Genomic DNA, 57,671 nt, shown 5'->3' with positions numbered 1-57,671 from the left:
TTACCCCTGGCGTATCTTAACGCTTGGGAATATTGCCCACGCAGATTTTATTTGGAATATGTATTGGGCGAAATGGAAGACAATGAACACATTATTTTAGGTCGCCATATACACCGCAATGTGAATGAAGAAACTACATTTCAAGAAGGCGACACGCTAATTCATCAGCAGCAGTGGGTGTGGAGCGATCGCCTAAAAGTTGCAGGTATAATTGATGCAGTAGAAGAATGCGACGGTCAACTTGTGCCAGTGGAATATAAAAAAGGCAAAATGGCACAACATCTTAACGACCATTTTCAACTTTGTGCAGCCGCTTTGTGTTTAGAAGAACGCACCAAACGCAATATTACTTATGGTGAGATTTTTTATCATGCCAATCGCAGAAGGCAGACAGTAGAATTTACACCCCAACTTAGACAAATGACCGAGCAAGCGATTTTACTCGCGCAACTTGCGGCTCACCAAACTATGCCATTGCCAATTGACCATTCAAAAAAATGCCTTTCATGCAGCCTACAAAGAATTTGTCTACCTTTGGAAGTTAAGCAACTACAAAGGTCACAAGCTGCTGAAGCTGATGATTGAATCAGTACTAATTCATCGACAACTTTTATTCACCACTCAATTACACAACTTTAATATGTCAGTTCTTTACGTTACTCAAGCTGATGCTGTTTTAAGCAAAAACTATGAAGCTTTTAATGTAGCTTTAAAGCAAGAAGATGGTTCTTGGAAAAAACAAAGTATTCCAGCCCAAACTGTGGAGCAAGTAGTCTTGATGGGTAATCCCCAAGTCACAGGAGATGCGCTTGTTTATGCTTTGGAATTAGGAATGCCCGTGCATTATCTGTCTAACTTTGGTAAATACTTGGGTTCGGCACTGCCTGGTTATTCACGTAACGGACAATTGCGTTTAGCACAGTATCAACTTTATAACGATCCTGTGCGACGCTTAGAATTAGTGAAAGCGATTGTGGCAGCTAAAATTCACAATCAATATCAAGTTTTGTATCGTAATAACGAGCGTGATAACCCTTTAAAAGAACGCAAAAGCCAAGTTAAAAACCAGAAAACTATAGATCAAGTAAGAGGTATTGAAGGTTTAGCTGCACGGGAATATTTTGCTTGTTGGTCACGGATGGTTGGTAACTCTTGGACTTTTAATGGCAGAAATCGCCGTCCACCTACAGACCCAGTAAATTCGTTGCTTAGTTTTGCTTATGGTTTATTGCGTGTTCAAGTCACAGCTGCTGTTCATGTTGCTGGCCTAGACCCATATATTGGATATCTACACGAAGTTCATCATGGTCAGCCTTCAATAGTGTTGGATTTAATGGAAGAATTTCGTGCTTTAATAGCCGATAGCGTTGTATTGAAGGTATTACATAAACGCGAAATACAACCACAAGACTTTTCCGAAAGTTTGGGTGCTTATCGATTACAAGAATCGGCTCGCAAAAATTTCTTGCAAGCATTTGAGCGAAAAATGAATGATGAGTTCACACATCCTGTTTTTCAATACCGATGTAATTATCGTCGCGCCATTGAACTTCAAGCACGGTTACTCAGTCGGCATTTACAAGAAGGCCTCCCCTACAAAGCTCTTGCTCTAAGATGACTACACTGTTCTATCTAATTATCTACGATCTGCCAGATAATAAAGCCGCTAACAAACGTCGCACTCGTCTGCACAAAATGTTATCTGGTTACGGCAAATGGACACAATACAGTGTATTTGAATGCTTTCTGACATCTGTACAATTTGCCACTTTACAGACAAAGATCGAAAAATTAATCAAACCCGAAGAAGACGCTGTGCGAATATATGTACTTGATTCTGGTGCTGTGAAAAAAACTATTACCTATGGTTCGGAAATACCTCGACAAGAACAAACTATCGTCTTATGATTGATAAAGATATCAGCTTGATGTTTGACCAGTCGTAGCGGGGTCAAAAACCCTAGGGGATTCGTCAAAATCGCCAGAACCTTGACAATATAATAATTTCAGAGTTTCATTAATTAGGGAAGTTGCAAATTTCTTGCAATAAGATGGGCTGAAAATGACCAAAATTTTCGATTCGTCAATTTGCTTCCCAGGAAGCTTGCTCCATAATAGTTTCAGTAGCGAGCAGTTTCTAAACCCAATTTCCCCGCAAGGGGACTGAAACTTCCAGGGAAATTCTTATTTAAAACACGCTGACAAAAAGGTTTCTAAACCCAATTTCCCCGCAAGGGGACTGAAACACAGAAATCAGGAGCCAAAGAAGCTTGGAACAAGCGTTTCTAAACCCAATTTCCCCGCAAGGGGACTGAAACTATTCTTTAAATAACAGAAATTCAACACTTAGGTTTCTAAACCCAATTTCCCCGCAAGGGGACTGAAACAGTTGAACATCGACCATCTCAGCTAACGCGCCATGTTTCTAAACCCAATTTCCCCGCAAGGGGACTGAAACTCTTTGTTATTTGATTGGGGGGAGAGTCAAAGTTTAGTTTCTAAACCCAATTTCCCCGCAAGGGGACTGAAACACAACTGCGAAGCATCATTATTAATTCCCCGCACCCGTTTCTAAACCCAATTTCCCCGCAAGGGGACTGAAACAGGCGATCGCCTGGGGATTGCACCCAGGATTCGGCTGAGTTTCTAAACCCAATTTCCCCGCAAGGGGACTGAAACTATTGGTCAACATCATCATCAATATGATGCTCAACGTTTCTAAACCCAATTTCCCCGCAAGGGGACTGAAACATATTTATGGCAATGATATGGGATGTCAGATTAATAGGTTTCTAAACCCAATTTCCCCGCAAGGGGACTGAAACAAGTCTCAATGAAATTTGACCGCACTACTGGTGTTGGGTTTCCAAACACAATTTCCCCGCAAGGGGACTAAAACAACAAATTGATAACTGGTCACTGTTCACTGTTCACTGTTCATTTCTCAACCCTATTTTCCCCATTGGGGGATGAAATCACCTAGAATATTGAATCATTCTTCGACTCAAGCCAAACGATGCCTAGAGCAGCCACAACCACCAAGCGCAAGCCCAGAGCTAAACCTGCACCTACTTCCTCAGTGCCGACATGGACAGATGAGACCCAATTGGTAGGCTTGGTGTTTGATTTAGAAGCAACTGCTTCAGCATCGCTCTACTCACAGTACACAATTGGACTCCATGCTTGGTTTCTAGACCAAGTGCGACAAATTGACCCTGAACTATCAGCTTATCTTCATGATGGAGAATCAGAAAAAGCTTTTACTATCTCAGCACTAGAAGGGCAACTTCTACCTAGTGGTAAGCAACTGAAATTAGTAGCCAATCAAATCTATCATTGGCATATCAATGCGCTGTCTCAAAGGGTTGCATCTTTTCTCAAGCAGTGGTTAACCAACTTGCCAAAGGATATCGATTTAAGAGGAGCATCTCTACAAATCAAACAGGTGAGTATTGCTCATACCCCTACTACTTATACAAAGTTACTGCAATCCTCAGAAAATCAATCTGTCGTAGACTTGAGTTTTGTTTCACCGACAAGTTTTCGCCGCAAGGGTCATCATTTCCCTTTACCAGTTCCAGAAAATCTCTTCCACAGCTATCTACGGCGGTGGAATGATTTTTCGCAGCAGCCAGTAGAACAAGAGGTTTTCCTGAAATGGATTGATGAAAACGTCATCATTCACCAGCATCGTTTGGAATCAGTTAAAGTTGCAGCAGGTAAGCAAGGGTCAGTCACTGGTTTTACTGGGGCTATATCTTTGGGCTTGAGTAAGGCCGCTTTGGCAAATACTGAATTTACGCAGCTATTTTATGCTTTACTCAGACTAGCACCCTACTGCGGCACAGGCCACAAAACCACCTTTGGACTAGGACAAACACACGCTGGCTGGCTAGAAGAGCAAAAGTCAGCTGTCGCCGAGCAGTTAATTGCAGATATGCTAGCTCAACGCATTGAAGAACTGACAGAGATATTCGCTGCACAGCGCAAACGCACAGGGGGCGATCGCACTGATAAAATTGCTAGTACTTGGGCAACTATTCTAGCTCGTCGAGAACATGGGGACTCTTTAGCGGCGATCGCTCTTGACTTACAAATGAAACCTGATACAGTAAAAACTTACGTCAAGTTAGCTCGCAAAGCTCTAAAGGGCGACTGATAAAGCTTTTAAGGTAGGAGCAAGGGAAAGATTCTTCCCCTTGCTGCCTGCTAAATACCCCGAAGTCTACCACCACGCCAAGTTTTCTTGGCAGACTATCAGTAGGGGAATTAAATTCATTTATGCAATCACAGAAAAATCGGTATTGGCGAGAATAGGTTTATTAGCAAACTGAGCTATTTGAACTTTAGCGACATTGCCAATGCCATCTTGATCAAAGAACAGTTTACCTGTACTTCCGTCATAAATAAAGCGATCGCTGGCAGTAGTAGCACTTGTACCAAGACGGAAGAAACTGGGGCTAAGTGTACCCAATGCTTGGTTAAGGCTAAATTCTGATTTGGAAATAATCAGACTCTCACCAGCAGCAAAGTCCATGACGGTATCAGTATTGCCAGAACCATTGTTTAAGTAGAAGCTATCTCTACCATCACCACCCATCAAAATATCTCGACCTAAGCCACCGATGAGTATGTCATTACCAGCACCACCATAAAGTATGTCATCACCAGTACCGCCATCTAGGGTGTCATTGCCGTCCCCGCCATAAAGGATATCCTTGCCATTTTCACCATAAAGTATGTCATCACCAGCACCGCCATCTAAGCTATCATTGCCGTCTCCACCATAAATGATGTCCTTGTTGCCCAAGCTGCTAATGATGTCACTACCACCTAGACCTCTGATAATGTCGCTTCTGCCAGTTCCCAGTAAGATATCATTACCAGCAGTGCCAATAATTTGGTTGCTACCAAGGGTAAGTGTCAGGTTAACTGTGGCTGTAGCAGTTAAACTACCATCATTAATTGTGTAAGTAAAACTATCAGCACCAGAAAAACCAAGTCGGGGAGTGTAGGTGAAGGTGTTGTCATTATTCCGTACTACACTACCTGTCGTCGGATTGGTGAAACTGCTGATAGTTAACAGATTACCATCTGGGTCAGTGTCATTTGCCAGTACATTAATGATGACTGGTTGAATATCTGTGGTTGTGGCGCTGTCATTTCTGGCGGTTGGTGCTTCATTGACATCATTCACAGCCAAGGTGAAATTAGCAGTTGCATCGGGAGTGCTGCCAACTGTGGGGTCATCTACGGCAACGGTGACATTGTAACTAGACTTGGTTTCAAAATCTAGGTTAGTGTTAGCTCTCAGATACAATACAGAATTAGTGATTTCAAAGAAACTCGCATCTGTGCCAGTCAGACTGAGGTTATTGGTTCCTAAAGCATCATCAGTAATACTGATATCTGCAACACGGATGCGGTTGCTGGTATTTGTATTTTCGTTGATGCTGGTAACAGTGTTGCGGAAGTTAACTGCGGTTGGTGCTTCATTGACATCATTCACAGCCAAGGTGAAATTAGCCACTGCATCGGGAGTGCTGCCAACTGTGGGGTCATCTACGGCAACGGTGACATTGTAACTAGACTTGGTTTCAAAATCTAGGTTAGTGTTAGCCCGTAAATACAATACAGAATTAGTGATTTCAAAGAAACTCGCATCTGTGCCAGTCAGACTGAGGTTATTGGTTCCTAAAGCATCATCAGTAATACTGATATCTGCAACACGGATGCGGTTGCTGGTATTTGTATTTTCGTTGATGCTGGTAACAGTGTTGCGGAAGTTAACTGCGGTTGGTGCTTCATTGACATCATTCACAGCCAAGGTGAAATTAGCCACTGCATCGGGAGTGCTGCCAACTGTGGGGTCATCCACGGCAACGGTGACACTGTAACTAGACTTGGTTTCAAAATCTAGGTTAGTGTTAGCCCGTAAATACAATACAGAATTAGTGATTTCAAAGAAACTCGCATCTGTGCCAGTGAGGCTGAGGTTATTGGTTCCTAAAGCATCATCAGTAATACTGATATCTGCAACACGGATGCGATCGCTGGTGCTAGTGTTTTCATTGATGCTGGTCAACGCATTATTAAATGTGACTGCCGTCGGAGCTTGGTTAGCGCGTAAATTAAACCTTGCTATACCAGGATCGTGGTCACTAACTTGATCAACAAATTCTGAGTTAATATGAACCACATCAAAGCCATCTAGTTTGTTGAGTAAGTTATTACTAACTAGAATATGGTCGAGTACTTGGGCGTTACCTTCAAAATTGTAAGTGTAACGTTCATTTGCGGGCAGAGTTTCAATTAAGGCAGTCAGCCCAGCACTTTTGAGGATATTGAGAGGATTAGAAAACTGGTAGTCATTCAAATCACCCAAAACCACTACATTGGCTTTGGAGTCAATTCCCAAAATTTGTTGGACAAAGTTTGCCACTATTGTTGCTTGTTGTTGGCGTTGCACTTCGCTGCTGAGAACTGGCGGTTGATTGACACCATATAAAGGTTGGTCGCCGCCTTTGGAGTTAAAGTGATTGCCGATGATGTAAAGATTTTGACCGTTGAAGACGAATTGACCAATTAACGGTTTACGACTGCTATTAAATGCAGAGTTAGTTGGCTCAAGTCTTCCAGGACTCGCTGACAGCGTGGGAACACCATTGACATTAGTAACTGTGGTGTTAGTAATAGAACCACCGCCAGGAATATCGACAAACTGCACACGGGTTGGGTTAAATAAGAAACCTTGACGGATATTACCACCAGGTTCACCACCGTCTTGGTTATTTACTGGGTCAACTTGGCGATATTCATATCTAGGGCCACCAGCCGCCACGATCGCCTCTATTAATGTCTGGTAAGTAACACTGGCATCAACTACACTGTTATTTGTTGCCCCATTGTTGTCTTGAATTTCTTCTACCCCAAGGATATCTGGCGATCGCAAATTATGGACAATGCGATCGGCTAAGTTAGCAAACTGAGTTGCGCCATCACCAGGATCAAGGTTTTCCACGTTGAACGTGGCTACTGTTAATTGGTCAGAAGTAGGAGTAAGATTAGTTACTTCTCGAGAAAGAGTGCTAGGTGCAGTTACGGTGAGGGCAGTTGGCAATACTTCAAAGTTGCCAAAATTGTAATCAACTACACCAGTAATTGTGTCAAAAGTCGCACCGACACTAACTTGAGGCGTGCTACCCGTCAATAAAGTATCATCTATTTGGATGCGTTCTGGATTAGAATCATTCGGACTAATCACAATCCCGCCACGAGGTGTGCGTCCAGTAGCATTTACGCCATTATCGCCCAATACCCAAATCTCACCAAAGGAATTTGTCGGACTAACTGCTACAGGGTTGTTAATCTGCACCAGCATTCCTTCTAAGCTTTCGTAGAAATCAAGGCCATCATTGGCTGGGTCAAACACACCACCAGTTTCGACATTGCCATTGGCATCATCTTCAATTACTGTTGTCGGAATAATACGCCCACCATTGCCTAAAATTGTGGCAGTAGGTAGCGAGTTATTCTGGGAAAGAACAGTAATTCTAGGACTAATAATTTCTGTAGTTGTCAGGTTATTTGTCCCACCAGTACTGCCGGGACGAAACTCTGTGACTGTACCAGCAACTAACACAGAATCGCCTACGCGCACAGTTGGTGCTGAGGAAGTAAAAACAAAAATTGCCTCGGAGGTGCGATCGTCGTTGTCAGGATTTGGGTCTTGCAAGTAAAATCCATTGGATCTAACAACAGTCACAATCCCCGGTACATCAGCTACACTTTGTCCGTTTAACAGTGAGATGTGAGCAGTTCCTTGAATGTCGTGAATTCGTGGTGTCAGAACTACACCACCAAGGGTAATGCTGTCGGTACGGAATTTTTTGTAGTTATTTTCTGCGAGGTCTTTGGTGGCTGTAGCATTGTTGTAAAGAACAAGGTCGCCATCATCGTTAACAAACTGAATTTGCGAAGTACTGGTGAGATTATCAGGAATGCTGATCATACCTTCAGGATTAAAGCCTGTGGGGAATGTAGCAGCACGTAATTGCGGGGTGCTGTTGGGGTTGCCATCCCAAGTATAAAGGCGAAAATCGTTGGGTGCAGACCCGGCATCACCAGCTGGCCCGGCAATAATCACATACTGATTGTTAGCATTGCGGCGAATTTCCCGAATTCCTCGACCACCTAAATCTAATTCGATGGGAGTGCCAAATTGAGCCGAGCCTTGTGTACCCCCAGTAGGTGACAAGAGGTTGGTAAAGTTGGTGACAGGAACGATAAGAGCGTGAGAACGTCCGCTAGGCGGAACTTGTGGAGCGCGGAAAGCTACGTATGCCGTTGTCCCATCAGGAGCGATTTCTAAACCTTCGATATTGTAGCCGTTGGGTACTTTGGAACCAACACCAGTAGCCGCACTGGCCGCCAAACCGTAGTAGTTAGCACCTTTACCATGAAGGTTATTAACATCCCAGTTAATGATGTCTTGTCGTAAAAAGTCGTAGCGACCTGCATAAGTGAGCGTAGCGGTTGCGCCTGTGCCAGTGATATCTGTAGCAAATATGCGGTTACGATTAGGCCGATTACTACCCTCATCATTATTGCTTTCTGAACCTAACCAGAAAATGCGATCGCCTACTCTTGTAGATGCTTCAATATCTACTTCTCGCAGAATTCCAGAACTGTTAGTTTGTGTCAATCCCAGAGAACTGGTAAAGTCAAAACCACCCACAGGTAATCCTGATTTGGTGTAATCGTAGAGGCGCAAAACTTGATTTTCGTCATCGCCTGCTAAGAAGTATGTCCCACCCACAGAAATCGCTGTAGAAGCATCACTTGTACCTGTTAAAAATTGAGTTGTCGTTGTTCCGTTATTAGCTGAGGCTGCATAGGCAATTGTATAGTTGGCAGTACTACTACCATCACTAACAGTCACAATAATATTGCTATTACCGACACCTACAGGATTAATCCTAAGATTGCGACTAGCTCCTGAACCAGTTAATGTCAAGTTGGCGTTAGGAACCACAGCTGTGTTGCTGCTGCTAACTGTCACAGTCAAATTCGCTATGTCGGTATCAGCATCAGCAATTGTGAAATCCAAACCCAGAGTTCTAGCGGGGTCATTGGGATTGTTAATTACACCACTAACTGCGGCTAAACCTGCAATTGGCAAAGCTCCATTAGCATCTAATAAATCGGTGGTGCTGGCTGTGTTGAGTACAATGGTCGGTGCTTGTCCTACCTGAGTTGTGGTAACTGTGGTGGTAATTGCCGCCCCAGTATTATTGTTTTCGTTGCTTTCAGGAATATTGTTGTTAATATCTACCGTGGCAGTACCGCTAGTAAGAATTCCACTGGTATTAGGAATGACAGAAACAGTCAGGCTGGCATTACTACCCGCATTAATACTGCCACCTGTAAAGGCCACAATATTTCCTGATTGACTAGCAGTAAAACCATTAGAAACTGATGTGCCGTTAAATGTTACGCCATTAGGTAAGGTATACTGCACCGTGACGTTATTAGCATTGGCAGCACCAACATTACTAACTATCAGAGTATAAGTAAGAGGATTCCCCACAATCACCGGGTCAGGAGAATCACTGAGACTAACAGTTAAATCAGGCAAAGGAGTAGCGTTAGTGGGCGCAAATGCCACACCTCGGAAAACAGTATTTGCTGCTGCTGTAGCCAGTGTGGTAAATGAACCAGATATGTTAGCGTTAAATGCTGCTGTATCCGTAAACCTGACGAGGGTATTACCTACACCAGTGCCGTTAGTCGCATACAAATCTACACCGCTACCGTTGATGACTCCAGTCAAGCCAGTTAACGTACCAGCAATACTTCCCTGGGCATTCCAGGTAGCACCATTAAAGGAATATTTATACAACCCACCGCCATTATTACTAGCATTTTGATCAGCTATGTACAGCGTATCAACACCAGCTATAGTAAGGTCGCGGTCAAGTAAGACAAAAGCGTAAGGATTTCCTGTATTTGGTAATCCTGGCAGGAGAGAAACGGTTTGTCCAGAGGTTGTGGGTAAGCCTATTCCAATAGTGCTGACTCCAATGTTGCTACCAGATGAGGCAGAAGTATATAACTGTCCGTTGAAGATGTTAGTAACACGCGAATTCAACCCATTGATTGTGGTAGAAGTGCCTGTACTACCATAGGGAACGTAGGTAAGACCAGTAGCAGGGCCACCAACCCAAAAGCCAGAACCATCGTTAGTAACTGCACTACGGATATTGTTACCACTATAAGCACTGCTAATGCGAGTAGTTGTGTCAACTGTGCCGTTAGCATCTACCCTAGCAACAATCCGGTTGTTGGCAGAACTAGTTGTACTCGCAACACCCGTTGTTCCTGGTGCTGCATCGTAGCCGACTAAAGTTAAATATCGTCCATCAGCCGAGAGGGTTAACGCGCCTTCAGAAGTTGCTGTACCACTTTGGGTGAGGATGCGATTATTACCACTAACAGCAGTAGGTAAGGCAATTGATTGAGATAAAGTGCCATTTGTGGTGTATTCATCCAAAAATACTGGCGTGGCGGCACTTGATAGCGTTCCAGTACCAGTTCCCAAACGCAAAACAACTATATTTCCACCAGTGAAGGGGGCTAAAACAGAGTTGTAAGCTTCTAGTGCCTGAATTTGAAATGCTAGGGGTGCAGTAATCAATCCTGTAGTATATTCTAAGTTCCAATCGCCACCAAGTACGACACTACCCGTTGCATTATCAGACGCAGCGATATCAGCACCTGTAATTTCATGTAACTGCTGCACAAAGCTTTGGCCTGATTCACCTTGAGCCACATTACAACCGTAAAGCAGAATATCTGCACCCGGTGTCAAATGATTTGACCATTGTTGTAAAAGGCTACTGTAGGTTGTGGTGATAGTCTGCACATTTAATTGTGCTGTTCCTAACTGTAAGTTGCCTGGAGTTCCATGAGAAACTATGTGTACAGAGTCAAAGTTGCCTGCTTGTAAGGCTGCGGTAATTTGGGCTACACCGTCTTGATTGGGATCAAGGATAATTAATTGGCTATCTGCATCTAAGCCATCTACAAGGCTTTGGTAATCAGGAATTTGAGAATCGATAAAGACGATACTAGACATTCAGTAAAACCTTTCCTAATAAAGATCCGAGGTGTGATAAATCAACACAAAAATTTGGCTTAACGGGCAATAGCTTGTACTACTCAACATGATCAAAATGTTGCACTCAGACCTGCTGACAAAATAGGTGTAATGGATGTCTATTCCGTGTCTGCTTTTTACACACAATAGTTAGGTTGATGCAGCAAATTAAACTCACTACGTCATAATATTGAGTATTTTTGTATATTTTATTACTTGCTATCCAAAGTTTTTTGTGTAACTAATCGCCAAAAATTTACTGAATTAAGTTTAAGAAAATACTAAACAAAGGTAAAAATAGGAGCTATTTATCAAGTTTAAAAAACCAATTTGTATTGCACACTTGGAGTAGAGGAAGAGGTAACAATTATATTGCTACTAGAACTGGTATCGTACGGGCAGCAAAATCCCACAAAGGAACAGGTGAACTGTGGTAAAATTTGGGTGCTGGCTTAAGCTATACCACTTGCCCAGACAATTCCACTTAAACAACTTTAGTATTGAGTATATTGAAAAAATTTGGTGCATTTGGTTGTTTAAATCTAGCAATTCTCTAGTGCAAAATACAGATTTTTCCTTTGCTATATTGACAGGAGTTTGTGTGTTCGCTTGGAAAATACCAACTCATAATAAATTTAGCAATATTGATTGTAAATATCTCTATTTAAAACCAGAACAGCAAGAAAGACAACCTGTAGAAGGGGATTTTTGTCTGGCTGAATTAGCCCGAATATTAAGTCAATTAGGAAATGATTAGATGCAAATTATTGAGCAAACATCAACTAAATTATCTTTAGAAGATAATAATTGGCAATGGCTGTGGGGAATAATGTTTAGTATTCCGTTTGTTACTGTGGGATTGCTGATTATTACAACTACAAGCAATTTAACTAAATTAGAATGTCAGCGCAATAACAGTAACGCAATTACTTGCCAAAGAACAATTATTAGTTTATTTGGAACAGAAATAACTAGGCTCCCTGGTCAGCTAAAGAAAGCTGCTGTTGTAACAGAACATGGCACAGGAGTTGTAGTGTATACTTCTTCTGGTATCGGTGCGATCGAATTAGTAAATCATAGAGTATTTATTAAAGAGAAGCACTACAAAATTACTGAGACAATTAATGCTTTTATCAACAATCCTCAACAGCTTGGGCTAAAGATTCAACAAGATGATCGATGGTCAGGATTTCTGGAAGGAATGGTATTTTTACTTCCCAGTATTGCTATTATTTTTCAATCCTTAGCAATTCCAAAGCAGATTTTTTGTCAGTTTGATAAATCTTCAGACCAAATTATTATCAAAAAACAACATCAGGCTTTAGGTATTTTTACTCAAATAACAAAGCTAAGTGAAGTTTTAAAAGTCTCTGTTACTCAAATGCCCTTAGCAAGTCGAACTCCGTGGTACTTAATACAACTAGAATTAAAATTAGGTAAATTAGTTTCTATATCATCACCTACGCGTGATTACAAGCGTTATCAACAGATTGTAAATACGATAAATTACTTTATTAAGTCAAAAGACTTCTAACTTTACCTGTAGCAGAGCTTTTCGAGCCAGTTTGACCAAGCCCCACATCACCGTCTTCACACTCAGCCACACCCTACACCCTGTTGTTGACGGAAGTTTTCACCGTCTCAAGTTGCATTTGTCAATCAGTTGCGATCGCCGTTTAACCATGAGACGAAGCAAAAATGTGGCTATTGGCATATAATTATACCATTTCACGAAAATCCTGAGCCAAATCCATTGGTTTTTAATCTTTTCTCCCTGCCCCCTGCTCCCCTGCGACCCATTTGTATGAAACTTAAAGTGAAACGGTATTACTCATCTGGGTGAATTCAGTTTTACGGTTGAGGCTTGGGAGGGTGAGTCTCAAGTCACTGAACTATTTGGATTCGGAATTTCAGCAGATGCAGGTGATTTGGGATTTTTGCCTGATGACATCAGGGTTAACCATTTATTAACCTTTACGGGATGCATCTAATTAGTTTTTATGTCATCCTAGAAAAAGAGAATTAATTTGGTGAGTATTTTTGTTGTTAGTATTGACAGGATTTTCCCTTTTAGTATTTACAGACTGTTCTCCAAAATTTAAATCTCTACAAACTGATAATTTTGGAGAAAATTAATGTCAATTTATGTAGGCAACCTCTCTTACCAAGTTACAGAAGATGATATCAAGGGAGTTTTTGCCGAATATGGTACAGTAAACCGGGTTCAATTACCCACTGACAGAGAAACAGGCCGTCTGCGCGGCTTCGCTTTCGTGGAAATGGGTACAGAAGCTGAAGAAACTGCTGCTATTGAAGCTCTTGATGGTGCTGAATGGATGGGCCGTGACCTAAAAGTGAACAAAGCCAAGCCCAGAGAAGACAGAGGTTCTTCTGGTGGAAACCGGGGCGGATATGGTGGCGGTGGTGGACGCGGTGGATATAGTGGCGGCGGTGGACGCGGACGCTATTAGAATTTAAAACCGGAAATTTGAGAAAGCCAATTTTTAGGCCATTGAGGCATTCAATTTAGTAGGAGAGAGGATGACCCAAATTATAGTGGGTGAAAATGAACATCTTGAGTCGGCCTTACGTCGATTCAAGCGAGAAGTTTCCAAAGCCGGAATTTTTCAAGACATGAGGAAGCACCGTCACTTTGAAACGCCTATTGAAAAATCCAAGCGCAAAAAACTGGCTTTACAAAAGCAGGGTAAAAGACGTTTCCGCACTTGAGAACTGACATAAGTTTTAATGAATGCCCTCATAGTGTTTATGAGGGTTTTTTCTATGGAATTTAGCAGCAGTAAGCGGTTAATCTGACTCAAAGTATAAAACCCTCAAATAAAATCTCAAGTTAAGTAGGTCGATGTTAAAAATTGTCGATATGACAAGGCAGAAGGAAAGAGGGTTTTAGGTAATTTTACTTTTCGTTACATACTTTGGTTTATTTGCACCGTTCTACTTACCATGCTCAAACAATCATTAAACTTTAATAGCTATTGACTATTATCAAAAAAGGGCGTTGCATAAATGCGGGATGAATTAAGCATTTTTAGCAAGGTTAACTATCGATGTTTCGCGCCTTTGCGCCTTTGCGCGAAACAAAAAACATCCCTCTAATCAGCAACGCCCAAAAAAGTTTATATTTGGCAAAGAAAGCCACAAATATGCGTAACAGCTTATTAAATGGCTGTGGTAAAATTTGTGTGAAGCGCGATCGCAATTTTTCTAAAAACCTCACTCGCTGGGGAAGCTTGTTCACTCGTAGCTATAGGATTTCCGCTATCACCACCGCTACAAATACGCGCATCAATGGGGATTTGTCCTAACAGTGGTGCTTGTAATTCGGCTGCGAGTTGTTCACCGCCACCACTACCAAAAATATAGGTGCGTGAACCACAATCTCCACAGATTAAATAACTCATATTTTCCACAATCCCCAGCACCGGCACACCGACTTGGCGGAACATATATATATTACGTCGAACATCGGCAACAGCAACTTGCTGCGGAGTCGTCACCAGAATCACACCACAAATTGGACTTTCTTGAATAATTGTAATTTGAGCATCACCTGTACCTGGTGGTAAATCTATCAATAAATAATCTAATTCGCCCCATTCCACATCATTGATAAATTGCGTAATAATTTTATGCAGTACAGGCCCACGCCAAGCCAAAGGACGATTTTTTTCTGCCAGTAAACCCACCGACATTAATTTAATTCCTTGCACTTCCAGAGGTAAAAATTTATCACCTGTAGGAGTCTGAATTACTTCCACATCAGCTTGACCTAACCCCAACATTTGCGGCACATTCGGCCCATAAACATCCGCATCCAATAGCCCAACCTTTGCCCCTTGTAAGCTTAAAGCGGCGGCTATATTTACAGCAGTTGTTGATTTACCAACACCACCCTTACCACTAGAAATTCCCAGAGTGATTTTTACCCCAGGAATTGTACAAATTTGAATATAAGTCTTTTTACACCAAGTTAAAGCTGATAATTTAGCTTCAACTTCTGTTTTGAATTGCTGCTGATGAGAACCAATACATAAACGCAAGTAAACGTAGTCATCAACTATGCGGAGATTCCGCACCATTCCCAAACTTACAATGTCATTTTTTAAAGTTGGTTCGATTACCTGCTTGAGCAGTTCGACTACTTCTTGTTGATAGACTATAGTCATAGTTTATAAGTTGAAAATTTAGTAATATAAAACTTGTATAATAACTGAGTCAATACTGTAATTAGTGTAGATTAAGTGTAATAGAAGGAAACACAATAATTATATTGATTTACGCTACTACAATCAATTAAGACTTAACATTATGTCTTACGCACTTGTATATTATCCCAATATTAACACAGAGTATATCCAGCAAATAAGGCAGCAATCTGATCCACAATTTGATTTAATTGAACCTCATATTACCCTGGTATTTCCCATAAACGCATCTATTAATGAAAACAAGCTCATTGCTCATATCGAGAGTATTTTGAGTAATTGGAAAACATTTCATATTCATCTCCAAGGATTGCAAAAATCATGGGATGAATATCTGTTTTTAATTGTTGAATCAGGAAAGTTAGATATAATCAAATTACACGATGAACTATATACAGATATATTAGCTGAATATCATAGAGATAATTTACTATTCGTTCCGCATTTAACACTAGGAAAATTTACAAAAGATACGGAGCAAATTTTGCAAGATTCATCAGCAGTAGAATATTTAAATTATCATTGTTTTGTTGATAAGCTCCACCTGATAAATATTGCTGATGAGCAGATGTCAATAATTTGGAGTAAAGAATTTGTATTGCGAAATTAACAAAGCTCTGATTGTGTTAGCATTACTAATACCCAATAATTATGGCTCTTATTTAAATTGCTACAACTTTTTTTATCCAAGCTTCTTCTTCAGGAAGTCGCCTAACTTTTAAAGGTTGTGTATAATCAATGGCTAAGTCAAATCTAGCACGTTCATACACTTCATTTAATAACCTTTGTAAATCAACAATTGGCTCAGGTTCACCCTCACGCAAAGGTACAGGAAAAACCGGAATTGGAGTTTTTAAATCGAAGGTATATAAATCGGCATCAGGTCTGTTGTAGTTGCGACTAACCAAGATACTATAATCTGTGATTTTCAGACCTAAAATCGGCATCGGTTCACCTTGTTTTAAAAGGTCAATTTCTACCAAATTAGTAGCAGAAGCTAAAATTTTCTGTCTTTTGCTTTCGTAAGCAGTTCTACCTTCTTTGGAGATTTTATTTTTAGGAGAAAGTATTTCAATTACAGCTACTACTTCTTTATTTTGAGTTGCACGCACTTCTAAAAATCTTTCAGTTACTTGTTCAGGGATGGGAAGTTTGACTTTAGTAGGTTCGCTAAGTTTTGCAGCAGTAAAAGTTGTGCTAATATCTGGAATATTACGGTTAGCAACCGCTACATCAGCAATTCCCACCAGTAAGATATCATCTACACTTGTATAAACTCGCTCTTCAATAGAAACTCGGTATTTAGGCGCGATTTGAGGAGTCAAATCATCAGCTATAGCGACAATCAAACGATTATGAACTTGATGCCAAAGTTCAGACTGTTCCAAATACGGGTTCATTCCAGGAAATGGATTTCCCATTGCACTTTCCCTTAATTATTGATTACTCTCCTGATACTATTTTATCTGTTTGTATCTTGTTAATCGCCCGTTGTGCTTGAATAGCAACTTCCCTGTCAGGGTCATCTAACGCTTGTTGCAGAGGGATAATAACATCAGAATGAGCGAAATTACCAAGAGCAATTACAGCTTCTTTGCGAACATCTGCATATTCATCTGTTAAAGCTTGAATTAATTGGGGTATAACTTGAATATCTGGAATTTTTTGTAAGGCTTGTGCTGTTGCTTTCCTGACTTGCCAATGTTCATCACTTAAAGCAGTTTCTAAAGCGAAAATTGCTTGATGATTTGCATGAATAGCTAGAGATTTAGCCGCATTACGCCGCACTTGCCAATCACTATCATTAGTTAGTGCTTGACTGAGTTTATTAATTACTTCTGTATCTTGTAGATGTCCCAGAGTTAAAGCCGCAGCCCGTCGCACCACTGCTGACTCATCAAAGATTAAATCTAAAGCTTCTGGGCATTTTTCTAGTTGATTAAGATATCGCAATGTAGTTATTGCAGCTTCTCTTAATTCGGGATTATTTGATTGTAAAAATGGTAATATATAGGGTAAAGATTGAATATCATGAATTTTACGCAACAGCACTAAAATATTGAGTTGTGTATTGATAGCATCAATTTTTAGTTTATCTAGTAAAAGCAATAAATCATCTTGACTAACTAACTCATTTAAAGCTGATGCAGCTTCAGTCCGAATATCTTCATCTTGCGAACTCAAGCATTCAATTAAAGCAGGAATCGCTACAGGATTAGCAATTTCCCAAAGAGCAGATATGGCTATTTTTTGGACGGAAATATATTCATCTTTAAGAGCGATAATTAAAGCATCAATTGTCTCTTCTTCACCGAGATGTTGTAAAGTTTTAACAGCAACTAAGCGGTCATTAACATCAGGCGATCGCAACATTTCTATCCATTGATTTAATTCAGAATCAGCACTTATAGACATCTTAAATCCTCTCTCAAACTCTTACTCTCCGCACCTATGGTTACTGAGCGAAGTCGAAGTATGCGCCTCTGCGTGAAATTCACATTACTCTAAGACATAATCACCGCAACAAAAAAGGAATCTGCACCGTAATAGCATTAGTAGGACATTCCTTTTCACAAGGTAAACAAAACCAACATTCGTCATATTTCATATAAGCTTTCCCAGTCTCTGGATTCTTAGCCAACACATCTAAAGGACAAACCTCAATACAAGCCGTACATTTTTCCAAACATTTCGATTCATCAACAATGACAGGAACATCTACTCTTTGATTGATTAAAGCCATAACATCATTCCCCAACTTTGTAATTTAGACATTAAACTAATTGCTTATAAAAAGCTAAAGACTGTTTTATATTTCTATAACCAATTTTTTCATAAAATAAATGTGCCTCTTTGCGGATAATATTAGAACGTAAAATGACTCCATCACATTCTTTTAATACAGCCCATTGTTCGATATACTGCATTAAATAACGCCCAATTCCGTGATGACGATAATCTTTATCTACCACTAGTCCTAAAAGAATTGCTTGCTTTGGCATAATGAGTAAATCACAAATATGAGCGTGCGCCCAACCAATTACATATTCATTTGCTACAGTTGCAACATAAACAATATGTTCTGCATCATTTTGAATTTTATTCAGACGTTGCGCTACCTGTTGAATTGTCAGGGAGTATCCTAGTTGTTCACCAAGGGTAGTAATGCTTTCTGCATCTTTAATATTAGCTTGTTTAATTGTAACTTCTTTAACTAAAGCAACTTTATTTACCATAATTATTACCCATCATGATTTATCGAATGTTGTGTAAATAAAGCGATAGCCTATATCAATCTCTTGCAGATTATAAATTGCACCATATTTTTTTATCCATTCTCCACTATTTAAATCGGCTGTAAGTAACTCTAATCCTTGCGCTACTAAATCTTGATTAGCTAACGCAAAAGATGATATACCCGCAAGTACTTCGGCTTTCAGATATAATTCTGGTCGTCTCCAAGCTGCGGCGGCGAATAAATCAGACAAGTCGTGTGGTAATAAAAATGGTATGGCTTCAACACGCTTTTTAGTATTCTGCTGAAGTAAATTAATTTGTTCGTCAAGGGTTAAAAATCGTAAAGCATCTTCCCACAAAAAGGGAAAATAATCATAAAGCCAAATTCTTTGCGCGAGTCTAATATCAAAAGTTAGTAAAACGATTGTTCCATCTCTAATAATTCTTTGCATTTCTTGGAAAGATTTTTCGAGATGCGAAAAGTGATGTATCGCTAAAATACTGATAACACCATCAACAGATTTATCTGGTAAAGCTAAATTTTCTGCATAGCCAGTAAACCACTCAACTTGAGGATGTACAACCGCTTGCTGTCGCATCACAATAGAAGGTTCAACCGCATAAACAAACAATCCTTGGTTAGCCAAGGCTACACTATAACCACCAGTACCAGCACCAATATCAGCGATAACGCTACCCTTTGGTAAATTGAGTAGATTAGTTATTGCATTGACGATGCGAATGTCAGGAAGGCGAGTTTGGGAATATTGTTGACCAATGGAATTATAAATAGGCATTTTTTATAAGAATTTAAGTGAATAAATAAAAACTATTTAGCTAATGGCAGCAAATTTTAAATTTGATTTATGATAAACTTTGGTTTAACTTTTTACCCGAAAGATGAGGAAACCAATTTAACCAGCCACTCCAATTTTGTACAAGATTGGCAAACTCTGTATATCCTGCGGTTCTGGGATGTGCGCCATCATAAGATTTGGCCTCCTCTACCCAAATATTGGACTGTTTTAAAGGAGTAAAAACATCGAGGTAAGGTATATTCAGTTCATTACATATTAAAGAAAATTCCTGAGATAAATTTGCTATTCTTTGATTTCTTTGATCCTGCTGATTATCTGCACATGGTGGAGGACTAATCATTAAAACAGGATATAATTTCTTTGCTTCACTTAAGATAATCCGGGCCTTCTCAATTGATTCAGATAATTCGACACGAGTTTTACCATTTTCAATAGTTGTATCATTTACGCCAAAAGAAAATACTACTCTACCGTCATATTCATCTGGTAAACGCTATAAACAGTTTCTCTTAACCAACGTTGTCTTAACTCTGTACTGGTTTCTCGTCTCACTCCTAAATTATAGTAAGTAATATCATAGCCATTTTTATTAGCATAAACACATATTCTTCCTGTCCAGCCTAGACACTCTGGGTCACCAGTACCGTTAACAAATGATTCACCAAGAAAGCATATTCTAATTTGTGATAAATCTGTCATTTTTAGTTAAATTGCAAGTTATATTTTTTTGAAATAACATATTAATAATTAATTGAGTATACTGGATTTATTCATCGTGTAGAGTAAGACGAACGTAAGTGCGATCGTCAGATTCAAGAACTGTACAGGCAGGTTGCGGGTTCATTTTGAATACTTTACTTCACAGCTACATTGTATAGTTCTTTGGCTGTGTCTACTTCGACAATATAAGGTTCTACAGGACGCTTGAACAATACCATTTGTCCTGACTCGTCTTTCTTTAAATTGACATGACAGAACCATTCATCATCATTTTTTTCGGGATAATCTAAGCGGTAATGATAAAGCCCCCAGCGAGTTTCTTGGCGATATAAGGATGCTCTGGCTGCCATTTCTGCACAGTCTCGAATAAAATGTACTTCCAGAGAGCGCATTAATTCATGGGGGTCACGCGCACCCATTAAATCTAATGTTTGTTGATATTGGACAAATTGTTTCAAACCAATTTCGATTTTGTTGCCTGATTTGGGTGGTTGGAGATAATCATTAACTAAGCGTCTGAGTTTATATTCGACTTGAGTATGGGGTACGCCATTGGGTCGAGTTAATGGGGCATAAATTCTGGCTTTTTCTGTTTCTAAAAAATCGGCATCTGGTTCAACAAAATCTAAATCTTGGATATATTCAATGGCATGGGTTCCGGCTATGCGACCAAATACAAATGCCCCAATCATATAATTATGGGGAACGCTGGCCATGTCTCCGGCTGCATATAAACCGGGGAGTGTGGTTTGGGCATTTTCATTTACCCACACACCAGAAGCACTATGACCACTACATAAGCCGATTTCGGAAATGTGCATTTCTACGCCGTGGGTGCGGTAATCTTCATTTCTCCCTTGATGAAAGCGTTCTCTACTTGGTCTTTCATTTGCCCAAAGTATGGATTCAATTTCGGCAATTGTATCTTCATCAAGATGGGTCATTTTGAGTTGGACTGGCCCTTTTCCTGAGTTTAATTCCTTCCAGATTTCCAACATCATTTGACCACTCCAATAGTCGCAACTAATGAAGCGATTTCCTTCGGCATTGGCTGTATGTGCGCCAAATGGCCCGGCAACATAGGCGCAGGCAGGGCCGTTGTAATCTTTAATTAGGGGATTAATTTGAAAACATTCAATGTTGCTGAGTTCTGCACCTGCGTGATAAGCCATTGAATAGCCATCGCCGGCGTTGGTAGGATTTTCATAAGTGCCGTAGAGATAGCCGGAAGCGGGTAAGCCGAGTCTGCCACAAGCACCTGTACAGAGGATGACGGCTTTGGCTTGAATGATGATATAGTCGCCGTTTCTGACATCAAATCCGACTGCACCAACAGCACGTCCGTCTTTGACTAAAACACGGGTAGCCATCACACGGTTCGTGACTTTGACTTTGTGGCGTTTAACTTGGCGGGTAAGAATAGTTTTCAGGTCTTTACCTTCTGGCATGGGTAAGACGTATTTACCCACACGATGCACCTGTTTTAAGTCATAGTTACCTTGGGCATCTTTTTGAAACTTTACGCCCCAACTTTCTAATTCTTGGATGACTTCGTAACCTAATTTACCTGTTTGATAGACGGCTTTTTGGTTGAGAATGCCATCGTTAGCGAGGGTGATTTCCCTGACGTACTGTTCTGGTGTGGAGTGGCCAGGGATGACTGCGGTGTTGACTCCATCCATCCCCATTGCGATCGCACCACTCCGACGTATGTTAGCTTTTTCTAATATCAGCACCTCTGCATCAGGATTTGCCTGCTTAGCTTTAATACCTGCCATTGTGCCAGCCGTACCGCCGCCAATGACGAGTACATCAATTTTTATGCGTTGAGTATTGATATTCATATCTATAAAAAAGGGTGTAGGGTGTAGGGAATGTTCCTTTTTGATTTAGACTACCTCTTACCTCCTGCCTTCTGACTTGAAAGTGCTGAGTGCTGTTAGCGGTAGCGGGGCGTTTAGCCCGTGCTGAGTAAAAATACCAGTCTCACTTTCATACTTGGTGATGAAACTTGTTTCATCAAGACTGCCTTCTGCCTCTTATTGATTACCTTTCCAAACAATTTCGCTAACATTGACAGATTTCGGTATCAGCTTGATTTTGTAAAAAGTATCGGCAATTTCCTGCTGTGCGCGAATTACTTCGTCGGTTAGCGGTAGTACGTCGTAGTCTCGGCGTTTTTCTGCCACTTCTAACACTCCAGCATCAATTCCCAATGCTGGCGCGAGAAATTTGGCGACTTCTGTAGGATTATTTTTTGCCCAGTCGCTTCTTTTTTTGACTTGTTCCAACACTGTTTTTAGAGCATCAGGGTTCTTGTCTACAAAAGATTTCGCCGCTAAATAATAACCACGATTTGGTGCTAACCCAGTGGCATCAGTTAAGGTACGTGCGCCTGTAGCAGCTTGCGCCGCCGCTAAATACGGGTCCCAAATTGCCCAAGCATCAACATTATTACCCTCAAATGCCGCACGCGCGTCGGGAGGTTGGAGAAAAGCAGGTTTGATATCTGTGTAATTTACTCCCCCTTTTTCTAAGGCTTTGACTAATAGATAGTTAGTATTAGAACCTTTGGCAAACGCAACTCGTTTACCTTTTAAGTCTGCAAGGCTTTGAATAGGGGAATTTTTCGGCACAATAATTGCTTCGGCTTTGGTACTCCAAGGGTCGTAAGCAACATATACTAAGGGATTACCTGCTGCTTGGGCAAAGATTGGTGGTGATTCACCTGTGTAGCCAAAATCAATACTCCCAGCGTTCATTGCTTCTAACATTGGGGGGCCAGAAGGAAATTCTGACCATGTTACGGAAGCACCACTCGCGGCAAAAGCCTTTTCTAAATCTTGCTGTGCCTTAATCGCACTGAGAATAGTTGCAGCTTTTTGATAACCAATACGAACCACTACACCTTGATTGGTTGGACTGGAGTTAGCTGTTGGTGTTGCACTAGAGTTATTGGCATTGTTAGAAGAACACGCAGATATAACAAGTGTCAAAGTTAATCCGCAAGCAAAAAACAAAGCAAATGTATTAATTCTCCATATTTCATAATTCTGAAGAAAGTTGCCGACAATCTTCATAACTTTATTGAATAAATACTTAGTTAACATACGTGCAGTTAATACTACGTTATATCGAGCAAGTTACAGTAATTTTTAGCATAGTCACACAAATAAGGCACAAATGCAAGAGCCGCAAAATTCATCAGAACTTACCAAGTCCTGTTAGGGTAGGAGTAGGGACTCATACCAATTCAATTTAAGTGTGATACAAACGGGGTCGCAGGGGGGCAGGAAGCAGGGGGCAGAGGGGAAAATTCTACCCCTTGCACCTGCTTTCTGCTCCCCTACTTCCTTAGCTACCCCATCAAGGGGATATTTTTTGAATGGGACATCTCTTAATTTGCCGGAATAGGTAATGTAATGATAAATTCTGTACCTTGATTTAATACAGAGTTGACATGAATTGAACCGCCATGTTTTTCTGTGATCACTTGATGGCTAATTGATAACCCTAAACCTGTTCCTTTACCTACAGGTTTAGTAGTAAAAAAGGGATCGAATAAGCGAGATTGAATTTCCTGAGGAATACCAATGCCATTATCGGCAATGATAATCTGAATTTGGTTTTGTTCTGTTGTGAGGGTGCGAATCCGAATTTGATTGGGGTTAGCTTTAATTTCTGCAAAGCTGCGTCCTCGATTACTTTCTTCTACAGCATCGATCGCATTGATAATCAAATTAATAAATACTTGATTAATTTCCCTAGCGTAGCATTTTATTAAGGGTAGTTCGCCATATTCTTTAATAATTTGAATTTCTGGACGTTCGGTCTTAGCTTGCAGGCGATATTGCAAGATGACTAATGTATTATCAAGCCCTTCATGTAAATTCACAGCTTTATATTCTGATTCATCTAAACGAGAAAAGTTGCGTAAGGAAACCACCATCTGCCGAATGCGATCGGAACCCAAATACATTGATTTGAGAATGTTCGGTAAATCTTCTTTTAAAAAGTTAAATTCTACATTGTCAATTTCTGCTTTGAGAAATTCCGGTGGATGGGGATATTGCACTTGGTAAGCATTTAGTATATGTAATAAGTCGTTGGTATATTGATGAATGTAATTTAAATTGCCATGTATAAAGGTAATAGGGTTATTAATTTCGTGGGCAATTCCGGCTACTAATTGCCCTAAAGCTGACATTTTTTCGCTTTGCACCATCTGTGTTTGAGTGCGATGTAATTCTTTTAAAGTTGTTTGCAGTTGCTCATTTTTTTGGTTTAATTCTTGAGTGCGTTCTTTGACTCTATCTTCTAATTGAGCGTATAATTGAGCATTTTCTAAGGAAATAGCCGCTTGAGCAATTAATAAATTCAAAATTTCTAGGCGATCGTGAGTAAATGCCCCTACTGTTAGGTTATTTTCTAAATATAAAATGCCAATCAATTTACCTTGGTGGAGAATCGGCGCGCAAAGAAGACTTTTAGGTGAGTGTTTTAATATATAAGGATCAGCCCCTAAGTTTGGCTCAGTAGCTGCATTCTCAATCACAGCTAAGGTTAAAGTATTTTTCACCTGATTGATCAAGCTCACAGGTAAAATTTGATGATTGTCAAAGGGAAGAGAATGCAAAATGGTGCTGGGTTGTTCAAGTTGACACAGTGCTTCGATAAACCATGCATTACCTTTGGGCATTAATAACGCACATTTATCAGCCCCAGCATTTTGCAAGATGACTTCTAATAAGGTGGAGAGTAATTTCTCTAATTCAATTTCGCTCGATAGCGATTGCGAAACTTTAATCATACTTGCTAAATCAAGACTTTTTGACAGACTAGTTTTACTAAAACTGGAACTATCAATTGCCTCAATCGCTGGTGAAATGACTGTTTCTGTTGGTTTAAAAGCTACTTGCTGTTTATGCAGAATTGTCAGCAGTAGTAGAGGATAACGAGTTTCTAAATCGATGATTTTGGCTTTTGCTCCCCAACGGGCATAACAGTAATAGGCATCAATCATGTAAGTTTGAGCAATTTTTGTTCTGCCCCAACTCAGATAAAATTTGGCGGCTAGTTCGTTAGCTAAGGCTTCTTCGTTGAGAAATTGGTTATCTTTGGCAAGGGCTATGGCGCGGTCGTAATGTTCTATGGCTGCTAATTTTTGACCACGCACTCGGCACTTTTCGGCTTCTACTAAATGCCATTTGTGCAAATGATTCATTGCTGCATATTGCGCCCATTCATACAAAGCTTGTTGATGAATTTCTACCTCAGTCAGAATTTTATTTGCTTCTAACTCTGTGGATATATTTGCTAAGTAAGTCAGGGCAGCATAAAAATGAAAAATAGGAAAATGAATCAATCCAGATAAAGCCATTAAATAAGCTTTAGCTTGGGAAATGTAGCCGAGAGCATGGGAATAATTACCATACAAGTAGGCAAGCAGCAGTTTATAGATATAAACAAATGCGATTCCTGTGAGATCATTATCTTGTTGGTGTTTTGGCAGCATCACAGTTTCATCATAGATTTTGCCCATTAAGCAATCTGGTTGAGAGACTGTTTCTTTTAATTGCTCGATAGTTTGCTGCATCATCTCCAAATAAACCCCCGCAGAACCTTGTTTGAGTTGGGCGAGGATTGCACTATTAGTGGGAAATTCTAGTGTTAAGGCGTTTAGGTCTGTACCTACAAAAAACGAAGTAAAAACAGAAATGATGATGCTGTAACCAGCATAAAGAAAATCTCCGGTTTCCACACCAGTTCTGTAGGCTTCTTTGAGTGTGGCAAATGTCTGCAAAGCTGGTTGTCGGCGATGTTGAACAAAACATCCAAATAGCGTCAGAGTGCAGCATTTACGGCTTTGAGCATTCAATTTTTCTAGTAAGGAGAGGGCTAATTGACCGAAACTATAGCCTGTTTCCACTTCACCCAAATAAGAACACAGCACCATACCATGAGTCACATATCCTACTGTGGAAGCAGGCGCATTGCCAAACTCCAGCGACAAGCGCACCATTGTTACGCCTAACAATGGTAGTAAACCTGGATTTCCGAGAAACACTGGTGCAAACAACATTCCTAACAGTTGCATTGCGGCTTGTGCTGTGGGTTCACTCATGGGGGGTAAGTCAATCAAGTCAGCGATCTCTCTGCTGTTTAGTTGCTGTTTGACTTCTGTTAAAGCTTCATTTATGTAATCTGCGTCTAATTCTGTGGGGAATTCTACTTCTAATTCTTTGAGAGCTTCTGTGCCAACTGCGATCGCTGCTAACATTTGACTGAGGGAAGTTTGGGCAGCAATTTGAATTTCATAGATGTTCACCTTGTCCAAAATAGTTTTTGCTTGCTGCAACACTAATGCTGCAAACTTTTCCATTGCCACAAAATCACCATTTAAATAACTGGCTTCGGTTGCGGCTGTGTGTATTTCTAAAGTTAATTCATACTGTATTTGCCAGCAGTCAGGTTCTAAAAGTGCGATCGCAATTTCTAAATAAGCCACAGCCGCCGCATACGCTGTAGCTGTTTTCGCTTTGGCACTCGCTTTTAAATTTAGTTGAGCGAGGGTCTGGCGATCGCTTTTTTGGGTGATTAATGCCCTACCTTGATTTAAATGCCCAACAATATCAAATAGTTTTTCTTCTTGCTCGGATTCTAAAAATTGTTGCTGAAGTAATTGCCCAATTTGCCAATGAGTTGCTTGTTTTTGATTATCAGGAATCAGAGAATAAGCGGCTTGCTGTACTCGGTCGTGCAAAAATTTATAAGCAACGGTTATTTGTCTTTTTTCCTGTGTGTTTTGTTCAGCGTTATCTAATTGGACTAATGACTCTTGTTGATAAAATTTATAAATATCATTAATTGGTAAAATCAACCCTTCTTGTAATGCTTTCCATAAAGCCGCCGCCACTTCAATTTCTGATTGCTCAGAAACAATGGCCAAAGTTGCTAAATCAAACTGGTTGCCAATACAAGCAGCTAACTGTAATACTTGTTGCGTTGCTAAAGGTAATTTTTGTAGTTGCCCACTCATGAATGTGACAACATCTTCTGTCACTGCTTGAGTTGTAACTTGGGTAATATCACATTGCCAACAGCCCAGTTCTAAATTAAACTTAATTAAATTATCTTGATATAATGCTTTGATAAATTGTGTTGTAAAAAATGGGTTCCCTTGAGTTTTTTGATAGATTAACTGCGAAATATTTTTGACTAACTCTAGAGAACATTTTAAAGTATCGGCAACTAATTGATTGATGGTTTCGCGGTCTAAGGCTGTTAAAGTAATCGTGTTAATTGCCACTTGGTCTTTGGCAATTTCATTTAAAGTCAAAATTAATTGATGTCCTGGGTGAACTTCGTTATCTCGGTAAGCACCAATTAATAAAAGATGACTGGTGTCAGCCATTAATATCTGCATTAACTTTAACGATGCTGAATCAGCCCATTGCAAATCATCGAGAAAGATGACTAAGGGATGTTCTGCACTGGTAAAGACTTGAGTAAATTTTTGAAATAATAAGTTAAAGCGATTTTGGGCTGCTGTCCCAAATAGTTCTACTGCTGCTGGTTGTTCGCCAATAATTTTGGCTAATTCGGGGATCACTTCAATAATTACTTGTCCGTTTTCACCGACAGCATCTAATATTTTATTTTTCCATTGCTGAATTTGGATATCACTTTCGGTTAATAATTGCCCCATTAAATCTCGGAATGCTTGCACAAAAGCACTAAAAGGAATGTCACGTTGAAATTGGTCGTATTTCCCTTTAATAAAATAACCGCGTTGACGCACAATTGGTTTATGAACTTCGTTGACGACTGCGGTTTTGCCAATCCCAGAAAACCCAGCCACTAAGATCATTTGTGTTGTACCATGACTAACTCTATCAAAGGCTTGTAATAAAGTTGCTACTTCTACTTGCCTGCCGTAGAGTTTATCAGGAATAATAAAGCGATCGCACATATCATGTTGAGCGATCGCAAATTCTTGAATTTTCCCAGTTGCTTTTAGCTGATGTAAACAATTTTCTAAATCTAATTTTAATCCTAATGTACTTTGGTAACGGTCTTCAGCATTTTTCGCCATCAACTTATTGACAATTTGAGCCAGTACAGAGGGAATTTGCGGGTTAATTTGATTGGCTAAAGGTGCAAGTTTCGCAATATGACAATGCACCAACTCCATCGGGTCGGTGTGTTGAAAAGGTAACTTTCCTGTGAGTAATTCGTAAAAAGTAACACCTAAAGAATAAAAATCAGTGCGGTAATCAATACCCCGGTTCATTCTCCCTGTTTGTTCTGGGGAAATATAGGCAAGTGTCCCTTCTAAAACACTAGGATTGAGAATAGTATGAGTTTCTCGTGGCAATAAAGATGCAATACTAAAATCGATTAATTTAACTTGTTTAGTTTCTGGATTAATTAATATATTACTAGGTTTAATATCTTTATGAATAATGCACTCTTGATATAGTATCTCTAAGCAATTACACATGGCGATCGCTATTTGTAAAAATTCCCGCAGAAATTCTACATTTACCCCTCCTGCCGATTCTTGAATTCCCGCTACCCATTCCTGAAGCGAAATCCCGCCAAAATCTTCCATGATTAAGGCATAGCTATTTTGGTAATTTTCTAGACTGTAGGTTTGGATGATTGCCGGATAATTGAGATTTTTGGCGATAGTATACTGATTGCGAAACTGTACCAATTCACTAAAGCTAGGATAGGGATTTTTTAGTAGTTTAATAATTACGGATGATGAATCGCTTTCTCTAACAGCCCGATAAACCAAAGTCTTAGAACCATTGTATAGTTCTTTACCCAACTGATATCCGGGAATACTCAGCATAATAGCAAATCTTAAATATCAGATTTAGTATTCCCATACGCACGAAATATTTCATCATGAGAATGCAAATCGCTACCAATTTATCCTCTATCGCCAAGGGTATTGGCTGCTGCTGGCATCTTTTTGATAGTATACCCTAAAAATATTGACTTAAATATTTTTAGGTAAAATGTTTATATTATTTTAACTTTTACCTACTATACACAAATCTAATAACACTGTTATTATACGTCTAAATCATTTTTCGTGGGTTGTAGACAATTATTTCGCTTAAATATAAGCAAGTATTGATTATCAACAAGAAGTTAATCTCATCTTCCTTTGCGATTTTTGCTGTTCAGTCACATCAAGTAATTTTACTTTTAACTTCTTGCAAACCCAGTAATTTATTTATTGATGATTTCTCTTTGAATGTAGGAGAAACAATTTTTGGATTGGTAAAAACCAAATATGGCAATAACTCATTGAGGAACTATGTCTTTAGTTATCTCACAAAATAACTCTGCACACCCAAATAATCTATCTAGTGATGGTAAAACTAGCAAAAACTCATTGATTGATGGTATCACATTGGATATTTGGAACTTTCATACCGATGCTTATGCAATTTGTCAAAATTGGTTGAAAGCCCATAATTATCAGGCCTTAGATCCCGAATATAACGAACGCTATTTGCGTCTAGTTGTACTGTTACAAGATGTAGTCGCTTTAGGAGAAGAAATCAAAGTTGTTTTTTATCAAAATCAAATCAAAAGACTGGGAATTTTTCAGGCAATATGCAACATTATTGTGAATAAACTAGGAATTGCCGCAGATAAAGTTATTCCTACAGCGAATTTGAACGCAGATTTAGGCATCGATTCTTTAACTATGCTTGAATTATTCATCGCCTTAGAGTCAATTTTTGACGTAGAAATTACTGATCAAGCAGCTAAACAACTGACAACAGTACAACAGATGATTAATTACATCTGTGAAAACGTTCAAATTGGTATTTACTGAGCTATCGAACCATCACAATCTTCAGGAGTCAATAGTCTGATGAATTTAATAGCCAATGCTTTTAAGCACAATCCCATCTTTAGACGCAAGGAGAATGAGCAAGCACCTAATGAAGTCGCTGTTATGCAGAATCCAGCCATTGTGGAACATATTAACCAAAGTCTGACGAAGCTAGAAGGAACTGTCGAAGAGATAGTCAAAGAAGCACCAGTAGTGATTCCTCAACCTGTCAGACAAGACAACCCTGAACAAGCTTTGAATGAAGGTCGTCCAGAACCTAACAATCAGGAACCACCAACTCTACCCAACGCATGGATATACGACGGACAAGCCTACGATTTATCTGACTTTATCAAGAAACATCCAGGTGGTGAATTCTTTATTGGGCGGATGAAAAATAGAGATATCACCATACTGGTGAATATTTTTCATCCTAATCCTCAAAAGGTCAAAAAAATTCTTCAAAAATATGCCTTGAATAGACCGGGTGTACCTGAAGATATCCATCCTAAATATGCGGCTCCAGAGTTTTTATTTCGGGAAGGGTTTGACAGTTGGAGAGATACTCCCAAGTTTGATTTTGAAAGCCAAGGACAACTTCTTGATCAGATTAAAACCAGACTCAATAAACCAGAGATGAAGAAGAAAATCGCTCAAATGGACTTTTGGTTTGATGCGGTTACAGTCACATTGGGTATTCTTTATATTCTTGTACAAGTACTGCGATTAGGTTTTACAGAGTATATGCCCATGTATCTCTTTGTTCCTTTGATGATAGCTTTGAGGATTTCTTTAGCTGGTGCTGGTCACTACTTTATCCATAGGCCGCAAGTAGGCTTAAACAAAGCAGTCGAACAGATTTTCGATATTAACTACGTTCCTATGGCTTTTGTAGTTACCGATGGTCATAGTTTAATGCACCATCCATGTACTCAAAGCGAAGTTGATATCAAGAGAAATGTTTTCACCGCCATGCTGGAATTACCTCGTTTTTATCGAGTTCCAGTCCATAGCATACATAAATTTGCTCATGTTCTGACTGGTATGTTTGTGCGCTCTTTCGAGATATGTATGTTGGGTTTTAAGTTTGGTGTGAAAGACTTATACGGTTCTTGGCAAGGAAGTTTGCTGCATTATGTCGGACTATTTGCTATGCGGATACTTCTGTTTGGCGAATTAATTGTGTTCTACTTACATGGAGATTTAGTAGCTTGGTTAACTCAATTCGTCCTGACTTTGTGGATTAGTACATTTATGATTGTTGCTAGTCATGACTTTGAAGAAGTCGATAAAGATGACGCTATCAAACAGACAGGCGACTGGGCAGTTTTTCAAATTCAAAACTCTTATGATTTGACGATGATAGGCAACAAGTATATTGACTGCTTTTTATCGGCTGGTTTGAGTCCGCATCGGGTACACCATGTACTGCCTTATCAAAAAAGTGGTTTCGCCAATATCATCAGTGAAGATGTTGTTCGAGAAGAAGCAGAGAAATATAACGTCGCCTGGCTGAAACCGAAAAACTTCTTTGTTGACCGTTTGCCAATTTTGTTCAGCCATTATTTATTCAGTCCATCCAGAAGAGCAAAAGAGAACAAACTCGGAATATTACAAGAGCATCTTCACCCCCAAGAATTACTGACATCATTGCAATACATACTCAAAGGCTTTGTGGGGATTGGTTCAATTTAAAGCTAGTCACAGATAACAGACCAAAAATAGATTCATCGGATGCTACACACAGCCCAATTATTAACCTGAATGTCAAACTTGAAGAAGAAAGCAGAAGTCAGAATTCAGAAGTCAGAATCAATTAGTGGTGGGTCTTATCTCCACTAATTGAAGACCACTAAATCGTAGATTTAGTAGGGATTTGCAACCCATTTATTCATCCGCCACTCACACATAATTCATACTGAATTCTGTTTTGATAACTTAAGTGTTGCTGCGTGATTGAAGAACACCCATCGCTACAATTTCTCTCACCTGATATCAGCAGTTCCGGTTATGAACGCAAATCAATTAGGACAAGGACTCAATGAATACTAAAACTACAGCAAAGCAACATCAGCAAACAACTAAATATTCTTTGAATCAGCATATTCCCATTTCCGAGCCGCAGAGTCTGGAACAGACTAGTCTTTTTAGATTGCACCAGTTGTTACCAACGATTGATAGCATTGCTACTGGTACACCAAATAAAGTCATTCGCCAAGCCGATGCGGCCGATTTTGTGGCTCAACTACCTAGCTTGGCTGAAAATCAATCTCGAATCGGCAAAATATACCAGAATACTCGGATTGAAACCAGACACTTAGCTATCGATTTGGTGTCAGAAGAAGGAATGGTTTTGACAGCAAAAGACAAATTGATTCAGTCCCGAATGCAATTGTTTAAGGAGTATGCTGTTCCCCTAGCAGAAAAAGTTGCTAGAAAAGCATTAGAATCTGCTGCTACCACTGTAGAGAATAATAATTCTTTACATTCAAAATCGAGTATTGAAGATGCGATTCGCCTAATTGTGTTTGTCTCTAGTACAGGCTTTATTGCACCTGGTGTAGACACAGAATTAATTAAGAATTTGGGGTTGAGACCAGATACAGCCAGAGTGACAGTCAATTTTATGGGCTGTGCGGCTGCGATGAATGGATTACGGATTGCGTGCGATCATGTCCGAGCTTATCCGAATGATAAAGTGCTTGTAGTTTGCTTAGAACTGAGTTCTGTGAACGCAGTTTTCGCAGATGAAATTAATGATGTGATTATTCATAGTATCTTTAGTGATGGGTGTGCAGCTGTTGTGATTGGAGCTTGTCAAGCACAAGAGGCGATCGCTCAAAAGAAAGTAGTGATCCAAGATCATTTCAGTTATCTTGTCAAAAATACCGAAGACGGGATAGTTCTTGGCATCCGCGATAATGGAATTACTTGTAAGCTTTCACGCAACTTACCTGAATACATTAAAAACGGTGTCGCCCCAGTGATCGAAAACTTTTTAGCCAGCCATTCACTGACTAAAAATAGTATAGATTTGTGGGCAATTCATCCAGGTGGCACACGCATTATTGAAAATGCACAACACTCTTTAGGATTGAGCGATCATCAAGTTGCGATTAGTTGGGAAATACTGCAAGAATATGGAAATATGCTGAGTCCTTCTGTATTATTTGTGATAGAAAGGATGCTGCTCAAATGTCAAGATTCCCAATCTCCTCATAGTGTTAATCATCATCAAAAAGATGCAGATATCACTAATAAACCCTTAACTGGGCTGGCGTTTTCCTTCGCACCAGGAGTTGGCATAGAAGGTATTTTATTTCAAAAGACATAGATCAAATGGCTCTGCTGTACTTTAATGCAAAAGTTGAGATTTTCAAAGCCAAAAAGCTGAATTTACAGGTAGATTATGCTTGTAAACTCTCATTGATGTTGGAGAACAAGCTTTTTCTTGCTGATATTCCCTGTTTTCTCTCAATAGAGTATTAAATTAGTATTAAACATCAGGTAGAGCCACTCAAGTTTACTCAAATTAATAGCAAAATATAAGTGGCAATTATTAATATAAATAATCAATACCATTTGTTATTTTGCTCAAACCAATATCCTCTTTTAGGAAAATATAGGTATGAGATTTATTCGCTTTCTTTTTGAAGTATCATGGAAAACTATTTTAATTGCAACCATTACGGGATTAATTAGTGGTGTGATCAATGCCATGATCATTTCACTGATCAATCGCGTTGTCAGCCAAGCATCGTTTCCTAATGCATTGTTATATTTTGCCGGATTCGCTTTAGTGGCGTTGATCACCAGCGTCATTACACAATGGATGCTCATCCATTTATCGCAAAATGCAATTTATCAATTGCGATTAAAGTTGAGCCAAAATATTTTGTCCTCACCTTTGCAGCATTTAGAAAGACTGGGAGAAAGCCGTCTACTGGCCACATTAACTGATGATGTGCGAGTACTTTCTCATGCGGTATCGGCAATTCCGAACATTTGTATTGATTTAGCGACTGTCATCGGCTGCTTTTTTTACTTAGCCTTGGTTTCCAACATCATCTTTGCCTTAACCTTAGCGACATCGTTGCTAGGAATGTGGTGCGTACAGATGAGAATTGGTAAAGCCCAAAGTTTATTCTCCTGGGCAAGACAAGAAGAAGATAATTTATACAAACATTTTCAAGGATTGACCAGAGGCATTAAAGAACTAAAACTGCACAAATCCCGGCGATATGACTTTTACTCTCAGCATTTGCAAGGTAGTGCCACTAAACTACGACAAAAGAATACAACAGCAATGCATAGTTTTGCGATCGCCAATGGATTAGGACAACTATTGCAACTGTCAAGTTTAGCATTGGTTTTGTTTATCTTACCTACGTTAGTTTCAATTCCCCTGCCATTGCTGGCAACTTATGTTTTGACCATGACTTACTTGTCTTTACCATTGCAAAACCTGTTGCGTCGATTACCAGACTTGTTGCAAGGCAACATCGCTCTGCAAAAAATAGAAATGATGAAATTGTCGCTGACAGAAGAATCAGAACTTGATCAGCAAATTCACGACTATACCATCAGCTCACCAACTCAACTAGAACTGAAACTAGAACTTGACCAAGTAACATATTTGTATCATCCTGAAAATCATGATCCAGGATTGCACCCACAACCCCCTCATCACTCATTACCACCAAAACATCAGCAAAAACCAAACCACAAACACCAACCAGGAGACAGGCTCCCGCCACCACCTATGGAAGAGCAGGGGTTTTGCCTCGGGCCAATTAGTTTAACGTTGCAACCAGGACAAATTACCTTTATCATCGGTGGCAACGGCAGTGGAAAGTCAACCCTAGCCAAATTGATTACAGGGCTATATCCACCGAAAACTGGCTCTATTTATCTCGATGGAATACTCATCAACGAACAAAACCAAGAATGGTATCGTCAGCAATTCTCCGCCATCTTTTCTGACTTCTACCTGTTTGAAAGTTGCTTAGGTTTCAATCATAGTGATTTGGATCGAGAAGTTGAAAGTTATCTTCGACAATTGCAATTAGACCACAAGGTGCAAGTCAAAAATGGTGTGTTATCGACAATTAATTTATCCCAAGGACAAAGAAAACGTTTAGCCTTGCTCACAGCTTATTTAGAAGATCGCCCCATTTATGTATTTGACGAGTGGGCATCTGACCAAGAGCCACAATTTCGAGAACTATTTTATAGACAAAGCCTAGCCAAACTCAAAGAACGTGGTAAAGCAGTTGTTGTCATTACCCATGATGACCGTTACTTCAATCTAGCTGACCAAATCATCAAGCTGGATTATGGCAAAATTGAACCTGCCTATGTTCAAAAAAATGGACACCTCAAATCCAAGCGACAAGAACTTGGTAAAGCAGATGAGGCAGTTAGCCATGAAATTACCAATAAATTTAGTGAAATCTAACAGGGGAGTATGGATAGGTAAACAGAGAAAATCATCACCCAGCACACCTACTCCCAACTCAGTACTCAGCACCAGAACTGAACATGGCCTTAAATCCTCTCGATCCCATCAACTACCCAAATCTACCTGAGCTAGACTCCACAACTTCTCTGCCAGCACTCAAGCAACCCATTCTCAAAAAATGGTTACTTAGATTACTTGTCTTTTGTGTGTTGGTAGGAGGTGGTTATTTAGCTTATAACCTACTTTTGAAACAACAACCCCTAGCAAATCACCGCCCTCCAATAGTACCCTTACAAAAAGGCAATTTTGCCGTTACTATCTCTGCTAATGGTACGGTTGAGCCGGAACACGTAATCAACCTCAGTCCGAAAACAGCTGGACTCCTAGAGAGTCTGCTAGTCAAAGAGGGTGATTATGTGAGCAAAGGACAAGTTTTAGCTCGGATGGATGACTCTAATTGGCAAGGGCAATTAATCCAACAACGAGGACAACTAGCACAAGCTCAGGCAAATCTCCGTAAACTTATTGCCGGCAATCGACCTGAGGATATTGCTCAAGCTGAGGCGAAACTAGAGGAATTACAAGCAAACCTGAGCAAACTCATCGCTGGTAATCGTTCCCAGGATATTGCTCAAGCCCAAGCTCGCTTAAATTCGTCCCAAGCGAGTCTGCGTAAAGCCGAGGATGAGTATCGTCGCACGCAGCAACTATATAATTCTGGGGCTATTTCTCTGCAAAGCTTAAACCAAAAACTTGCAGACCGTGACACTGCCCAAGCTCAAGTAGTAGAAGCCCAACAAGCTTTATCTCTGCAAAAAGTTGGCAGTCGTCAAGAAGATATTGCACAAGCCCGGGCCGCCGTCAAGCAGCAACAGCAACAACTCAAGCTCTTGCAAGCGGGAAGCCGTCAAGAAGATATTGACCAAGCCCGTGCTGAAGTCTTGGCGGCGCGTGGGGCTTTACAAAATGTGCAAACGCAGATTAACGATACACTGATTCGTGCACCTTTCGATGGGACAATTATTCGCAAGTATGCAGATCCTGGTGCTTTTGTTACCCCAACCACAGCTGGTAGTTCCGTGTCTTCTGCAACCTCATCATCAATTTTGGCATTGGCTGACACCAACCAAGTTGTAGCCAATGTCTCAGAAAGCGACATTGCTCAAATTCGCATCGGTCAACAAGTGATTGTGAAAGCAGATGCTTACCCCTCAAAAAAATTCTTGGGCAAAGTATCACAAATTGCAGCGCAGGCAACAGTAGAGCAAAATGTGACTAGTTTTGAAGTCAAAGCAACTTTGGATGCAGATGCTCAGAAATTTTTACGTTCGGGAATGAATGTATCTTTGGAGTTTCAGGTGGGTCAATTGCAGAATGTGTTGACTGTTCCTACGGTGGCAATTACTCGCCAGCAGAATGTTGCTGGTGTTTTTGTGGCCCGTAAAGGTGAACTGCCCAAATTCACCCCAATTACCACTGGAGCAACGGTGAATAATCGCACCGAAGTCAAGACAGGGCTAGACGGAACTGAGCAGATATTACTGACTCCTCCACCTTCAGCAAAAGATAAACCAGGTTTTTCCTTATCCAATCTCCTGGGAGGTTCTAAGGATGGCCCACCAGGGGGAGGTCCGCCCCCCGGTGGTGGTGGCCCTCCTCGTTAATTCCCCATCACGCTAATTACTGGCAATATGGTTTGACCTATGAATCATTTTTTAAACTGATTATGATATGAGGATTTCTTTAGTATTACCTCAAAGTATATCCGTGAATAGGCATAGTACTTCTGTGCCTATGATGGAAATTCTGGGAATGGCTGTTGAGGCATTATGGAACAATAAACTGCGTACTGCTTTGACAATGTTGGGTGTAATTATTGGCATTACTTCTGTGATTGCGATTACTTCCGTTGGGCAAGGTGTACAAAAAGCTACCGAACAGCAAATTCAGGCTTTAGGTACTGATGTTTTACAAATTTTTCCTGGTTCAGCGAGGACTGGTGGTATCAGTCAGGGGGTGGGTTCTAGCTCCACTCTCACCTGGCAAGATGCTAAAGCTATTCAACAGCAGGCCCCCGCGGTGCAAGTCGTTTCTGCTTATTTGCAACGGCCAGGACAGGTTGTTTATGGTAATTTAAATCACTCAACTAATATTGTGGGGATAGATTTAAACTATCAGCAAGCGCGGAATACTAACCTGACTCAAGGTAGGTTTTTTACAGCCCAAGAAATGGATGTTGCCAAATCTTTGGCGATTTTAGGCCCGACAGTCCGAGATCAACTCTTTGGCAGTAATGGTAACGCCATAGGCGAAAAAATTCGCATTCAAAGAAACATTTATGAAGTGATTGGGGTATTTGAAAAGAAGGGTTCGGAAGGCTCAATGGATCGAGACGATCAGGTGTTTATTCCCTTGACTAATATGTCCAATCGGGTTGTCGGTAATAATTCTTTAAATGGGTTTGCTGTCAATGGAATTTATGTCAAGGTAGCGGATCAAAACCAATCCAAAACGGCTGAGTTTCAGGTCGTCAATTTACTACGCTTGCGCCACAATCTCAGTCCATCGCAATCTGATGATTTCACGATTAGAAATCGCACAGATATTGTGAGTACTTTCTCTACTGTAGTGGGTTTGTTTACTGTGATGGTGGTGGCGATCGCTAGTATTTCTTTATTAGTAGGTGGCATTGGTATTGCTAATATCATGTTGGTTTCGGTGGTGGAGCGCACTAGAGAAATTGGCATTCGCAAAGCCGTTGGCGCAACAAATTCCGCCATTTTGCAGCAATTTTTAGCCGAATCTGTGGTGATTTCCTCTGCAGGTGGCGGTATTGGCGTGGGATTGGGAATTTTAATTGCTTTGATCTCAGCAACGATGTTTAGTTTTCCCTTTGTTGTTTCTGTTTGGTCAGTTGTGTGTGGGTTTGGATTATCTTTTATCGTTGGGTTACTGGCTGGGGTAATTCCGGCTCGTAATGCGGCTCAGTTAGACCCTATTGTTTCATTACGGAGTGACTGAGATGGCCACCATGATTTGGATGCAGGAGATTACTAAACTTTATCGTCTGGGTGAAATAACTTTACCTGTACTTAGAGGTATTGATTTAGCCATTGAGGAAGGAGAGTATATTGCCATTATGGGGCCATCTGGTTCAGGTAAATCCACATTGATGAACCTGCTAGGTTGCTTAGACCGCCCTACAAGCGGTAACTATATCTTAGAAGGCAGAAATTTAACTACCCTAGACAACGGTAAGCTAGCGCATATCCGTAATCAACGCATTGGCTTTGTCTTTCAGCAGTTTAATCTGTTACCACGTTCTACGGCTCTGGAGAATGTGATGCTACCGATGATTTACGCCAATATACCCAAGCAAAAACGCCGTCAGCAGGCAATTCAAGCCCTGACGCGGGTGGGATTAGGCGAACATATGTTTCATCGTCCCAGCCAATTGTCTGGTGGACAACAGCAACGAGTGGCGATCGCGCGTGCGCTAGTTAATCGACCTGCCTTGGTGTTAGCAGATGAACCAACGGGTGCGTTAGACACAAAAACATCTCAAGAAGTTATTGATTTGCTAACTGAACTTAATCAGCAACGCATCACAATTATTATTGTCACCCACTCACCTGAAGTTGCTGCTCAAACAAAACGAGTGATTCGCGTCCAAGACGGTTTAATTATGTAAACATTTGGAGGATTAAGCAATTTGCAAACAGATGACTACATAAATAGGAATGAGATTTTGATGCGGATTAATCAATTATTCATACTAATTACTCTTTCATTAACAATAGGAGCTTGTAATATGTTCACACCACCCAATGGCCCTGGCGCACTACAACCACCTCCACGCATTGATTTTGCCTTGGCTGCCAAAAAATTAGGAGTGACTGAAACTCAATTAAAGTCGGCTCTAGGAGTACCAGAACAACCACCAACACAGCCTTTATCTAGCCCTCCTCCACGTCCTGATCTTAAAGGTGCAGCCACTAAATTAGGTGTAACCGAGAGCAAATTAATTGAAGCTCTGGGGCTACCACCCCATCCTCCCGGTGATCCATCTTCTACGCCTAAATAACTGTAGTTGAAAAAGTGCTGAATTGTGTGTGATGCTTATGCCTAGAAAAACTCAACAGGTATAAGAAAATAAAATATCGAGTTCTGCAACTTTCCTAGCTCAAAAGAATTAGCTTTGCCAATTTTATCTGTGTTTAGAGTCTAGTATGAAACTTCGTTTTGTCCGAATGTTCGTCATTTGTGTGGCCTTATTTTTTGTATGGTCTCACGCTAGCCAAGCAATCACATTCAAGTTTTGCTCAAAGTCTCCTACTGCACAATTGGCAAACAATATAACCAAGACAACTAGTATTGACCTGAAACATTTACCAATCGGCGATGGGCGAATTTCGACGCAACCGAAAACTGGTTATGTTTGGTCATGCAGAACCCGATTTAGAAGAACAGGCGGAGCGCACGCCAGTGGAGATTGGATTCAAGCAGACGGCACTTATAACTTAACGGTTAAACCAATTGTTGATGGTGCAGTTAGTTGGCCTAGTCAATTCCAAATTAGGCAAAAAAATAATACTCGCACCATTAGCAGTAACAGGCTACCCAAAAGTGTCACAGGGAATTTTCCTATCTCAGTTAAAGATGATGCTTACGCTTATGATCGCAATCCCAATGCGATTACGGCTCAAGCATACCAAATTCAACTACCAACTATGCCTACAGTCGCCCAAGACTCATCATGCTTACCAATGGGAGCGATTGGTGTTCTCCTTAATGGCGGATACTTTTTCAATGCTGTTGATGAGCGTGGGGAAGATGCAGTGGCTCACGAAATTCAAGATCGTTGTCAAGGACATCCAGAAAGAGGAGGCGCATATCACTACCATAGTCTGACATCCTGTCTAGAAGCTCAGTGTCAAGAACACTCTGCCTTAGTTGGTTATGCTTTTGATGGGTTTGGCATTTATGGTCATTGTGGAGAGAATGGTAAAATTCTGACTAATTCTGATTTAGATGCCTGCCACGGTCACACTCATGAAATTACCTGGGATGGCAAAAAACAAAAGCTTTACCATTATCATGCTACGTGGGAGTATCCTTACACAGTTGGATGTTACCGAGGTAAGCCAAATACTGTAAAAATTACAAGGCGTTAGTCTAAGAGCATGTTTTAAAAGTTTTGGGCGAATAGAATTCGCTACTACACAAACAAAGTCCGCACTTCGACAAGCTCAGTGACCACCTGCGCGGACTAATTAAAAATCAAGGGTTTTGAACCCACGCAGGTGGTGAGACCAGCGCTCTTGGTAGGGTTTCCCTCCGCAGGCGACTGGCGAACCCGTTAGCGTAGCTTTAGCGACGCAGGAGCGTCAGGGGTTTTGTCTGTGTAGCCAAGCCACTGCGTTGGGCGAGTTCCCCGACTCCCTCAGTGGCGCGCGATTTCTAATCGCCAAGACAAGTAATAAATTAGACTTTCCAAACATCCTCTAAGGTTGTTCTGCTCATAACTTTTAAGCAGAACAACCTTCATTAATCACAACTAGTTATGCTATTCCTTACAAGGGAGCTTCTTTAATTAACTTCTTGATCGCGCCAGATAAACTAACACCCCATTTAATGGCAAGTTGACGTAATTTCTCTTTCTCTGTATCGTCTAAATCTACAGGCAAAGATTTATTTTTGTCGCTCATAAAATACCTGAATTAGAATAATTTCAATTTTAAATATTACATGACTAGTTTCAGTAATCAAGAGTTTTTAATGATATGAAAAATATGTAACAATTAAAGACACAGGAGTCATAAATCAGAATTTTTCATGAATTTAGTCTGACTTTATATATTTAGTCAGGAAATATTATTCAGATTCTAGAAATATTCTGAATCCTGACTTTTGAATTCTGAATTCTTACTTGTTGTGGATATCTCACTATAGATGATAATTCCTCTAATTGTCTGATGGCTTCTGCACCTTCTAATTTCATTAATTCCCTGTCATCCCAAAGTTCCATCCAAGTAATTCCATAATCAGAGACTAAAAATCGAATCAAATGCTTTTCTCCTAAACTCACCATAAATGAAGCACTCTTGATTTGGTCGCCGCAGGTATAAAAAGAAGTAAAATAACCACGCTTTTCTAGAACCTTTGACAAAGCTTGTAAGCTCATAACTAAATCCTGAACTACTTGCTGATGTTGTTGTGCTAATCTCAAAAACATTTGTTTGCTCCTATCATGATCATGATGCGATCGCTGTTTTTTTTACTAAACTCTTAAAGCTTGTCTGATGTTGCGGACAATTACTTCTGGTGTCTCGCTCACATCTATATAGAGAGTGTCTGATGGTTCTTCTAAAGTAGAAAATTGGCTATCGAGAAGTGTTTCGCTCATGTAGTGGTTATGGCGATTTTGCAACCGCTGATAAATTAATTCATAAGAGCCTTTGAGGTAAACTAGTTTGATGCGATCTCTATGCACCACTAGCAATTGGCGATAGCTTTCTTTAAGAGCAGAACACGCCAACACCATATTTTTATTTGCTTGTAGCCAATTTTTCATGGCTGTTTGTAAATCTTGTAACCAAGGTAGTCTGTCAGCATCAGTTAAAGAAATACCACTTTGCATTTTCTCCACATTATTTAGCGGGTGAAAAGCATCAGCATCACTAAATTCCCAATCTAGAGAATTTGCTAGCAGTTTTCCTATGGTGGTTTTACCTGCTCCGGAAACGCCCATAATGATGATAATCATTGACTTGGCATTCATACTTTTTAAAAGTGAATGTATCTAGCTTTTTTCAGTTGTGTGTAGTACACATTTCCAGGGAAAGGTGCTGAGGCTAGAGACTAGAAAAATGTACCTCATATAGATGAAATATGCTGTATGTAATAGGTTTTTATGTTAACTATTACGCTTCTAACCCGAGCCTGTCCAGTTAAACTTTGTGCGTAAGTCCTGAAGTCTATTCAGTCATTGAATCGGTTTTTATACATTGACAGATGATGTAAATTTGCTAATAATTAGAATTATAATGCAAACGTGTGCATAAAGCAAAAAATTTCACTTGAACATATCCTAGACAAGCTAGTGTTTCTCATTCAACAGTTTCGCGTGCTTTGCCAGATAGGTCTTTTATTAGTCCGCATTACCAAGCGCGATCGCTACTTTACCACTTTGATTAGAGAATCTCGTTGCAATTGTCAATCTTGACTATTCTTCATGAGGTTGCACTGAATATTCTCAATCAATCGGCTCTCAAAAACAAGTCTTTTAATAACAGCTTATTGAATTGATAATAAATAGTGAGTGTATAGATAAAAAAATTATATTTGTTGTGGTTGCTCAAGATACATCTCAAAAGTTAATCACAAAAACATCTATCTAGGGAATGATACTAGTTAATAAAATGAGAAGCGATGTCTGATTCCTAGGTGCTGAATCATTCCTATATTCTGACTAATTCATTTAGAAAAAATTGAAAAATATGACTTTCAGCACAAATGAATTCATGACTTTTTTCCTATTTAAGGATATGGCTATAATTATATGATTAACATGGTAGAAAATTAGTAATTATTAACTAATTTCTATTGCACTTTATTCACGGAGCATAAATTCATTATGGTCGTTCGTCTGCCATTCATAGCTGCAACTTTTATGGTTGCAAGTATTAGCATTGGTACTCTTTTAAGTACTGCTCCCCCAGCCGCAGCACAACAAGTAATTACTTGTGAAAGCCAAAATAATCGCAGGAATACTTGTAGAGTTCCCACAGCAGGTACAATCAGATTCGTTAGACAATTATCTGATGCTAGTTGTCGAGGTAATTGGGGTAGCAGTCGTAACCGTGTTTGGGTAAGAAATGGTTGTCGCGCTCAATTTTCAGTGAGAAATAGCAGATACGATATACATCGTGGAAATAACAGAGATTTCCGTCCTAACAGAGATCGCAGATATAACAGGTAATTTGCTAGGCTATTCATCACCATAGCTAAATCAAATTTTTCCTGAGTCTATCAGTAATCAAGAGTGCATTACCCTGATCCTTGGATAGGTGCAACTTCCCATTTTTTACTTTGATAGCTGATGATATCATGTCCTGCTAAAGACTTATCATTAAGGACGCAGGGAGCAGGGGAGAGGGTTTTGTCGTTTTTGCACAGATGTGTTGAATCATAACTGATTTGCCGGACATGATATAAACCATCATTCGGCTGATGCTTAAGAGACTTGCAGCACCTTCTTAGATGTCAAATGGGTTCTATAAGACTTTGTTTTCATATCTTTCGTTCATCCTCTAGCTATCTCGAAAGTTTGTCTTAGATTTTTTGTAGTTTTAGTCCCCTTGCGGGGAAGAGAGATGGGAGACTAATAAATTTAATCATCCAGCATCTCACGGATTAATATTTTCGCCGTTGCATAGAATCAATCTGGTAACAGGAATTGAGTCCTATTCAGCACATGACGAGTGTTTGTTTCCGTTCCCTTGCGGGAATTGACCGTAATAAATATTTTAACTTAACTTATTTGTAATATATCTTTTATCTGTTGTAATTTATCAAAAGCCGCATTAACTTCTCGCTTGTGAGTTCTAAAATAATTTATTGCATTGTCATCTCTAATGGGTTGAACACTCCTTCTATGGCTACTACTTTTAAAGTATCTAGCTTTCTCACTAGCACCATGCAAATCATCATAAAGTTGATGCAATTCTCTTTTTTTGAGTTTTTCATAAGCAAGGTCATAAAGATAGCCCCGATGTTCGTCATGAGATTGTAACTTTTCCATATCATACCCTGCTTGAGCTGCATAACACTTTACCCAGTGCAATGCAGCATAAAAGCACATAGTTACAGCCCAATCAGGATAGTCTTTTTCAATAAGGCGTGCTGCTTCTTCATTACTTCGAGCTTGCTCCTGGTAGCGTGCATATACCATGATCTGTTGGTAGATAAGCAGAGATAATTAAATTTCTATGTATCTGGGAGTATTGCTTGACAATATTCTGAATCTGCTCATTTCTGTGTTTTGTCTATTCTCGGAATCAGCTATTACTTCATCTCCAAGCACACAAAACCTATCTACTAATTGAGGACGAAAATACCACCTCTCGCCAGAATCATCTCTTAATTTCCATTCACAGTCAATAACAATATCCTGGATTTTATCCCAGGTTTCATCAGATAAATCAATGTTTCCCTCTAACTCAATTTCAAAATCAATCCAATGAATATCTGGGAATTTTATAGCTATGGCTTTGACTATTCTTACCTCTTTTATTTTTTGAACTAGTTCTTCAACCAATTGTGGTATTTCAGGAGGAATCAATGCAGAACTTTTTGGAGTTTTGGAAGAAACTAAGCGCAAATGAGACGAATTAGGTTTACTCCAATTAGTTTTAGTCTCAAATTTTGATTCAGACTTGGACAATAAATGATTCTGCGTTGAACTCCTAATATAAGTCATACTTCTCCCTTCAAAAATTCATCTAACCTATCTCTCAAAAATGCGGCGTGCTGTCGAGTAAATGCAAAATTTATGGAATGTGCAGTTAATGATGATTCCTGTTCATCTTCCACAAATGGATTTTTTGAAAGCATTCCTGCTATCAATATCCGATGTTCCTCGTCAATAGCAATACGCACACCAGTAACAAATAACACTTTGTTGTCTTGTTGACTCATAATCTACTTGTAGCCTCCTATTTTATCTAATAATTAGAGAAGCAAATCCAGTACAGTATTTGCTTGCTCTAAATTCTAAATCAAGTCAGCTCTACAATAAAGTAGAGCTGACCGTAGGATGAGAGTTTTGGTCTTAGCCTACTTTAATAATGAAACTAGGGTTTAAAGCAAGTGAAACAGGAGAACAAGTAGCAACTTTGAGTGTTACTTGATACTCAACAACAGTATAAAACTGTTGTTGGAAAGAGTTACAATGCGTCAATGCAGAATAAGAATCCATTCCTGTTTTGAGGTTTGACCTTGATTCAGTCATAATATGCCCTTTTAAAAATACACGCTTATTATACGGTATTTTTCAGCCAATATCATCAAATTTTGTCATGTTTTTATACGCTAATAACAATCTAAATACACTTAACGCTCTTCATGCTTCCATCATCTTTGAGAGAAACAATTTTTACCTGAACCGTCTGTCCTTCGTGGAGAGAAGCTGCTTTCTTCGGTTCTTTCTCAGTTAACTTAATTGTCCCCAAAATTTCATAAGTGACCTTGTTACCATTAATCTTCGTAACAACTGCATCTAATATTTGGTCAACTTTAAAGTCCTGAGATTTAGCAACTTTGGCTATTTCCGCCTGACGCGCTGACTCTGGAGGTGGTGCGGTGGGAGTAGCAATTTCACCAATGGGAACGCCAGCATCTTTGTAATAACGCATGAGGCGAGATACCCAGCCTAAAATTTGCAGGATGGTGTGAGCATCATTAATACTTTTGAGATAATCACTACAGGCTTTATCGATACTAATGTAATAGTCTGTTGTTTTTTTACTGTGTCCTATTTGTCTACCGTTGCTTACCAAGGTTTTGAGATATTTGAAAAACCTGGAAGTTGCATCTGGTTGATGAATGTAACCACGCAGATAAGCAACGGCTTTGCCTACTTCATTGACATCAGTATCATCTTTTACTAAAGTAAGAGCGATCGCATGGGCAATTTCCCACTGTGCATCTGTAATAGTTTCCGAAGCAGATTCAGTTATTGTCATAGCTAATATTGTGATAGCGGTTCGTGGTTACTTGGATAGCTTAGGATGGCTTTTAATTCTTTTAATTGGTCTTTTTGAAGTAAATTTGAGTTTATAGCTTCTTGAATTTTTTCTTTGATAAATTGTTTTAAATTTTCTCCTATCAATTCATTATCTTTACTGAGTTCATAAAACGAATAACGGCATATTAAATTATGCAATGTCTCAATTTTATCTATATTTACTGTCATTGTTCCCATACCTATAGGTTTACCTCCACCTACTTTTAAAGCAATAGGACAATTTTCTTTATCTTGTCCTAAAACAATTAACAACATTCCTAATTCTTCTGAATGTAAATTTTTGAAATGTAACTGTGTTGTAAAAGTATATTCTCTATCAGCTTGCTGTACAGAAATACCTTTATCCTTTCCTTCGTCAATAGATTTCGACATATTATAATAAAACTTACGTCCGGCTATTTTACCAGCTTTATAATATGCCTTGCAGTGAGGGCGGGGAGAATGTAAAGAAGGCATAAACCCATTTGAGAAACCAGATTTCAAACAGACAGCATCATTAAATTCAAGTAATCCTTGAAAATTTAATGCCCCAAATATACGACAAGCATCACATACTTTATTCGTGTCTTTTCGGATGTCTACTTTACATTCTTTCCCATATCCTTCTGGAATTTGCCTATAGTTTGCTTTAGTCTTACAGATACAACTTCTAGTAATCGCTTCATATACAGACCGAATGCAGCCTTTGAGGGAACTACCTTGAATTGATAGTTTTTGGTCAACACCCTGCACCATTGTTTTAATTAGGGGAATCCTGCTCCCGATGTCGCTACCCATTGCAACTATCCCGGTTGATATGTGCAGAGATGTTTGCACTTTCAGGGTAAGGTAGAGTGTACCATGTAGGCGATCGCTCAAATATTTATGATGTCCCACCGGACGCTGTGAGTTAGGACGTTGTGACGGGAAAGAAACGAAATCATAAGGCTTTGGTGGTAGTTCTGGGTTAGATGAACCTGCTGAATTAGGTTTTTTTGGCGGCTGGTAAGGAGTTCTACTCATGTTTATTTGTTAGTGGTAAGTGCAACAAAATGCACAGTTGCAGTTTTTTTATCAATAAAATATCGCTGTTTTACATCTACATTTTGAGTTTTGAAGCCTTTAGGAAATCTGGTTTCTGTGGCAGGATATATATAAGCATTGTGTTCTTGAACTAACCAATCTTCACCCAATAACTCAAAATCTGGATGATTGCCATTAATACTTAATAACAGCACTTCATAATTATTTTGCTGCTTATACTTCCAACGTAATTCAAAATCGTGACTAAACATTTGTCCCTCAAGCATAGGGAACTCTGTTTCCTTTGGCTGTTCCTTTCTTATGCCGCTAACTGCATGAGTCCAACGGAAGAAGTAATAACTAGATTTAGTAGGAAACTTATCAATTAATTCTAGCAACTTAGTGACTGATACAGCTTCTTTAAACCCTACAAAATTACTCATTTAGCACCTGCTAGTAACTGACTCCAAGACCTAACACATCTTTCAAATAAATCATTGACTGTTCCTTCTCGCCAAACAAGTTGGACACCAAAACCTAATTCCATTGCTTGCGCGGCGACTGGTGTATCTTGATGGTCTTGTTTAGCAAAACCATATAATTTTACGTCTTCAGCTTGTAAAAATTCCCCTACACCTAAAAGAAAAGTCTTACTCCATTTACTCTCACTACCCAAAGCGTGAATTTCTTGTTTATCTTCTGATAAAATACAACCAGGATACTGCACAACAGCTTGATTTAATTTCACTTCCACAGTACCCAATCCGCGAGATTTAGCAAACCCTAAACCAAACCAACCATCATTTAAATCTCGCAAGACTAAACCAATTAAACCTAGTTGCGCTAAGGTAAAATTCTTGAGGTGGATTTTAGTTTTAAATTCTCCAGCCGTGCAGACTTGATAATTAAATGGCCCCACTGCAACAGAACCAAAAACTCTATCAATTGCTACACCATTACGTTCCTCAATTCTCACAGGCTGTGAGCTATCTGGGTGAGCATCTTCAATTCTGAATCTACTAGCAATGGAAGTATTACCAAATATTTGCGAGATAAAGCAGGATTGATTGTAAATTACAGCACCTGGATGAGGATGTTTATCTTCAGGTTTCTTGTTCTTTTCGTCATTTTTCCATTTTGTTAAATAGAAATTGGGATTGTTATCTTGATTGGTTTCATCCAACAAGTGACTAGCCCAAATCTTTTGACTATTTAATTTGGGACGTTGTTCACCTCCTATCGTTCTAACAATTCGTTCTGCATGAGCGCGAATTGCTCCTTTTAAACTGCTTCCTGGTAAATAAATTGAACGTCCCCCAGCGTGATAGGTTTCGACAAATTCCATATCAGGCTTTGTGGGGTCTGCTCCTTCTTTTCCTGACTTAATTAAAATCGGCCCATCAGGTATAATGGTTAAATCGATTGTGCAGTGATTAACAAATCTTTTGTGCATGACTGGATTTATTTGATAATAAAAACTAAGCTGCTACTAAATTATTTAGCTGTACTTCACACTGTTGGAATATGAAATTAACAGCAGAAAATAATTTATCTAGTTCGTATATAGTGTAAGGTGTGATATTTCTAGTAAATTTTTCTCCTTCTAATTTACCAAACTGCCATGTTGCACCATTAGAAACAATACCGTAAATTACTAGTTGATATTCTCCGTTTAATCTTTGAGCCGCAATCATTTCTGCTAGACATTGCGCCCAACCACTCTCAAAATTATCTTGTTTAGCTTCAACTAAGATAAAATATGGTTTATCAAAGACAACTTTACCTAAAGGAGAACGTTTAGCTAAAATATATTCAGGAAATCCTGATAGTTTCTCATCATAGTTGAGAGCATAATGACTCCACAAAATAAACTTACCGCTATATATCTTCCAAACTTGTTTTAGGATGGGAGCGATCAGATTTTCACATATAGCAAATTCAGAACAGTCAACTGCTCCTTCTCGCATCGTAAATTCTAAGTCTTCCCGGAAGTAATCAGGAATAGTGAACTGAACTTCAACAATAAAATTTTCTTCAGTATAGGTTACTTGAAATGCTTTGATAACTTCACCAATGGTTTTGAAATTACTAAAAGCCATATTTAACTCCTAACTTCAGTATTATTTCTATTAGCTGCTTGACTGTTCAGATAGTCAATTAACTGTTGTACCCAATGGTCTTTAAACTCTCGTGCATCTTCGTAAGCACTCTTATCTCCCATCACCAATTTTTTGAGATAATCTAGCAACAAGTCTGGTTGATTTTCAGGATAGTCAAACCACAGCATTTCCTCAATATCTAGTTTAACGACACCCAAGCCACGCGATCGCCCTCCACCCAGTGGTATTTGTTCTGTCTCAAACTGGTGTAACCCAATCATCAACAGTCCCAGTTCATACTCCTCGGCGTTTTCTACCACCGCTTTAAATTGAAACTGCGTCCCTGCTGGAACTACTTGAAAGTCGTAGAGTTTCCCGTCTGCGGCGGTTTCGGTGTCTCTGTCGATGGCTACACCGTCTCTTTCTTGATATTGTCCAAACCATGTGTCAGGGACTACGGTTAAATCCCGGACTTGGAATTTGCTTGCTATCCAAGGTGAACCAAATAGCAGAGAGGTTATATCTGTTTCACTAATAATTTTCTCTGTGAGTAACTGATCCCGTTTTCCACTTCGTTCCGCTTGGGGATATTTTTCAAGTTCTTTTTCAACGTCCTTCTTAATACCATTTTCTCCATTCATGCGGTCATTGGTAATTGACCATTCGGCTTCTATAGCTGGATTTGCAGCTAAATTAGGATTGATACCACGGAGGAAACTTTCTAGGCGCGATCGCATTGCGCCTTTAAAGCTAGATCCTGGTATTAATGGATTACCCAAACTGTCTTTAATTACGGGTAAATCTGAGCCTATGGGTTCACTAGAACGACCTGCACTAATTCTTAAGGCTGTGATTGTGGTAAGTACGCCTGTAATTTCTAGGCGATTTTTGAAGGTGTCAAACATAAAATTTGGTGTTGCTGAATTAATTTATTATTTGCTCACGCAGAGGAGGACACTTGTGTGGGCGGCTTTACCGACTTGAGCAAAGTGTCCGTCACGCAGAGGCGCAGAGAGAAGAATGATTTTTAAAGTCCTTCGCTTCTTTCAACATGGTTATGAGTTCCGTAGTATCGTAGGGATAAAATACCACCTTCCAACACTTTGCAGCTAATTCTGAGACTGCGATTGACACGGAAGTGATCTATCTCATTTGAATTTTTATAGCGCGTATAGTCTACTGGTTGAAAAAGTACGCTTGTATCTCCATGAGATTCTTTTAACAACCCTGAAACTTTCGCTAGGTCTTGCTGAAGTTGTACTTTTTCTGTCTTATCTTTAATTTTATTGTAATCGGCTCGGAATGTTTCTGTGTATTTAAGTCTAGGGAATTCTAATAAATTACCAGATAATAAGTTATCTTTAGATTCATCCCATATTAAGTCTCCCCAAGTAGACAAGACTTTTTTGCCGTTAAATTCACCAATCAAAGCTTCAGGAATTCCTTGAACTTCTGATGAATCAAGTCCTATTCCTTCGGACATTAAAGCCAACTGAACAGTATACGGTTCAATCAGAGATTCATCTACTTTAATCGGTAGGCGAGGAATTGTAATTAGATTGGATTCTTTGCCCTCAAATATATAAATTATCTCATGGGCATAGAACATACCAATTGTATTTAGATAGCCTTGCAAACTCTTGAAACTTCCAACCAGATTAAAACAAATTCTGTAGGTATATTTTAAAGGTATAATTTCTTTTCGCAACCACACCAGTAAATCATCTATTCCTTCTGAAAATGTTGTTGTTGTTGCTGTTGAAAGTCCATCAGGAGTATAAATACTAGTGTTAAATAATCCTTGTTTTCTGAGAAATTCTTTCACGATTTCCGCAGTCGCTTTACCTTGTGCAGTATCGGTAGAAATTAGCCAATGAATATCTTGTATTCCTTCCTGCAATTCATTGTTATACAATCCATGAATCCCATTTAGTTCTGCGCTGGCTAAACGAATCTGAGGAATTGAACTTTTCTCAAGTTTCTCAATTGCTCTATTTTTGAGTGTTTCAATTATTGAAATAACGTCTTGAGGTGTATTTTCTAGTGTAAAATTAGCTGTATCTCTCAGTTGATTATACCAATCTTTTTCAGCCTCATCAGAACGTTTAATCTGATTAGTTAATAGGCTAGTTCCGATAGTTGAAACAACAACTCTACGCATACTTTTCCTTATTTTAATTCTAAATCAAACTTTAAGCTGCACCATCACGCTTGTATTTCAAATACCTTGCGCCATAGCCTAAGTAACGGCGAATCAATTCTAACCAAATGGGTTTATAGTCGGCTTGGCAGCATTCTGCAATTATTTCAGCAGATTTCTTTATATTTTTGTCGATATCTTCAACTATTTTCTCAGCTAAAGAACCTTTACCTTTACCCCATTTCTTATCACGTCCTACTTGATAACGCAAGAAATTTTTAATAACTTCTGCACTATCTGTTGTGTCTGAAACGCGAACTAAGTTACGAAATTGAGATTCTTCTAAATCACCATAAGATTGTTTGTTATCTAAAGCTTGCTGAACCCAAATAACTAAATCATCTTCGGCTTGACGGATTCCTTTTTGGATTTTCAATTGTTTTTGTTGTTCTGAAAAATCACTCATTTTGCATTCTCCCTAAATACACTATGAAATTCATTACAAATTTGGACTTGTCCGAAGCCTTCACAGGTGCGATCGCCTACTCCTTTTAGTTCCAATTCCTTTAATTTATCAGTCCATTCTTCTGCTTTTTCCTTATTAACACTAAATAAATAAACCGCGCCTCTAGTTGTGACTAACTCTATATCTTTCATCAAACCCCAAGCAGCATTCCAGCCAGAACGATAGTTATAGGTACTGTAGGCTGTATGTAGTTCTAGGGAATCATCATCTTTAATTCCTGTAAACTGCTTGAGCATCTTTTCTGAAATAACTGTAGTGTGTCGCCAATTCTCTGTCAGAATAGCATCAGATTGTAAATCAATAGTGAAATAACTACGATTTTCTATTAGGTTATTGTCTGGTTTACCGAAAACTACCCACCGTTTCCAACGATTTTCTAATTGTTGGTTAAATTTATGAATTCTCTTGTCAATATCTGGAACACTATTGTCAAGTTCTCCTTCAATTTTAACTTTACCTAAACCTCTGGAAGTCGCACCACCCAAGCGAAATATCAGGCTATTATCATTGATAAATTTTGCCAATGATTTAGCTAAGTCTTCATTGTTAACTAAAATTGCGCTGCGGTAAATTACAGTATGCCAATTTTTTTCTTGAGGATTTTGGACAAATGACTCATTTAAAACTTCAATACTATAGAGAATTTCTTCCTCTGATGTGGCGCGACGGCGGTTAATTCCCACGCGTGTTAAAAAGCGGGTGCTAACAGAATGACTGTGATATTTACCATCCTTGCAACTATAAAACCCACTGTATGGTTCAACTCTTGCGTCAGTCTTATCTTTTATAGATTTAGGATCACTAGGGTCATAAGGAAAATTGTAAGCATCTGCACAAAAACGATCAATTAAAGTATCAAATACTCCATTACCTTTGGGTTGAAAACCTGAATCGTTTTTAGAACTGACGGCTGTAGCTGGTAAAACCATGACATCATCATTCACGACTTGAGAGATGATGTCATATTTTTCCTTATCAGGATTTTTCTTATTAATTAAGAATGATTTCTTTACAACTGTAGCAACTGCTGGATAAGCATTTTGAAAAATTGCAGGTTCATCATCTAAAAATAGTGTTGTGAAATCACCGCCATCTGTGGCTAGGTCTTGGTTGGTAATGCCAGATACTTGTAAAATTTGAGAGGCGATCGCACCCCGAATGACAGAACCAGGAATATGATCTTCGGCTACACTGACAGAACCAGGTTTTTTACCTGCGATCGCCAGTGGTGATAATGCTGTAATCTTTAATTTAATCCGCTTCATGACTGTGTTTTTGGTAGTAGCGTTTCCCAAGCTTGATTATCTAGTGGTAAGGTTTCCAATTCTTTCCAACTCAACCAACCCAAGCCAGCAGATTTACTTCCCCCCAGGGCGTGAATATGTCGCAAGCCTGCTAAAACCAAGGGTTTAGTCTGGATGGGACAATCTGGTAATAAGTGAATGTGTCCAATAAATTCCAGCTTGTTATTAACTGGGGAAGTTTCGAGAAAGTAGAGTTTGTTATCTTCGGCGGTATGACGACGACGGTTAATAGTCACACCAGGACGTAATACTTCCGGTAAATCATCTTTTTCTATGGGACAAATCAAGTCATCTACAACTATGCGAGATGGAAGTACAGGATTTCCAAATATCTGGGAAATTAAGCAGTGATAACCTTTGTAACCCTCTACTTGATATTCTTCTAAAAATCTGCTGTCTACTTCTTCATCTTTTGGACGTAGGGTTTCAGCTTTAGGTGAATCAAATATTTGCCATCCTAAACCCCTAGCTATTTTTTCACATTCGTGGCGTAGTCTTCCTTTGAGTTGGGAAGCGGGAATGATTAATTGTCCTTTAGCGTTGCGGACTATAGGTTTATCTGCAAGTGAACCATCAGAACCACCAGCACCCACACATAAGGCTGTATCAATTACGGCTGTGAGGTTAATAGTTTTAATTGAATTTTGGGATAACTTGTTTAAAGTAATCATGATTGCAATACCCCCGCTTCTGATTTGGACTTGGTGTTAGATTTTTCGATAAATGGATATAAATCTACTAACTCTCGCCAAATAGTTTCATAGGTGACTTTATCCTCTGGATCTTCATTCTTTTCTTTTAATGACATCCAAGGTGCGAGGTTTCCTGTATTACTTGGATTTTTAGGTTTACACCATGCGTTCTCAAATTGGGTTTTTAATAATTCTTGAGCCTTTTTGTTACTCAAACGCGCTCGGAAATAGAGATAATTGAGTATTGCGGTTTGTTTTCCTCGTTCTAGCAAACTGCGAATTTGGTAAAGTTGCGATTTGGGAAATTCAGCGTCTTTCAAAGCCTTAGCCGTTGCTAATAATCCGCCAAGTTCTTGTAGTGTATAGGGTGCAGCGTATAACTTTAGTTTTTGCTGAAGATTTCCAGTTTTAGTTAATCCGTTTGTACGAAAATCACTAATATTAGATGAAATCATTGTTACAGACTTCATTACTAGAAAGTCTACTGTTCCACCATAATATCCATGCTTTTTCAATTCTTTGGCTTGTTTTTTAGCAGACTTTAATAGTTGTTCAGTTAGCTTTTGTGCATAGTATATCGGTGTATCTTCCGCCGTAATTAATACACCAGTTGACATACTTAGTTTGCATTGATTATTGCTAACAATCTGTTTTTCACCATGATAGCGATGTACAGATTGAGGATTATAGGTTTTCTCTTCTTTATAACTAATATTCTTTGCTAAAAGTATTTTTTCAAATTCTTCGCCAATGGTTTTAGCAATAGCTAATGCTTTATCGGCTGGAACAATCAGCATCACATCATCACCACCAATTGTTAAAATTTCAAAGGGATGAATCCAAGCGTCCTTTGTACTTTTTCTTTCGGCTTGTAAGTTTGGATTTAATTTATGGGGTTCGAGATGTTCTGTTAAGGCTGTATATACAGATTCTTCTGTAGCTTTGAAAATATCTCTACTAAAATTTTGGTAATCTTCTGGTGTCTTAATTTTTCTCTGAATATAACCTCCCATATTGTTACCATCTGCGTAAATATAGGCGACAAAACCTTTAGGTTGACTAGCATCACCAATTTCTCTAACAGAAAGTGCTTCTTTAACTCGGCTAGGGTGAATATTTTCTGAACGCACTTTACCATAATATTTATGTGGTGTTTCGTACAGGAAATCTTCAAATTTATTCACCCAACTTTCTATAGCATTGTATTCAGATTGCCATATAAAACCTGATTTTTTATACCATTCCGTAGAACTATTATCTCGTTTAGATATCTGTCCAACTAAGCGTTTACGTGCGGAAGCTTCGGAGAACCAAGGCTTATTGGGAAGTTCTTCAGCTTGGATAACAGCCGAACGGCGATCGCCTTCATCTCGTACTATATAAGGATGGGTTTCAAACATTGCTGGATAACGCCGACTAGGACGATTAGCTATATTATTACCATTCCGCCGTTGATTAAATAATGATGCTAATTTACCAGCTAATTCATTAAATGTTTTACGTTGTTTAAAAGCTTGTTCTTTTGATGATGTTTCAGAATCTTCAAAGTAAGCTTTGACTAATTCATGTTCCCAATTACTAACACATTTCTCTATCCAGAAAGTATCATTATTAATTACATTTGGCAATAGCCCAAATTTAATTTCTAAAAGTTTAAATTTTTCCCCAACTGCACAAGAGTTAGCTGTTAAAGTTTCTTCAGTGTAGCGTTTTTCAATAGCGTTTGCCAAATCATCAACATAAGCAGCCGGACAAAACGCCAAGATATTTCCACCTGTAGAATAGATAATTAATTCTGGAATCAGTGCTTGTGAAAGTCCAGGAAAATTCTCATTCTTATCTAACCATTCAGCTCTAACTTTCTCACAATATTCTCTAGCACGTTGACACTGTTCATATTCATCATGAGTTTCGCAGTGAAAAAACGCAGGTAAATCAACTAAGTTAATTCTATCTAGTAGTGCAGACGCACCGCGAATATCTGGAAGTTTTGCAGCTTCAAATACATATTGCTTAATTTTTGTCGCACCACCATAAACTAAACCAACTTCAGCATTCCAATACTCTGGATATTTCGCTGGTAATGCTTTTAATTTTTCCAGAGAATCAGGAAATTGTTCCTGCTGTAATTTCTGTACCTGTCTCATCAACTCTTGAAATTTCTCTGGTAATTCTTTCCTCTGGTTTAAAGCTTGACGAGTTTGTGTGATTAAATCATTAGGTTCGCGTCCATTACCCCAAGCCAAACACCAAGCGATCGCTACACCAATGCTAGACGCGATCGCAGTTGTTATAGAATTGTTATTCTGCATCTCTAGTTTTTCCATCTGTAGGTACTCCTGCAATTACTTCCCTTTACTCAACCCCACCAACAACCATGCCAAAGCTTGGATAATTGGGCGCTGCGATACATCTTCACCTCGCTGTAATCTATGAACACTACCGCGTACAATTGGCGTTTCTGACTCAACCACATCAGTATTCCCGAAAAAGTCGCTGAAAATTATCGCCATAACTTCTAACCCCAACTCGTCACAAAACTTTACCCAAGGCGCAATTTCAGACTCATCTTTGACTAAAATCACCCCATGAGTAGCTTCTTGCATAATCAAGCGGTTCTCGTCGGAGATTCTTCCGCCAATATCAAAAACGAATATAGGAGTATTCACACCTCGGACTTCCTGCGCTTTCAGTTTGGCGAACTCTGGTGTAAATCCTGCTTTGTATTGTGTTTTTAATTCGGCGGCTAAATCAGGATCACGTCTGGCGGTTTCGCTGTACCATGAACCATCGCCATCGGGACAGCCGGAAATAAAGTATGATTCTGGTGTGTTGGGAATCTGCAATAGTGCTTGTTTTAATCCATCTCGAAAGCAAGTCTTTCCAGTATTGGCAAAACCGCAGAGTACGACTTTGATGTTTGATGCTGGTTGAGGAGATCGCACTACATCTAAAGTATCCCCTACTCTATAATCTGGATGTCTGCTAATGGTGACTACATATCTATCAAGCCCTTTCTCTCCAATTTTAGGATCAAAGATAGCGATCGCATCATACAATTTTCCTAACTTATCGGCTAATACCTGACTAACTAATACTGAAATGCGTCCGTTAATTTTGATGAGAGTACCACCGGCTAATTCCCCTGTAGTGATCATCTCATCTAATTTTGCTGCTACATCACGGACTATGCGATCGCCTGTAGCTTGCGTATTGCCAAATCCTACTTTGAGGATATCACCCTGTAACTTTATCTGGTAGGTACACATGATTGCAGATTTGAGATAAAACCCCTCCATTTAAAAAGTCAAAAGAAAATCTTCTGTTAATATTCTTTTCAAGTATTTATTCTTTTGCCTTTTTACTTTTACCTTACTCAAATATCAATCAATTAAGTCTCCTAGTTTATAACTAGGATTGTGTGTGATAGAAATCACATATTTACCTAACTTAGGATCATAAAAAGCAACTGCGCCATATATATGAGCCAGCTTGTGTGCTAAAACAAATGCTACAGGGATAGAAATCGGCCCGTTAATTTTGAGTAACTGTCCTCCGGCTAATTCTCCTGATGCTGCCATTTCTTCTAATCTGGCAGCTGCATCACGTACAATCTGAT

General features: G+C 39.4%; 48 protein-coding genes, 1 pseudogene and 1 CRISPR repeat array (2 of these 50 cut by a window edge). Of the genes and pseudogenes, 19 read left to right on the top strand and 30 right to left on the bottom strand.

Annotated features, from left to right (window positions below):
• From cas4 to cas6, 4 genes are all read left to right on the top strand, one after another.
• Nucleotides 1–585: the 3' portion of a CRISPR-associated protein Cas4 gene (cas4, locus tag H6G69_RS02170; protein ID WP_242071948.1), read on the top strand. It extends 27 nt beyond the left edge of the window; only the last 585 of its 612 coding nucleotides appear in the window; its start codon lies off the left edge, out of view; it ends in the stop codon at nucleotides 583–585.
• Nucleotides 578–1,618: a type I-D CRISPR-associated endonuclease Cas1d gene (gene cas1d / locus H6G69_RS02165; protein ID WP_242071947.1), complete on the top strand. Its 1,041-nt coding sequence runs from the start codon at nucleotides 578–580 to the stop codon at nucleotides 1,616–1,618. The genes cas4 and cas1d overlap by 8 nt, the downstream gene beginning before the upstream one ends.
• Nucleotides 1,615–1,908 (top strand): CRISPR-associated endonuclease Cas2, encoded by a 294-nt coding sequence (gene cas2, locus H6G69_RS02160; RefSeq protein WP_190681051.1) that lies wholly within the window; start codon nucleotides 1,615–1,617, stop codon nucleotides 1,906–1,908. Before cas1d ends, cas2 begins: the two co-directional genes overlap by 4 nt.
• Before the next feature lie 225 nt (nucleotides 1,909–2,133).
• Nucleotides 2,134–2,899: a CRISPR direct-repeat array (repeat unit 37 nt; unit sequence GTTTCTAAACCCAATTTCCCCGCAAGGGGACTGAAAC).
• A gap of 117 nt (nucleotides 2,900–3,016) precedes the next feature.
• Entirely contained in the window at nucleotides 3,017–4,159 is a 1,143-nt protein-coding gene (cas6, locus tag H6G69_RS02155; RefSeq protein WP_190681049.1) for a CRISPR-associated endoribonuclease Cas6, read from the top strand.
• A 120-nt stretch (nucleotides 4,160–4,279) separates the two neighbouring features.
• Here the strand turns inward: cas6 and H6G69_RS02150 are convergent, their stop codons facing one another.
• Nucleotides 4,280–11,137 (bottom strand): DUF4347 domain-containing protein, encoded by a 6,858-nt coding sequence (locus tag H6G69_RS02150; RefSeq protein ID WP_190681046.1) that lies wholly within the window; start codon nucleotides 11,135–11,137, stop codon nucleotides 4,280–4,282.
• A gap of 622 nt (nucleotides 11,138–11,759) precedes the next feature.
• Here H6G69_RS02150 and H6G69_RS02145 point away from each other — a divergent pair.
• From H6G69_RS02145 to rpsU, 4 genes are all read left to right on the top strand, one after another.
• Nucleotides 11,760–11,915: a hypothetical protein gene (locus H6G69_RS02145; protein ID WP_206757633.1), complete on the top strand. Its 156-nt coding sequence runs from the start codon at nucleotides 11,760–11,762 to the stop codon at nucleotides 11,913–11,915.
• Entirely contained in the window at nucleotides 11,916–12,692 is a 777-nt protein-coding gene (locus H6G69_RS02140) for a hypothetical protein (protein WP_190681042.1), read from the top strand.
• A gap of 601 nt (nucleotides 12,693–13,293) precedes the next feature.
• On the top strand, nucleotides 13,294–13,629 hold the full coding sequence (locus H6G69_RS02135; protein WP_190681041.1) for an RNA-binding protein: 336 nt from the start codon (nucleotides 13,294–13,296) through the stop codon (nucleotides 13,627–13,629).
• 70 nt (nucleotides 13,630–13,699) lie between these two features.
• Complete coding sequence (gene rpsU / locus H6G69_RS02130; protein WP_015115835.1) at nucleotides 13,700–13,888, top strand: 30S ribosomal protein S21; 189 nt, start codon at nucleotides 13,700–13,702, stop codon at nucleotides 13,886–13,888.
• Nucleotides 13,889–14,337: 449 nt separating this feature from the next.
• On the opposite strand, the gene H6G69_RS02125 is transcribed toward rpsU, so the two are convergent.
• Nucleotides 14,338–15,345 (bottom strand): Mrp/NBP35 family ATP-binding protein, encoded by a 1,008-nt coding sequence (locus H6G69_RS02125; protein WP_190681039.1) that lies wholly within the window; start codon nucleotides 15,343–15,345, stop codon nucleotides 14,338–14,340.
• Between the two features lie 142 nt (nucleotides 15,346–15,487).
• Here H6G69_RS02125 and H6G69_RS02120 point away from each other — a divergent pair, with 142 nt between their 5' ends.
• Nucleotides 15,488–15,994 carry a 2'-5' RNA ligase family protein gene (locus tag H6G69_RS02120; RefSeq protein WP_190681037.1) on the top strand — a complete coding sequence of 169 codons (507 nt, stop codon included), beginning with the start codon at nucleotides 15,488–15,490 and terminating at the stop codon, nucleotides 15,992–15,994.
• Nucleotides 15,995–16,046: 52 nt separating this feature from the next.
• Here the strand turns inward: H6G69_RS02120 and H6G69_RS02115 are convergent, their stop codons facing one another.
• The 9 genes and pseudogenes from H6G69_RS02115 to H6G69_RS02075 form a co-directional block, all read right to left on the bottom strand.
• Nucleotides 16,047–16,805, bottom strand: a complete 759-nt coding sequence (locus tag H6G69_RS02115) for a DUF4058 family protein (RefSeq protein WP_190681034.1) — start codon at nucleotides 16,803–16,805, stop codon at nucleotides 16,047–16,049.
• Between the two features lie 22 nt (nucleotides 16,806–16,827).
• Entirely contained in the window at nucleotides 16,828–17,799 is a 972-nt protein-coding gene (locus H6G69_RS02110) for a HEAT repeat domain-containing protein (protein ID WP_190681032.1), read from the bottom strand.
• A gap of 100 nt (nucleotides 17,800–17,899) precedes the next feature.
• Nucleotides 17,900–18,127 carry a ferredoxin family protein gene (locus H6G69_RS02105; protein WP_053455107.1) on the bottom strand — a complete coding sequence of 76 codons (228 nt, stop codon included), beginning with the start codon at nucleotides 18,125–18,127 and terminating at the stop codon, nucleotides 17,900–17,902.
• A gap of 31 nt (nucleotides 18,128–18,158) precedes the next feature.
• Nucleotides 18,159–18,620, bottom strand: a complete 462-nt coding sequence (locus H6G69_RS02100; protein WP_190681030.1) for a GNAT family N-acetyltransferase — start codon at nucleotides 18,618–18,620, stop codon at nucleotides 18,159–18,161.
• 12 nt (nucleotides 18,621–18,632) lie between these two features.
• Nucleotides 18,633–19,418 carry a class I SAM-dependent methyltransferase gene (locus tag H6G69_RS02095; protein WP_190681028.1) on the bottom strand — a complete coding sequence of 262 codons (786 nt, stop codon included), beginning with the start codon at nucleotides 19,416–19,418 and terminating at the stop codon, nucleotides 18,633–18,635.
• Nucleotides 19,419–19,485: 67 nt separating this feature from the next.
• Nucleotides 19,486–20,138: pseudogene (locus H6G69_RS02090) on the bottom strand (GDSL-type esterase/lipase family protein).
• 155 nt (nucleotides 20,139–20,293) lie between these two features.
• A complete protein-coding gene (locus tag H6G69_RS02085; RefSeq protein ID WP_190681025.1) occupies nucleotides 20,294–22,003 on the bottom strand; it encodes a fumarate reductase/succinate dehydrogenase flavoprotein subunit in 1,710 nt (569 codons plus the stop codon).
• 195 nt (nucleotides 22,004–22,198) lie between these two features.
• On the bottom strand, nucleotides 22,199–23,239 hold the full coding sequence (locus H6G69_RS02080) for a sulfonate ABC transporter substrate-binding protein (protein WP_242071946.1): 1,041 nt from the start codon (nucleotides 23,237–23,239) through the stop codon (nucleotides 22,199–22,201).
• Between the two features lie 317 nt (nucleotides 23,240–23,556).
• Nucleotides 23,557–29,019 carry an ATP-binding sensor histidine kinase gene (locus H6G69_RS02075; protein WP_190681021.1) on the bottom strand — a complete coding sequence of 1,821 codons (5,463 nt, stop codon included), beginning with the start codon at nucleotides 29,017–29,019 and terminating at the stop codon, nucleotides 23,557–23,559.
• A gap of 474 nt (nucleotides 29,020–29,493) precedes the next feature.
• On the opposite strand from H6G69_RS02075, the gene acpP reads away from it, so the two are divergent.
• From acpP to H6G69_RS02030, 9 genes are all read left to right on the top strand, one after another.
• Entirely contained in the window at nucleotides 29,494–30,021 is a 528-nt protein-coding gene (gene acpP / locus H6G69_RS02070; RefSeq protein WP_190681019.1) for an acyl carrier protein, read from the top strand.
• Between the two features lie 39 nt (nucleotides 30,022–30,060).
• On the top strand, nucleotides 30,061–31,716 hold the full coding sequence (locus H6G69_RS02065) for a cytochrome b5-like heme/steroid binding domain-containing protein (RefSeq protein ID WP_190681017.1): 1,656 nt from the start codon (nucleotides 30,061–30,063) through the stop codon (nucleotides 31,714–31,716).
• A gap of 346 nt (nucleotides 31,717–32,062) precedes the next feature.
• On the top strand, nucleotides 32,063–33,355 hold the full coding sequence (locus H6G69_RS02060) for a type III polyketide synthase (RefSeq protein WP_190681015.1): 1,293 nt from the start codon (nucleotides 32,063–32,065) through the stop codon (nucleotides 33,353–33,355).
• A 294-nt stretch (nucleotides 33,356–33,649) separates the two neighbouring features.
• Entirely contained in the window at nucleotides 33,650–35,479 is a 1,830-nt protein-coding gene (locus tag H6G69_RS02055; protein ID WP_190681013.1) for an ATP-binding cassette domain-containing protein, read from the top strand.
• A gap of 83 nt (nucleotides 35,480–35,562) precedes the next feature.
• Entirely contained in the window at nucleotides 35,563–37,146 is a 1,584-nt protein-coding gene (locus H6G69_RS02050; RefSeq protein WP_190681012.1) for an efflux RND transporter periplasmic adaptor subunit, read from the top strand.
• Nucleotides 37,147–37,276: 130 nt separating this feature from the next.
• The gene (locus H6G69_RS02045; protein ID WP_242071945.1) at nucleotides 37,277–38,503 is read left to right on the top strand and encodes an ABC transporter permease; all 1,227 of its coding nucleotides are present in this window, start codon (nucleotides 37,277–37,279) and stop codon (nucleotides 38,501–38,503) included.
• 1 nt (nucleotide 38,504) lies between these two features.
• Nucleotides 38,505–39,173, top strand: coding sequence for an ABC transporter ATP-binding protein (locus tag H6G69_RS02040; protein ID WP_277883334.1), 669 nt, complete (start codon nucleotides 38,505–38,507; stop codon nucleotides 39,171–39,173).
• A 120-nt stretch (nucleotides 39,174–39,293) separates the two neighbouring features.
• Nucleotides 39,294–39,566 (top strand): hypothetical protein, encoded by a 273-nt coding sequence (locus tag H6G69_RS02035; RefSeq protein ID WP_190681010.1) that lies wholly within the window; start codon nucleotides 39,294–39,296, stop codon nucleotides 39,564–39,566.
• Between the two features lie 259 nt (nucleotides 39,567–39,825).
• On the top strand, nucleotides 39,826–40,656 hold the full coding sequence (locus H6G69_RS02030; protein ID WP_190681008.1) for a YHYH protein: 831 nt from the start codon (nucleotides 39,826–39,828) through the stop codon (nucleotides 40,654–40,656).
• A gap of 399 nt (nucleotides 40,657–41,055) precedes the next feature.
• Here the strand turns inward: H6G69_RS02030 and H6G69_RS02025 are convergent, their stop codons facing one another.
• From H6G69_RS02025 to H6G69_RS02015, 3 genes are all read right to left on the bottom strand, one after another.
• The gene (locus H6G69_RS02025; RefSeq protein WP_190681007.1) at nucleotides 41,056–41,190 is read right to left on the bottom strand and encodes a ribbon-helix-helix protein, CopG family; all 135 of its coding nucleotides are present in this window, start codon (nucleotides 41,188–41,190) and stop codon (nucleotides 41,056–41,058) included.
• Between the two features lie 170 nt (nucleotides 41,191–41,360).
• The gene (locus tag H6G69_RS02020; RefSeq protein WP_190681005.1) at nucleotides 41,361–41,717 is read right to left on the bottom strand and encodes a DUF1815 family protein; all 357 of its coding nucleotides are present in this window, start codon (nucleotides 41,715–41,717) and stop codon (nucleotides 41,361–41,363) included.
• A gap of 45 nt (nucleotides 41,718–41,762) precedes the next feature.
• Nucleotides 41,763–42,248, bottom strand: coding sequence for a gluconokinase (locus H6G69_RS02015; protein WP_190681210.1), 486 nt, complete (start codon nucleotides 42,246–42,248; stop codon nucleotides 41,763–41,765).
• An 870-nt stretch (nucleotides 42,249–43,118) separates the two neighbouring features.
• Between H6G69_RS02015 and H6G69_RS02010 the strand changes: the two genes are divergently transcribed.
• Nucleotides 43,119–43,463 (top strand): DUF3011 domain-containing protein, encoded by a 345-nt coding sequence (locus H6G69_RS02010; RefSeq protein WP_190681003.1) that lies wholly within the window; start codon nucleotides 43,119–43,121, stop codon nucleotides 43,461–43,463.
• A 552-nt stretch (nucleotides 43,464–44,015) separates the two neighbouring features.
• On the opposite strand, the gene H6G69_RS02005 is transcribed toward H6G69_RS02010, so the two are convergent.
• From H6G69_RS02005 to H6G69_RS01930, 16 genes are all read right to left on the bottom strand, one after another.
• Complete coding sequence (locus H6G69_RS02005) at nucleotides 44,016–44,435, bottom strand: HEPN domain-containing protein (protein WP_190681001.1); 420 nt, start codon at nucleotides 44,433–44,435, stop codon at nucleotides 44,016–44,018.
• Between the two features lie 27 nt (nucleotides 44,436–44,462).
• Nucleotides 44,463–44,963, bottom strand: coding sequence for a hypothetical protein (locus H6G69_RS02000; protein ID WP_206757632.1), 501 nt, complete (start codon nucleotides 44,961–44,963; stop codon nucleotides 44,463–44,465).
• Entirely contained in the window at nucleotides 44,960–45,181 is a 222-nt protein-coding gene (locus tag H6G69_RS01995; RefSeq protein WP_199335658.1) for a hypothetical protein, read from the bottom strand. Before H6G69_RS01995 ends, H6G69_RS02000 begins: the two co-directional genes overlap by 4 nt.
• Nucleotides 45,182–45,585: 404 nt before the next feature.
• Nucleotides 45,586–46,227, bottom strand: coding sequence for a hypothetical protein (locus tag H6G69_RS01990; RefSeq protein ID WP_190680998.1), 642 nt, complete (start codon nucleotides 46,225–46,227; stop codon nucleotides 45,586–45,588).
• A gap of 2 nt (nucleotides 46,228–46,229) precedes the next feature.
• Nucleotides 46,230–47,291 (bottom strand): RAMP superfamily CRISPR-associated protein, encoded by a 1,062-nt coding sequence (locus H6G69_RS01985; RefSeq protein ID WP_190680996.1) that lies wholly within the window; start codon nucleotides 47,289–47,291, stop codon nucleotides 46,230–46,232.
• A gap of 2 nt (nucleotides 47,292–47,293) precedes the next feature.
• Nucleotides 47,294–47,734, bottom strand: coding sequence for a hypothetical protein (locus H6G69_RS01980; RefSeq protein WP_190680994.1), 441 nt, complete (start codon nucleotides 47,732–47,734; stop codon nucleotides 47,294–47,296).
• Nucleotides 47,731–48,744, bottom strand: coding sequence for an RAMP superfamily CRISPR-associated protein (locus tag H6G69_RS01975; protein ID WP_190680992.1), 1,014 nt, complete (start codon nucleotides 48,742–48,744; stop codon nucleotides 47,731–47,733). Before H6G69_RS01975 ends, H6G69_RS01980 begins: the two co-directional genes overlap by 4 nt.
• 25 nt (nucleotides 48,745–48,769) lie before the next feature.
• Nucleotides 48,770–49,390 (bottom strand): hypothetical protein, encoded by a 621-nt coding sequence (locus H6G69_RS01970; RefSeq protein WP_190680990.1) that lies wholly within the window; start codon nucleotides 49,388–49,390, stop codon nucleotides 48,770–48,772.
• A 2-nt stretch (nucleotides 49,391–49,392) separates the two neighbouring features.
• Nucleotides 49,393–50,295, bottom strand: a complete 903-nt coding sequence (csx7, locus tag H6G69_RS01965; protein WP_190680988.1) for a CRISPR-associated RAMP protein Csx7 — start codon at nucleotides 50,293–50,295, stop codon at nucleotides 49,393–49,395.
• A 122-nt stretch (nucleotides 50,296–50,417) separates the two neighbouring features.
• Nucleotides 50,418–51,551, bottom strand: a complete 1,134-nt coding sequence (locus H6G69_RS01960) for a CRISPR-associated protein (RefSeq protein ID WP_190680986.1) — start codon at nucleotides 51,549–51,551, stop codon at nucleotides 50,418–50,420.
• Nucleotides 51,552–51,582: 31 nt separating this feature from the next.
• Nucleotides 51,583–51,996, bottom strand: a complete 414-nt coding sequence (locus tag H6G69_RS01955) for a hypothetical protein (protein WP_190680984.1) — start codon at nucleotides 51,994–51,996, stop codon at nucleotides 51,583–51,585.
• Nucleotides 51,993–53,321: a CRISPR-associated RAMP protein Csx10 gene (gene csx10, locus H6G69_RS01950; RefSeq protein ID WP_190680981.1), complete on the bottom strand. Its 1,329-nt coding sequence runs from the start codon at nucleotides 53,319–53,321 to the stop codon at nucleotides 51,993–51,995. Before csx10 ends, H6G69_RS01955 begins: the two co-directional genes overlap by 4 nt.
• Nucleotides 53,318–54,031, bottom strand: coding sequence for an RAMP superfamily CRISPR-associated protein (locus H6G69_RS01945; protein WP_190680980.1), 714 nt, complete (start codon nucleotides 54,029–54,031; stop codon nucleotides 53,318–53,320). Before H6G69_RS01945 ends, csx10 begins: the two co-directional genes overlap by 4 nt.
• Complete coding sequence (cas10, locus tag H6G69_RS01940; RefSeq protein WP_397326865.1) at nucleotides 54,028–56,379, bottom strand: type III-B CRISPR-associated protein Cas10/Cmr2; 2,352 nt, start codon at nucleotides 56,377–56,379, stop codon at nucleotides 54,028–54,030. Before cas10 ends, H6G69_RS01945 begins: the two co-directional genes overlap by 4 nt.
• Before the next feature lie 18 nt (nucleotides 56,380–56,397).
• Nucleotides 56,398–57,321: a CRISPR-associated protein Csx3 gene (locus tag H6G69_RS01935; protein ID WP_190680978.1), complete on the bottom strand. Its 924-nt coding sequence runs from the start codon at nucleotides 57,319–57,321 to the stop codon at nucleotides 56,398–56,400.
• A 114-nt stretch (nucleotides 57,322–57,435) separates the two neighbouring features.
• On the bottom strand, nucleotides 57,436–57,671 hold the 3' portion of the coding sequence (locus H6G69_RS01930) for a CRISPR-associated protein Csx3 (RefSeq protein ID WP_190680975.1). 70 nt of this gene lie beyond the right edge of the window; 236 of the gene's 306 nt are visible here — the last part of the coding sequence; its start codon lies off the right edge, out of view — the gene reads right to left on this strand; its stop codon occupies nucleotides 57,436–57,438.

Origin of the sequence: Nostoc sp. FACHB-110 (genome assembly GCF_014697425.1) — a bacterium.
GTDB lineage: Bacteria > Cyanobacteriota > Cyanobacteriia > Cyanobacteriales > Nostocaceae > Nostoc_B.
The sequence above is the reverse complement of the archived record's forward strand: the minus strand, read 5'-3'. Positions and strand labels throughout refer to the sequence as shown.

What these genes read in the sequence shown, in the direction of transcription:
- H6G69_RS02075 (WP_190681021.1), bottom strand. Translation starts at nt 29,019, where the DNA reads ATGCTGAGTATTCCCGGATATCAGTTGGGTAAAGAACTATACAATGGT.
- H6G69_RS01960 (WP_190680986.1), bottom strand. Translation starts at nt 51,551, where the DNA reads ATGCGTAGAGTTGTTGTTTCAACTATCGGAACTAGCCTATTAACTAAT.
- H6G69_RS02150 (WP_190681046.1), bottom strand. Translation starts at nt 11,137, where the DNA reads ATGTCTAGTATCGTCTTTATCGATTCTCAAATTCCTGATTACCAAAGC.
- H6G69_RS01945 (WP_190680980.1), bottom strand. Translation starts at nt 54,031, where the DNA reads ATGATTACTTTAAACAAGTTATCCCAAAATTCAATTAAAACTATTAAC.
- H6G69_RS01995 (WP_199335658.1), bottom strand. Translation starts at nt 45,181, where the DNA reads ATGAGTCAACAAGACAACAAAGTGTTATTTGTTACTGGTGTGCGTATT.
- H6G69_RS01970 (WP_190680990.1), bottom strand. Translation starts at nt 49,390, where the DNA reads ATGGCTTTTAGTAATTTCAAAACCATTGGTGAAGTTATCAAAGCATTT.
- H6G69_RS02045 (WP_242071945.1), top strand. Translation starts at nt 37,277, where the DNA reads ATGATGGAAATTCTGGGAATGGCTGTTGAGGCATTATGGAACAATAAA.
- csx10 (WP_190680981.1), bottom strand. Translation starts at nt 53,321, where the DNA reads ATGAAGCGGATTAAATTAAAGATTACAGCATTATCACCACTGGCGATC.
- rpsU (WP_015115835.1), top strand. Translation starts at nt 13,700, where the DNA reads ATGACCCAAATTATAGTGGGTGAAAATGAACATCTTGAGTCGGCCTTA.
- H6G69_RS02000 (WP_206757632.1), bottom strand. Translation starts at nt 44,963, where the DNA reads ATGACTTATATTAGGAGTTCAACGCAGAATCATTTATTGTCCAAGTCT.
- H6G69_RS02065 (WP_190681017.1), top strand. Translation starts at nt 30,061, where the DNA reads ATGAATTTAATAGCCAATGCTTTTAAGCACAATCCCATCTTTAGACGC.
- H6G69_RS02125 (WP_190681039.1), bottom strand. Translation starts at nt 15,345, where the DNA reads ATGACTATAGTCTATCAACAAGAAGTAGTCGAACTGCTCAAGCAGGTA.
- H6G69_RS02110 (WP_190681032.1), bottom strand. Translation starts at nt 17,799, where the DNA reads ATGTCTATAAGTGCTGATTCTGAATTAAATCAATGGATAGAAATGTTG.
- H6G69_RS01980 (WP_190680994.1), bottom strand. Translation starts at nt 47,734, where the DNA reads ATGAGTAATTTTGTAGGGTTTAAAGAAGCTGTATCAGTCACTAAGTTG.
- H6G69_RS01935 (WP_190680978.1), bottom strand. Translation starts at nt 57,321, where the DNA reads ATGTGTACCTACCAGATAAAGTTACAGGGTGATATCCTCAAAGTAGGA.
- H6G69_RS01955 (WP_190680984.1), bottom strand. Translation starts at nt 51,996, where the DNA reads ATGAGTGATTTTTCAGAACAACAAAAACAATTGAAAATCCAAAAAGGA.
- H6G69_RS02140 (WP_190681042.1), top strand. Translation starts at nt 11,916, where the DNA reads ATGCAAATTATTGAGCAAACATCAACTAAATTATCTTTAGAAGATAAT.
- H6G69_RS02080 (WP_242071946.1), bottom strand. Translation starts at nt 23,239, where the DNA reads ATGAAGATTGTCGGCAACTTTCTTCAGAATTATGAAATATGGAGAATT.
- H6G69_RS02135 (WP_190681041.1), top strand. Translation starts at nt 13,294, where the DNA reads ATGTCAATTTATGTAGGCAACCTCTCTTACCAAGTTACAGAAGATGAT.
- H6G69_RS02060 (WP_190681015.1), top strand. Translation starts at nt 32,063, where the DNA reads ATGAATACTAAAACTACAGCAAAGCAACATCAGCAAACAACTAAATAT.
- H6G69_RS02085 (WP_190681025.1), bottom strand. Translation starts at nt 22,003, where the DNA reads ATGAATATCAATACTCAACGCATAAAAATTGATGTACTCGTCATTGGC.
- H6G69_RS01990 (WP_190680998.1), bottom strand. Translation starts at nt 46,227, where the DNA reads ATGACAATAACTGAATCTGCTTCGGAAACTATTACAGATGCACAGTGG.
- H6G69_RS02015 (WP_190681210.1), bottom strand. Translation starts at nt 42,248, where the DNA reads ATGATTATCATCATTATGGGCGTTTCCGGAGCAGGTAAAACCACCATA.
- H6G69_RS02020 (WP_190681005.1), bottom strand. Translation starts at nt 41,717, where the DNA reads ATGTTTTTGAGATTAGCACAACAACATCAGCAAGTAGTTCAGGATTTA.
- cas10 (WP_397326865.1), bottom strand. Translation starts at nt 56,379, where the DNA reads ATGGAAAAACTAGAGATGCAGAATAACAATTCTATAACAACTGCGATC.
- H6G69_RS01985 (WP_190680996.1), bottom strand. Translation starts at nt 47,291, where the DNA reads ATGAGTAGAACTCCTTACCAGCCGCCAAAAAAACCTAATTCAGCAGGT.
- H6G69_RS02120 (WP_190681037.1), top strand. Translation starts at nt 15,488, where the DNA reads ATGTCTTACGCACTTGTATATTATCCCAATATTAACACAGAGTATATC.
- cas1d (WP_242071947.1), top strand. Translation starts at nt 578, where the DNA reads ATGATTGAATCAGTACTAATTCATCGACAACTTTTATTCACCACTCAA.
- H6G69_RS02010 (WP_190681003.1), top strand. Translation starts at nt 43,119, where the DNA reads ATGGTCGTTCGTCTGCCATTCATAGCTGCAACTTTTATGGTTGCAAGT.
- H6G69_RS02055 (WP_190681013.1), top strand. Translation starts at nt 33,650, where the DNA reads ATGAGATTTATTCGCTTTCTTTTTGAAGTATCATGGAAAACTATTTTA.
- H6G69_RS02095 (WP_190681028.1), bottom strand. Translation starts at nt 19,418, where the DNA reads ATGCCTATTTATAATTCCATTGGTCAACAATATTCCCAAACTCGCCTT.
- acpP (WP_190681019.1), top strand. Translation starts at nt 29,494, where the DNA reads ATGTCTTTAGTTATCTCACAAAATAACTCTGCACACCCAAATAATCTA.
- H6G69_RS01975 (WP_190680992.1), bottom strand. Translation starts at nt 48,744, where the DNA reads ATGCACAAAAGATTTGTTAATCACTGCACAATCGATTTAACCATTATA.
- H6G69_RS02115 (WP_190681034.1), bottom strand. Translation starts at nt 16,805, where the DNA reads ATGGGAAATCCATTTCCTGGAATGAACCCGTATTTGGAACAGTCTGAA.
- H6G69_RS02100 (WP_190681030.1), bottom strand. Translation starts at nt 18,620, where the DNA reads ATGGTAAATAAAGTTGCTTTAGTTAAAGAAGTTACAATTAAACAAGCT.
- H6G69_RS02035 (WP_190681010.1), top strand. Translation starts at nt 39,294, where the DNA reads ATGTTCACACCACCCAATGGCCCTGGCGCACTACAACCACCTCCACGC.
- cas6 (WP_190681049.1), top strand. Translation starts at nt 3,017, where the DNA reads ATGCCTAGAGCAGCCACAACCACCAAGCGCAAGCCCAGAGCTAAACCT.
- H6G69_RS02105 (WP_053455107.1), bottom strand. Translation starts at nt 18,127, where the DNA reads ATGGCTTTAATCAATCAAAGAGTAGATGTTCCTGTCATTGTTGATGAA.
- cas2 (WP_190681051.1), top strand. Translation starts at nt 1,615, where the DNA reads ATGACTACACTGTTCTATCTAATTATCTACGATCTGCCAGATAATAAA.
- H6G69_RS02050 (WP_190681012.1), top strand. Translation starts at nt 35,563, where the DNA reads ATGGCCTTAAATCCTCTCGATCCCATCAACTACCCAAATCTACCTGAG.
- H6G69_RS02040 (WP_277883334.1), top strand. Translation starts at nt 38,505, where the DNA reads ATGGCCACCATGATTTGGATGCAGGAGATTACTAAACTTTATCGTCTG.
- H6G69_RS02025 (WP_190681007.1), bottom strand. Translation starts at nt 41,190, where the DNA reads ATGAGCGACAAAAATAAATCTTTGCCTGTAGATTTAGACGATACAGAG.
- csx7 (WP_190680988.1), bottom strand. Translation starts at nt 50,295, where the DNA reads ATGTTTGACACCTTCAAAAATCGCCTAGAAATTACAGGCGTACTTACC.
- H6G69_RS02005 (WP_190681001.1), bottom strand. Translation starts at nt 44,435, where the DNA reads ATGGTATATGCACGCTACCAGGAGCAAGCTCGAAGTAATGAAGAAGCA.